The sequence below is a fragment of the Geovibrio thiophilus genome, from assembly GCF_004087915.1.
In the GTDB taxonomy this organism is placed as follows: Bacteria; Chrysiogenota; Deferribacteres; order Deferribacterales; family Geovibrionaceae; genus Geovibrio; species Geovibrio thiophilus.
In genome coordinates, this window is record NZ_CP035108.1 from 2530292 (window position 1) to 2587962 (window position 57671).

Annotated in this window: 56 protein-coding genes (2 of these 56 running past the window's edge); 24 read left to right on the plus strand and 32 right to left on the minus strand. The window is 49.3% G+C overall.

Features of this window, described 5'->3' with window-relative positions:
* Positions 1 to 348, plus strand: partial view of a DUF4198 domain-containing protein gene (locus tag EP073_RS11690; protein WP_128467323.1) — the final stretch only. Its footprint begins 549 nt before the window's first position; only the last 348 of its 897 coding nucleotides appear in the window; its start codon lies off the left edge, out of view; it ends in the stop codon at positions 346 to 348.
* A gap of 30 nt (positions 349 to 378) precedes the next feature.
* The gene (locus tag EP073_RS11695) at positions 379 to 2541 is read left to right on the plus strand and encodes a TonB-dependent receptor (protein WP_128467329.1); all 2163 of its coding nucleotides are present in this window, start codon (positions 379 to 381) and stop codon (positions 2539 to 2541) included.
* 346 nt (positions 2542 to 2887) lie between these two features.
* On the opposite strand, the gene prfA is transcribed toward EP073_RS11695, so the two are convergent.
* The 30 genes from prfA to EP073_RS11845 all read right to left on the minus strand — a co-directional run bounded on the left by prfA (position 2888) and on the right by EP073_RS11845 (position 31783).
* Positions 2888 to 3958, minus strand: coding sequence for a peptide chain release factor 1 (prfA, locus tag EP073_RS11700; protein WP_128467331.1), 1071 nt, complete (start codon positions 3956 to 3958; stop codon positions 2888 to 2890).
* 459 nt (positions 3959 to 4417) lie between these two features.
* Positions 4418 to 5314: a DUF1385 domain-containing protein gene (locus EP073_RS11705; RefSeq protein ID WP_128467333.1), complete on the minus strand. Its 897-nt coding sequence runs from the start codon at positions 5312 to 5314 to the stop codon at positions 4418 to 4420.
* 436 nt (positions 5315 to 5750) lie between these two features.
* Positions 5751 to 6458, minus strand: a complete 708-nt coding sequence (thyX, locus tag EP073_RS11710) for an FAD-dependent thymidylate synthase (RefSeq protein WP_430654684.1) — start codon at positions 6456 to 6458, stop codon at positions 5751 to 5753.
* Between the two features lie 53 nt (positions 6459 to 6511).
* Positions 6512 to 6724 (minus strand): 50S ribosomal protein L31, encoded by a 213-nt coding sequence (gene rpmE / locus EP073_RS11715; protein WP_128467335.1) that lies wholly within the window; start codon positions 6722 to 6724, stop codon positions 6512 to 6514.
* Between the two features lie 457 nt (positions 6725 to 7181).
* Positions 7182 to 8423, minus strand: coding sequence for a transcription termination factor Rho (gene rho / locus EP073_RS11720; RefSeq protein WP_128467336.1), 1242 nt, complete (start codon positions 8421 to 8423; stop codon positions 7182 to 7184).
* Between the two features lie 210 nt (positions 8424 to 8633).
* A complete protein-coding gene (locus EP073_RS11725) occupies positions 8634 to 9440 on the minus strand; it encodes a pyruvate, water dikinase regulatory protein (RefSeq protein ID WP_241653998.1) in 807 nt (268 codons plus the stop codon).
* Between the two features lie 2 nt (positions 9441 to 9442).
* Positions 9443 to 11410, minus strand: a complete 1968-nt coding sequence (gene ligA, locus EP073_RS11730; RefSeq protein WP_128467340.1) for an NAD-dependent DNA ligase LigA — start codon at positions 11408 to 11410, stop codon at positions 9443 to 9445.
* A complete protein-coding gene (locus tag EP073_RS11735) occupies positions 11398 to 12591 on the minus strand; it encodes a peptidase U32 family protein (protein ID WP_128467341.1) in 1194 nt (397 codons plus the stop codon). The genes ligA and EP073_RS11735 overlap by 13 nt, the downstream gene beginning before the upstream one ends.
* A gap of 350 nt (positions 12592 to 12941) precedes the next feature.
* On the minus strand, positions 12942 to 13568 hold the full coding sequence (locus EP073_RS11740) for an O-methyltransferase (protein ID WP_128467343.1): 627 nt from the start codon (positions 13566 to 13568) through the stop codon (positions 12942 to 12944).
* The gene (locus EP073_RS11745; RefSeq protein ID WP_128467344.1) at positions 13569 to 14051 is read right to left on the minus strand and encodes a MotE family protein; all 483 of its coding nucleotides are present in this window, start codon (positions 14049 to 14051) and stop codon (positions 13569 to 13571) included.
* Positions 14044 to 14481 (minus strand): flagellar export protein FliJ, encoded by a 438-nt coding sequence (locus EP073_RS11750; RefSeq protein WP_128467346.1) that lies wholly within the window; start codon positions 14479 to 14481, stop codon positions 14044 to 14046. The genes EP073_RS11745 and EP073_RS11750 overlap by 8 nt, the downstream gene beginning before the upstream one ends.
* Before the next feature lies 1 nt (position 14482).
* On the minus strand, positions 14483 to 15790 hold the full coding sequence (fliI, locus tag EP073_RS11755; RefSeq protein WP_128467348.1) for a flagellar protein export ATPase FliI: 1308 nt from the start codon (positions 15788 to 15790) through the stop codon (positions 14483 to 14485).
* Positions 15753 to 16631: a FliH/SctL family protein gene (locus tag EP073_RS11760; protein WP_128467350.1), complete on the minus strand. Its 879-nt coding sequence runs from the start codon at positions 16629 to 16631 to the stop codon at positions 15753 to 15755. The genes fliI and EP073_RS11760 overlap by 38 nt, the downstream gene beginning before the upstream one ends.
* Before the next feature lie 21 nt (positions 16632 to 16652).
* Positions 16653 to 17654 (minus strand): flagellar motor switch protein FliG, encoded by a 1002-nt coding sequence (fliG, locus tag EP073_RS11765; RefSeq protein WP_128467352.1) that lies wholly within the window; start codon positions 17652 to 17654, stop codon positions 16653 to 16655.
* 1 nt (position 17655) lies between these two features.
* Positions 17656 to 19320 (minus strand): flagellar basal-body MS-ring/collar protein FliF, encoded by a 1665-nt coding sequence (fliF, locus tag EP073_RS11770; protein ID WP_128467353.1) that lies wholly within the window; start codon positions 19318 to 19320, stop codon positions 17656 to 17658.
* A 12-nt stretch (positions 19321 to 19332) separates the two neighbouring features.
* A complete protein-coding gene (gene fliE / locus EP073_RS11775) occupies positions 19333 to 19644 on the minus strand; it encodes a flagellar hook-basal body complex protein FliE (RefSeq protein ID WP_128467355.1) in 312 nt (103 codons plus the stop codon).
* 338 nt (positions 19645 to 19982) lie between these two features.
* Positions 19983 to 20387 (minus strand): flagellar basal body rod protein FlgC, encoded by a 405-nt coding sequence (gene flgC, locus EP073_RS11780; RefSeq protein WP_128467356.1) that lies wholly within the window; start codon positions 20385 to 20387, stop codon positions 19983 to 19985.
* A 7-nt stretch (positions 20388 to 20394) separates the two neighbouring features.
* Positions 20395 to 20802, minus strand: a complete 408-nt coding sequence (flgB, locus tag EP073_RS11785; protein WP_128467357.1) for a flagellar basal body rod protein FlgB — start codon at positions 20800 to 20802, stop codon at positions 20395 to 20397.
* A 75-nt stretch (positions 20803 to 20877) separates the two neighbouring features.
* Entirely contained in the window at positions 20878 to 21639 is a 762-nt protein-coding gene (locus EP073_RS11790; RefSeq protein ID WP_206617468.1) for a C40 family peptidase, read from the minus strand.
* A 9-nt stretch (positions 21640 to 21648) separates the two neighbouring features.
* Entirely contained in the window at positions 21649 to 22356 is a 708-nt protein-coding gene (locus tag EP073_RS11795; RefSeq protein WP_128467359.1) for an ABC transporter ATP-binding protein, read from the minus strand.
* The gene (locus tag EP073_RS11800; RefSeq protein WP_128467361.1) at positions 22349 to 23152 is read right to left on the minus strand and encodes an ABC transporter ATP-binding protein; all 804 of its coding nucleotides are present in this window, start codon (positions 23150 to 23152) and stop codon (positions 22349 to 22351) included. Before EP073_RS11800 ends, EP073_RS11795 begins: the two co-directional genes overlap by 8 nt.
* A complete protein-coding gene (locus EP073_RS11805; RefSeq protein WP_206617469.1) occupies positions 23139 to 24368 on the minus strand; it encodes an ABC transporter permease subunit in 1230 nt (409 codons plus the stop codon). Before EP073_RS11805 ends, EP073_RS11800 begins: the two co-directional genes overlap by 14 nt.
* A 1-nt stretch (position 24369) precedes the next feature.
* The gene (locus EP073_RS11810; protein WP_128467363.1) at positions 24370 to 25272 is read right to left on the minus strand and encodes a branched-chain amino acid ABC transporter permease; all 903 of its coding nucleotides are present in this window, start codon (positions 25270 to 25272) and stop codon (positions 24370 to 24372) included.
* 84 nt (positions 25273 to 25356) lie between these two features.
* Entirely contained in the window at positions 25357 to 26547 is a 1191-nt protein-coding gene (locus EP073_RS11815; RefSeq protein ID WP_128467364.1) for a branched-chain amino acid ABC transporter substrate-binding protein, read from the minus strand.
* Between the two features lie 603 nt (positions 26548 to 27150).
* Positions 27151 to 28140 (minus strand): LysM peptidoglycan-binding domain-containing protein, encoded by a 990-nt coding sequence (locus tag EP073_RS11820; protein ID WP_164885365.1) that lies wholly within the window; start codon positions 28138 to 28140, stop codon positions 27151 to 27153.
* A 1-nt stretch (position 28141) separates the two neighbouring features.
* Positions 28142 to 28888: a tol-pal system protein YbgF gene (gene ybgF / locus EP073_RS11825; RefSeq protein ID WP_128467368.1), complete on the minus strand. Its 747-nt coding sequence runs from the start codon at positions 28886 to 28888 to the stop codon at positions 28142 to 28144.
* Positions 28889 to 28902: 14 nt separating this feature from the next.
* The gene (locus EP073_RS11830) at positions 28903 to 29790 is read right to left on the minus strand and encodes a chemotaxis protein (protein ID WP_128467369.1); all 888 of its coding nucleotides are present in this window, start codon (positions 29788 to 29790) and stop codon (positions 28903 to 28905) included.
* Between the two features lie 126 nt (positions 29791 to 29916).
* On the minus strand, positions 29917 to 30861 hold the full coding sequence (locus EP073_RS11835) for an AEC family transporter (protein ID WP_128467371.1): 945 nt from the start codon (positions 30859 to 30861) through the stop codon (positions 29917 to 29919).
* Between the two features lie 5 nt (positions 30862 to 30866).
* Positions 30867 to 31352, minus strand: a complete 486-nt coding sequence (locus EP073_RS11840; RefSeq protein WP_128467373.1) for a 2-thiouracil desulfurase family protein — start codon at positions 31350 to 31352, stop codon at positions 30867 to 30869.
* Complete coding sequence (locus EP073_RS11845; protein WP_164885366.1) at positions 31349 to 31783, minus strand: C-GCAxxG-C-C family protein; 435 nt, start codon at positions 31781 to 31783, stop codon at positions 31349 to 31351. Before EP073_RS11845 ends, EP073_RS11840 begins: the two co-directional genes overlap by 4 nt.
* Before the next feature lie 105 nt (positions 31784 to 31888).
* Between EP073_RS11845 and EP073_RS11850 the strand changes: the two genes are divergently transcribed.
* Positions 31889 to 32608, plus strand: a complete 720-nt coding sequence (locus tag EP073_RS11850) for a response regulator (protein WP_164885367.1) — start codon at positions 31889 to 31891, stop codon at positions 32606 to 32608.
* A 57-nt stretch (positions 32609 to 32665) separates the two neighbouring features.
* Positions 32666 to 33688 (plus strand): hypothetical protein, encoded by a 1023-nt coding sequence (locus EP073_RS11855; protein WP_128467376.1) that lies wholly within the window; start codon positions 32666 to 32668, stop codon positions 33686 to 33688.
* Here EP073_RS11855 and EP073_RS11860 read toward each other — a convergent pair.
* Positions 33667 to 36951, minus strand: a complete 3285-nt coding sequence (locus tag EP073_RS11860; RefSeq protein ID WP_128467377.1) for a PAS domain-containing sensor histidine kinase — start codon at positions 36949 to 36951, stop codon at positions 33667 to 33669. The two genes, EP073_RS11855 and EP073_RS11860, sit on opposite strands and share 22 nt — an antisense overlap.
* 288 nt (positions 36952 to 37239) lie before the next feature.
* Here EP073_RS11860 and mazG point away from each other — a divergent pair, with 288 nt between their 5' ends.
* Together mazG and EP073_RS11870 are read left to right on the plus strand one after the other, a co-directional pair.
* The gene (gene mazG, locus EP073_RS11865) at positions 37240 to 38022 is read left to right on the plus strand and encodes a nucleoside triphosphate pyrophosphohydrolase (RefSeq protein ID WP_128467378.1); all 783 of its coding nucleotides are present in this window, start codon (positions 37240 to 37242) and stop codon (positions 38020 to 38022) included.
* 32 nt (positions 38023 to 38054) lie between these two features.
* Positions 38055 to 39158: a Fic family protein gene (locus EP073_RS11870; RefSeq protein WP_128467379.1), complete on the plus strand. Its 1104-nt coding sequence runs from the start codon at positions 38055 to 38057 to the stop codon at positions 39156 to 39158.
* Positions 39159 to 39162: 4 nt separating this feature from the next.
* Here EP073_RS11870 and EP073_RS11875 read toward each other — a convergent pair whose 3' ends face one another.
* Positions 39163 to 39885 carry an acyl-[acyl-carrier-protein] thioesterase gene (locus tag EP073_RS11875; RefSeq protein WP_164885368.1) on the minus strand — a complete coding sequence of 241 codons (723 nt, stop codon included), beginning with the start codon at positions 39883 to 39885 and terminating at the stop codon, positions 39163 to 39165.
* 274 nt (positions 39886 to 40159) lie between these two features.
* Between EP073_RS11875 and EP073_RS11880 the strand changes: the two genes are divergently transcribed.
* From EP073_RS11880 to EP073_RS11960, 18 genes are all read left to right on the plus strand, one after another.
* On the plus strand, positions 40160 to 40600 hold the full coding sequence (locus tag EP073_RS11880; RefSeq protein ID WP_128467381.1) for a division/cell wall cluster transcriptional repressor MraZ: 441 nt from the start codon (positions 40160 to 40162) through the stop codon (positions 40598 to 40600).
* A 12-nt stretch (positions 40601 to 40612) separates the two neighbouring features.
* The gene (rsmH, locus tag EP073_RS11885) at positions 40613 to 41545 is read left to right on the plus strand and encodes a 16S rRNA (cytosine(1402)-N(4))-methyltransferase RsmH (protein WP_128467382.1); all 933 of its coding nucleotides are present in this window, start codon (positions 40613 to 40615) and stop codon (positions 41543 to 41545) included.
* Positions 41546 to 41624: 79 nt separating this feature from the next.
* On the plus strand, positions 41625 to 41936 hold the full coding sequence (locus EP073_RS11890) for a hypothetical protein (protein ID WP_128467383.1): 312 nt from the start codon (positions 41625 to 41627) through the stop codon (positions 41934 to 41936).
* Positions 41926 to 43605 (plus strand): peptidoglycan D,D-transpeptidase FtsI family protein, encoded by a 1680-nt coding sequence (locus EP073_RS11895; RefSeq protein ID WP_128467384.1) that lies wholly within the window; start codon positions 41926 to 41928, stop codon positions 43603 to 43605. The genes EP073_RS11890 and EP073_RS11895 overlap by 11 nt, the downstream gene beginning before the upstream one ends.
* Positions 43592 to 45037, plus strand: a complete 1446-nt coding sequence (locus EP073_RS11900) for a UDP-N-acetylmuramoyl-L-alanyl-D-glutamate--2,6-diaminopimelate ligase (protein ID WP_164885369.1) — start codon at positions 43592 to 43594, stop codon at positions 45035 to 45037. Before EP073_RS11895 ends, EP073_RS11900 begins: the two co-directional genes overlap by 14 nt.
* Positions 45038 to 45057: 20 nt before the next feature.
* Complete coding sequence (locus EP073_RS11905) at positions 45058 to 46413, plus strand: UDP-N-acetylmuramoyl-tripeptide--D-alanyl-D-alanine ligase (RefSeq protein WP_128467386.1); 1356 nt, start codon at positions 45058 to 45060, stop codon at positions 46411 to 46413.
* Entirely contained in the window at positions 46403 to 47488 is a 1086-nt protein-coding gene (gene mraY, locus EP073_RS11910; RefSeq protein WP_128467387.1) for a phospho-N-acetylmuramoyl-pentapeptide-transferase, read from the plus strand. The genes EP073_RS11905 and mraY overlap by 11 nt, the downstream gene beginning before the upstream one ends.
* A 6-nt stretch (positions 47489 to 47494) precedes the next feature.
* Entirely contained in the window at positions 47495 to 48754 is a 1260-nt protein-coding gene (gene murD, locus EP073_RS11915) for a UDP-N-acetylmuramoyl-L-alanine--D-glutamate ligase (protein WP_128467388.1), read from the plus strand.
* A 1-nt stretch (position 48755) separates the two neighbouring features.
* Positions 48756 to 49841 carry a putative lipid II flippase FtsW gene (ftsW, locus tag EP073_RS11920; RefSeq protein ID WP_128467389.1) on the plus strand — a complete coding sequence of 362 codons (1086 nt, stop codon included), beginning with the start codon at positions 48756 to 48758 and terminating at the stop codon, positions 49839 to 49841.
* A complete protein-coding gene (locus tag EP073_RS14110; protein WP_283808367.1) occupies positions 49838 to 49972 on the plus strand; it encodes a hypothetical protein in 135 nt (44 codons plus the stop codon). Before ftsW ends, EP073_RS14110 begins: the two co-directional genes overlap by 4 nt.
* Positions 49969 to 51006 (plus strand): undecaprenyldiphospho-muramoylpentapeptide beta-N-acetylglucosaminyltransferase, encoded by a 1038-nt coding sequence (murG, locus tag EP073_RS11925; protein ID WP_128467390.1) that lies wholly within the window; start codon positions 49969 to 49971, stop codon positions 51004 to 51006. The genes EP073_RS14110 and murG overlap by 4 nt, the downstream gene beginning before the upstream one ends.
* On the plus strand, positions 50999 to 52393 hold the full coding sequence (gene murC / locus EP073_RS11930; protein ID WP_128467391.1) for a UDP-N-acetylmuramate--L-alanine ligase: 1395 nt from the start codon (positions 50999 to 51001) through the stop codon (positions 52391 to 52393). Before murG ends, murC begins: the two co-directional genes overlap by 8 nt.
* A complete protein-coding gene (locus EP073_RS11935; RefSeq protein ID WP_128467392.1) occupies positions 52383 to 53270 on the plus strand; it encodes a D-alanine--D-alanine ligase in 888 nt (295 codons plus the stop codon). Before murC ends, EP073_RS11935 begins: the two co-directional genes overlap by 11 nt.
* Positions 53270 to 53962 (plus strand): cell division protein FtsQ/DivIB, encoded by a 693-nt coding sequence (locus EP073_RS11940; RefSeq protein WP_128467393.1) that lies wholly within the window; start codon positions 53270 to 53272, stop codon positions 53960 to 53962. The genes EP073_RS11935 and EP073_RS11940 overlap by 1 nt, the downstream gene beginning before the upstream one ends.
* Positions 53949 to 55187: a cell division protein FtsA gene (ftsA, locus tag EP073_RS11945; RefSeq protein WP_128467394.1), complete on the plus strand. Its 1239-nt coding sequence runs from the start codon at positions 53949 to 53951 to the stop codon at positions 55185 to 55187. Before EP073_RS11940 ends, ftsA begins: the two co-directional genes overlap by 14 nt.
* Positions 55188 to 55205: 18 nt before the next feature.
* On the plus strand, positions 55206 to 56342 hold the full coding sequence (ftsZ, locus tag EP073_RS11950; RefSeq protein ID WP_128467395.1) for a cell division protein FtsZ: 1137 nt from the start codon (positions 55206 to 55208) through the stop codon (positions 56340 to 56342).
* 15 nt (positions 56343 to 56357) lie between these two features.
* Complete coding sequence (locus EP073_RS11955) at positions 56358 to 57410, plus strand: glycosyltransferase (RefSeq protein WP_128467396.1); 1053 nt, start codon at positions 56358 to 56360, stop codon at positions 57408 to 57410.
* A gap of 202 nt (positions 57411 to 57612) precedes the next feature.
* On the plus strand, positions 57613 to 57671 hold the beginning of the coding sequence (locus EP073_RS11960; RefSeq protein WP_128467397.1) for a bacteriohemerythrin. It continues 1579 nt past the right edge of the window; only the first 59 of its 1638 coding nucleotides appear in the window; it begins with the start codon at positions 57613 to 57615; its stop codon lies beyond the right edge, outside the window.

The window sequence follows — 57671 nt, forward strand, 5'->3', positions numbered from 1 at the left end:
GCGGGCGGCATGCCTCTGGAAATAACTCCGCTGACAAACCTCTCAAACATCAGGGCAGGCGAGCTTGTTTCATTTGAGACAACATTCATGGGAAGCAAAGTGCAGTCCGGAGCAGACACAGAGTACATCACGGCTTTCTCCGACACTTTCGGAATGCCTGACGGCTACCAGCTTTATTCAATGATTCTCAACGGAAAATCCGCAATCCGGTTTCCCGCTGCCGGAAACTGGCTTGTCAGTGCCGTTGTCAAAAAGGATGTGGAAAGCATGCCCGAATTGGCGGAACTGAAAGGCAAGGTCAAATCCGTTTATTACTCAGCAACGCTGAGCTTCAATGTTAAGCCTTAACAATATTCATTTTCAGGGAGAGATAGTTTTATGATGAAAAAAAAGTTTTTCGGTACACTGCTTGCGGCGGCCGTAATGCTGCCCGTTCAGGCATATGCGGCAGAAAACAAAAACAGCGCTGACATTTACAAGCTTGACAATGTCAGTGTGACGGCAAGAAAGGCGGAAGAATCCGCAAAGGATGTTCCCTTCAGCCTTTCGGTTATTGACGGTAACGAGCTCACAAATCGGGGAGTTAAAAACTTTGAGGACATGCTCAAACAGACCGTAGGCGTTGAGACAAGCACATACGGCGGGGTAAACACCAGAATAGTCCGCATGCGCGGCGTCGGTTCACTCCAGCAGGTCAGCCCCGATGACACCTCAGTAATCATCAACATAGACGGCATTCCGAACAACGCGGGCACAGCAACACTCAGCACAATGGACATTGAGCGTGTCGAGGTGCTGAAGGGACCGCAGGGAACTCTCATGGGGCGCAACAGTCAGTCGGGAGCCATCAATATCATCAGCAAAAAGCCCACAAAGGAGTTTGAAGGTTACGTACGCGGCGAATACGGCGATGACAACACGTTCCTAACAGAAGGCGCCGTCAGCGGTCCTCTCACCGAAAAGCTCAGCGCAAGACTCGCCGCAAGATATTCCGGCTATGAAAATCAGGTGAAATATTACCGGACAGATGAACCCGTGAGCAAGCCCAAGGATCTGGGCGTTCGCGGAACACTACTTTGGGAACCTTCATCCAAAACTGAGGTGACCTTCATCGCAGGTTATGAAGAAGTCAACAACCGCCCCGAGTTCCGTGTGCTTATGCCCTATGACGATAAGCAGGAGGTAGATATACCCGAAGGCGCCTCCGATGCGGATAAGGACACAAACAGATACACCCTTGAGGTTCAGCACAGGTTCGCGAACGCGGTCTTCACATCTGTGACAGGTTATACGGACGTGGAATCCAACGAAAAACAATTCATATACGACGGCGTCCTGTTCAGAAAATTAAGAGGCGTGACCGGAGACGGCAGCAGAACCGTTATCAACGAAAGCACTGCTTTCACACAGGAATTCCGTCTCTCATCAAAACCTCAGGACAGTATCTTCTGGGTTACCGGTCTCAGCTACTACTATATGGACAGAGATCTGATAAATACAGACGCTTGGAGCACATTTCAGCCGACCTACACATTCAACGCAGAAATGGATGTGAACTTCAAAACACGCAGTCAGGCGGTTTTCGGGGAAATGACATATCCTGTCACGGAAAGAATAAAGCTTACCGGCGGTCTCAGATACACATGGGAGAAAAAGGAATACGACGCCGACTGGGCAGCAAATCCGTCTAACCCCAACCCGATTCGCACAGCATCCGACAGCGGTGAAATAGATGACGACTACATGACCGGACGCGCGGCAGTCAGCTACGCCCTTACTAAAACAGTGAATATCTACGGTGTTTACGCCAGAGGGCACAAAACTGCGGGATTCAATGAGTGGGCGACTGGCTTCATCACAGGAACAAGGGAAGACCGTTATTACGATGAAGCAGAAGTTGACAGCTATGAACTGGGCTTTAAATACGAATCCGCAGACAGGAGATTCGGTCTTAACGGAGCTGTATTCTACAATGATAACAAGGACGACCACGTTCTTGTATACAACTACACAATCAACGCCAGCGATGTGGAAAACTTTGATACCGTGTCAAAAGGCGTGGAGCTTGAAGGCTACGCCAGACTGGGCAGATTCCTTATTAACGCAGGTGCGGGCTACACCGACACAGAGATAAAATCCATACCCGAAGGAAGCGCATCCGGCGCCGAAAAAGGAAATAAGGTTCCCGATACCCCCGAGTGGAACGGGACTTTATCCGTGTCATATTTTCACAGCCTGCCGTCCTTCCTCGGTATGAAGGAGCCTGTTTTCTTCTCCAAACTCACAGAGAGATACGTCGGCTCCCGTGCGGGCGATCCTGCGGACAATTTCGAGTTTGATTCATACCACAAGCTTGATGCCCGCATAGGGATAATGAACGGCGGATTTGAGCTTTACGCATGGGGAGATAATCTGCTTGACGAGCGTTATGACCTGTTCGGATGGTATTACGGCGTATCCGCAGTTGACGGTGACAAAGTTGTCATAGGGATGCCGTCCAAAGGGCGCACGTTGGGCATCGGCGCGGCATACTACTTTTAAGAATCACTAATCCTGTGGTTTTACTGTAAAAGATGCGGGGGAGCATATGCTCTCCCGCATCTTTTAATTTGTTATTGAAAAATTATAATCCGGCTTCCTTCAATCTCTCTGTCCTTACAGCCAAAATCCGCACATCCTGTCGGATTTTGCCACACGCTCGCGCCTTGCAAAGCAAGCCTTCGCTCCGCACGGCGCAGTTCCATCCATGGAACTGTTATAATCCGGCTTCCTTCAATCTCTCTGTCCTTACAGCCAAAATCCGCACATCCTGTCGGATTTTGCCACACGCTCGCGCCTTGCAAAGCAAGCCTTCGCTCCGCACGGCGCAGTTCCATCCATGGAACTGTTATAATCCGGCTTCCTTCAATCTCTCTGCCTGATCGTAAGAGAACAGAGCGTCGAGGATGTCGTCCATTTCGCCTTCCATGAAGCGGTCAAGGCTGTATGAGGTTACGTTGATGCGGTGATCTGTTACCCTGTTCTGGGGGTAGTTGTATGTTCTGATCCTTTCGCTTCTGTCGCCGGAGCCCACCTGAAGCTTTCTGCTTTCGGCACGCTCGTCAGCCTTCTTGCGGATCTCTATCTCAAGTATTTTTGATTTAAGGTGTTTGAGCGCCTTCTCACGGTTTTTGATCTGGCTTCTTTCGTCCTGACAGGTGACAACTATTCCAGTGGGCATATGGGTCATACGCACCGCTGAGTCAGTAGTGTTTACGTGCTGACCGCCTGCGCCGCTGGCACGGTAGACATCAACCTTAATGTCGGCGGGATTCACATCTATCTCCACATCCTCCGCTTCGGGCAGAACCGCCACAGTACAGGCGGATGTGTGTATACGCCCGCCGGACTCAGTTTCGGGAATACGCTGAACCCTGTGTCCGCCGGATTCGTATTTCAGGCGGCTGTAAGCACCCTTGCCCTTCACCATGAACACGATCTCTTTATACCCGCCTACGCCTGTCTCGTTGAAATCGATTATCTCAGTCTTCCAGCGCTGGTTTTCAGCGTAACGGGTGTACATTCTGTAAAGTGCGGCGGAAAAAAGGGAAGCCTCATCACCGCCAGTACCGGCACGGACTTCAACGTATATATTCTTATCATCATAAGGATCTTTCTTCACAAGCAGAAGCTTAAGCTCTTCGCCCAAAGTTTCCAGTTTTTCCCTGCCCTCTTCTATCTCCATCTCCGCAAGCTCACGCAGATCAGAATCATTAGAAGTCTCAAGGATACTTTTCGCCTCGGCTATAGAGACCTTGACAGCCTTGTACTCCTCATATTTTTCCACAACACCCCTAAGCTCTGAGTGTTCCTTGGCAAGCTTCTGAAAGGCTTTGGGATCCTTCGCCGCTGAAGGATCATTTACCTTGCGGGTGAGGTCTTCATACCTGATGACTACTTCTTCCAGTTTGTCGAACATTGTTTATTCCTGAACGTATTTTGTATCTTAAAATTGAGAGAACCCTTTTTAACGGAAAAAAGTGTTCTCTCACACTCTCTCCCAAAAACCTTATTTCCTGCGGTGCAATCACGTTTTTTTAAGGATCCGGGGAAGCTTTTTCCGGAAAAAGTCTCCCCTTATAAATAATATAAAGTAAATCTTACACTACTTCTATACCTTCAGGCAGTTCCTGAACTGACTTGCCGCATTAACAGGAACATCCTGTCCTGTTAATGCACACGCTCGCGCCTTGCAAAGCAAGGCTTCGCTTCGCACGGCGCAGCCGCTTCCTGCGCCTGTCAGACTACTTCTATACCTTCAGGCAGTTCCTGAACTGACTTGCCGCATTAACAGGAACATCCTGTCCTGTTAATGCACACGCTCACGCCTTGCAAAGCAAGGCTTCGCTTCGCACGGCGCAGCCGCTTCCTGCGCCTGTCAGACTACTTCTATACCTTCAGGCAGTTCCTGATCCAAGGCTGCTTTCAGAGAGATGATGGCGATTTCGAGCTGTTTGTCGTCAGGTTCTCTGGTGGTTATTTTCTGTACCCAGAGCCCGGGGGTGATGAATATTTTCAGCAGCGGGTTGCCGCAGTGACGTCCGCTGAATTTCAGTATTTCGTAAGATATGCCCGCTATAAGGGGAATAAACACGATTCTTGCGCCGAGCTTGATCAGGAAGTGCGAATCATTGGGTATGAGCGAGAAAGAGAGTATGCACACAGCCATGACGATTATGATGAAGCTTGTTCCGCATCTGGGGTGAAGTCTGCCCATTTTGCGGGCGTTTTCCACCGTGAGCTCCTGTCCCGCCTCAAAGGTGTAGATTACTTTGTGTTCAGCGCCGTGATATTGGAAAACCCTCTGTATATCCTTGAAAAATGAGATTATCCACACATAGAGCACGAAAAAAACCACTCTGATAACGCCGTCAATGGCGTTATAAAGCAGGGATGATGTCTCAACGGCGGGGAGAATGTGTCTGCTCAGATCTGTAAGCAGCAGAGGGAGATAAACAAAAAGAAGCAGCCCTAGTCCGAGACCGCCCGCCATGCTGAAAAACATGCCGACTTTGCTTACCTGCTCCTCACCTTCACCTGAGGAGTGATAGGCACTGAAATTAAGCGCCTTTATGCCGAGAACAAGTGCGTCATAAAGAGCAATAAGTCCTCTGAGCACAGGTTTTTTCAGCCATTTGTTCCTATCCAGACTTACGTCCTGTTTTTTGATGATTATGTTATCGTCCGGTTTTCTGACAGCGATTACGAATCTGCTTGGGGCACGCATCATTACACCCTCAATAACCGCCTGTCCGCCTACGTCAAATTTTGCCATTCCAATTCCTTAGTTGTCTTATAGTTATACAGCTCAGAAACGGTACATCCTGTCCGTTTCCTCACACGCTCGCGCCTTGCAAAGCAAGGCTTCGCTTCGCGCGGCGCAACTCCGTCCATGGAGTTGTACGTACTGCGGTACACACTCCGCGGACACATACATGTGCCTAAGCACCCTCAATAACCGCCTGTCCGCCTACGTCAAATTTTGCCATTAAACATTCCTTGATTTAATATATCCAATACCTTTTCCTGTCATTCTGAACGGAGTGAAGAATCCATTCCGATTGAGATTCTTCGCTTTGCTCAGAATGACGCATACAAGCGTAAAGCTCTTTCTGCCTCAGACACACTGACGTGTCCGGAAAACAAACCAATTTTATCGTTTGATAAATATATACACTTTTCATAATACTTAAAGATAAAACTAAGATAAGCTAACGCTCTTTTTCTGAAAGGAGGGTTCTGTATTTCTCTCTGACTTCTTTTGCCTTTCCGCAGGTGAAGGCACCCTCGGGGCAAGCGCCAGATACGCAGCCGGGACCGGAGTCTTTGAATATTGAAGACGCAATTTTATTGCATTCGATAAGCATAAGCTCCGCCATTTTCCTTATCTCCCACTGCGCCCTGTTACAGCAGCGGATATGAAAAAAGTGGATAAGCTCACGGGCGTTCATGGTGACTATAATTTTGGTTTCGCAGGCATTCGGAAGCACATAACGCGCGTCCTCAGCAGGGATGCCTTTTGATGCAAGGAGATCATAAGCCTTTGCTATCTCACCCATAATGCGCTCAAACTCAAGCTTAGCCTCCGGATCCGCCGCTACTGTTTCGGGAAGAATATATTCAAATCCTCCGCCGTGTTTAACGTATCTCTGGGATTTCTGGGAATAGCTTGCTATGCGGTGTCTGACAAGCTGGTGAGTAAGAGCTCTGGATACACCTTCAATGCCGAAAGTGAACGAGACATGCTCAAGGACTGAGTGATGCCCGATGGAGACTATTTTCTCTATGAATTTTTTCTGCTCACTGGCAGAGACCTTTTCAAAGAGGTCGTCTATTCCTGCATCGGAATAACAGAGTTTGGCGGCCATTGCCGCCGTAAGTTCACCTTCTGCGGTGCAGTTCAGCAGGCGGACGTTTATTTCCGCCGGCTGTAATTCAGCAGAACCGTTTTTCTGCCCGCACATCTGTGAAATTAACCCTGAGTTTTGCCGTATTTCTTCATGAATTTCTCAACACGACCAGCCGTATCGAGGAATTTCTGTTTACCTGTGAAGAAGGGGTGGCATTCGGAGCAGATAGCAACATTTGCTTTAGCGGGATTAACAGTCGATTTTGTTTTAATCTCGCTTCCGCATGCGCATTTGAAAACCACTTCTTTGTAATCAGGGTGGATACCTTTTTTCATCTTACGTACCTCTATATTTTATAATGCAAAAACCTGCGTCCTGCGGTTTTTGCATACACGCTCGCACCGAAACAAGTTCGGCTTCGCTGCGCACGGCGCGGTTTCTTCCTGAAACCGTACAAAAAAAACCGCATGCTCTTATAGTTTATAATGCAAAAACCTGCGTCCTGCGGTTTTTGCATACACGCTCGCGCCGAAACAAGTTCGGCTTCGCTGCGCACGGCGCGGTTTCTTCCTGAAACCGTACAAAAAAACCGCATACTCTTATAGTTTATAATGCAAAAACCACACAGGGTTTGCATATGTTTTCCTTTGTCAGTGCTGTCCATATAAAATACGGCGCATTGATTTACAGGTCAAGGGAAGAGGTTATACCACAACCGCAAACCCTTTTCAAGAACAATCCTCTGAAAGCTGTCCGCCGGAGGATTTTGGAACATCCTGCGGCTCACACCCTTTATTTGCCCATCGATTCCAAGAAGCCAATATTGTTTTTGGTTCCCTTCATCTTATCCAACAGGAATTCCATAGCGTCCACGGAGTTCATGCTGCTGAGGAATCTGCGGAGAATCCAGACCTTGTTGAGTTCGTTTTCGCTGAGGAGGAGTTCTTCCCTTCTTGTACCGGACTTGTTGATGTCGATGGCGGGGAAGGTTCTTTTCTCAACGAGACGCCTGTCAAGATGAAGCTCCATGTTGCCCGTGCCTTTAAACTCCTCAAAGATAACCTCGTCCATTCTGGAACCGGTATCCACAAGTGCTGTGGCGATGATGGTAAGGCTGCCGCCCTCCTCGATGTTCCTTGCGGCGCCGAAGAACCTTTTGGGCTTGTGAAGCGCATTGGCATCCACACCGCCTGAAAGAACCTTGCCGCTGGGTGGCTCGATGGAGTTGTAAGCTCTTGCGAGCCTCGTTATGGAGTCCAGAAGGATACACACGTCACGACCGTGTTCAACAAGCCTTTTCGCTTTATTGAGAACCATTTCAGAAACCTGCACGTGTCTGTACGCCGGTTCGTCAAAGGTAGAGCTGACAACTTCCGCGTTAACGGAGCGCTGCATGTCCGTAACCTCTTCAGGACGTTCATCTATAAGAAGGATGATCATGTACACTTCGGGGTGATTTTTGGTGATGCTGTTTGCGATTGATTTAAGAAGCATCGTTTTACCCGTTTTCGGGGGGGCAACGATGAGACCCCTCTGTCCTTTACCCACCGGAGCGATGAGGTTCATTATCCTCGTGTCGTAATGGGTAGGGAAGGCCTCAAGTTCCAGCCTTTCCTCGGGGAAAAGCGGTGTGAGGTTTTCAAAGAGGTTCCTCTGTCTGGAGGGTTCCTCGAAGTTGACCTGCTCAACCTTGAGCAGCGCGAAATATTTTTCGTTGTCCTTTGGGGGTCTGATCTCCCCTGCTATTGTGTCACCGTTGCGAAGACCGAATTTCCTTATCTGGGCGGGAGAAACGTATATATCGTCAGGACCCGGCAGGTAGTTGTAATCCGTTGACCGGAGAAAGCCGAAGCCGTCCGGCAGGATTTCAAGCACCCCTTGTCCGAAAATGTGTCCGTTCCTTGCGCTCGTGGCTTTGAGAATCTCGAATATGAGCTCCTGCTTAAGCAGGCTCGCTGAGTTCTCTATCTCGACTGAGTTCGCAATGGCAACAAGATCCTCGATCGATTTTTTCTTCAAATCGTTCAGGTTCACTTATTCACCTCATAATTTTATACATAATACTCAGGTTGAAATAATTTGATTTGTAAATTAATAACCCGGATTTTCCTGTGTGATTTTCCGCTAAGTTAAATAGGGTGAGACATGCCATGAAGGCTGTGTACACCAAACTTTATAGACTGCTTTATCCCGTGTCAAGAGTTTTTTAGGGCATAAAGTGCTAATGTGCGCGCTTTATCCGCCTCAAAGCTCCATATCACGCCCGAAAACGGAGTGGATTATCTCCCTTGCTGTTTCTTCGATTGATTTATTTGTAGTATCAACAATATGCCATCTTCTGTTCTTGCGGATGAGCTCATAGACGAACTCAACCTCCTCGAAGATTTTACGCATATCATTGTACTTGCTCTGCGTTTTATAGTGCTTAAGCCTCGCCGTGCGCACCTTCTGGAGCACTTCCGGATCCATAATGAGACAGACAACCTTGTTCGGATCAACCTTGAAAACCTCTTCAGGAATAGGCACTTCCGGTACAAGGGGAATGTTCACCACCTTGAATCCCTGCTGAGCAAGGAAAAAAGATGTAGGAGTCTTTGATGTTCGGGAGAGTCCGAGAACGATTATATCCGCCTCGTCCAGCCCGACAACAATTTTGCCGTCGTCATGACTGAGGGTGAACTCCACCGCATCAATACGCTTGAAGTATTTCTCATCCACCTTACGGAGGACGCCCGGGCTCTCCGTTGCCTTTCTGCCGAGAAATATCTCAAGCTTGTCGATCGGAGGTCCCAGAATATCGTAATGCAGTATGCCGTGCTCATGGCAGAATTGATGGATAGTGTCTCTGAACTCTCTGATAACCGTGGTGAAAGCCACAAAACCCCGATCCACTCTGGCATGCTCCAGAATAGCCTTCAGCTTGTCAAGTTTGTCCACCATTGAGTAGATGGTGAACTTCACCTGCGGATCCTCAAACTGGAGAAGTGCCGCCTTCATTATGTTGAGGGCGCTCTGCCCGGTTCCGTCAGACAGTATGTAAATACGCTTCAAAATCAGCTCCGCTCTGCCATATTCATAAACTCATCTTCTGTCAGAACTCTGACACCGAGTTTTTCAGCCTTTTCCAGCTTGCTTCCGGCTTTTTCTCCGGCAATCAAATATGACAGATTTTTACTCACTCCGCTTGCTATTTTTCCGCCCAAGTTTTTTATAAGCTCTTCAAAATCAGCTCTCGGACGGCTGAGAGTTCCTGTTATGAGGAATGTCTGTCCTTCAAATATTCCGCCTGCGTCCTTCTTTTCCGCCTCGAACCTGAGTCCGGCTTCACGCAGAGAATTGATAAGGTTTATATATTTCGGCTGCCGCAACGCTTCGGTGATGTCCTGCGCCACAAGCGCGCCTATGGAGTAAACCGCCGTGAGCTCTTCCTCGGTTGCAGTTTTCAGCCTGTCTATACTGCCGAACTCCTGCGCTAATATCTCCGCCGTGCGCACGCCGACGGAGGGGAGACCTACGGCAAACAGTACCTTTTCAAAAGGCTTGCTCCTGCTCTCCTCCACTGCGGCAGTGAGGTTATCCACCGATTTATTCCCAAGACCTTCCATAGTTCTCAGAGAGTTATAATCCATGGTGTAAATATCCGCAGGAGTTTTCAGCATCCCCAGATCCATCAGCCTGTCTATGAGGGATTCGCCGAAGCCCCGTATATCCATGGCGTTGCGGGCAGTGAAGTGTCTCAAGGCACCTCTTGCCGTGCCCGTGCATTCGGGGTTGACACATCTGAAAGCCACATCCTCCCGCACAAGCTTATGATGACAGACAGGGCAGTTTTCAGGAAGCGGGACTGCCCTTTCCTCCCCTGTTCGTCTTTCGGCTAAAGCACCAGTAACCTTGGGGATAACGTCCCCGCCCTTTTCAAGGCTCACATAATCGCCGATTCTTATTCCCAGTCTCTCCACCTCGTCCATATTGTGGAGCGTGGCTCTGGCAACCGTGCTGCCGCTAACCTTCACAGGCTCAAGTATTGCGACCGGAGTCACCGTTCCCGTGCGTCCGACCTGAAACTCAACGTCAAGCAGCTTTGTCACGGCTTGTTCAGCCGGATATTTATACGCTATAGCCCACTTCGGGGCTTTTATGGTCATTCCCAACCTGTCACGCAGGCGGTAGTTGTCCACTTTTATGACGGCTCCGTCTATCTCATAGCTGAGGCTTTCTCTTTTTGATCGGATAAACGCCACATGTTCTTTAACCTCTTCCGCCGTTTTGCAGAGCTTAACCATGTCATTAACACGGAAGCCCAGCCGCTTCAGGCGCATGAGGTCTGCAAAATGACTTTCCCCCTGCCCCTTGTCCAAACCGAAGGCGAACATGCTCAGGTTTCTTTTTGCGCACTCACGGGAATCCAGAAGTTTAAGGCTTCCCGCGGCGGAGTTGCGGGGATTGGCAAACAGAGTAAGTCCTTCCTCCTCCCGTTTTTCGTTCAGCTTACTGAACGATTCCACGGGCATATAGACCTCGCCACGGACGACAAGTCTCTGCGTTTCCTCTGTAACCAGCGGAACCGCCCTTATGGTTCTGACATTGTGGAGAATATCCTCCCCCACAGCGCCGTCGCCCCTTGTGGCGGCGCTTATCAGCCCGCCTTTTTCGTACACAAGGCTCACTGAGGCGCCGTCTATCTTCGGTTCCACCACAAACGGCGGCTCTTCCAGCGTTTCTTTGTAAACAGTGGCTATAAAACTGTCCAGCTCCGCATCGCTGTATGTGTTGTTAAGACTCATCATCCTCACTTCGTGGCGGATGCTTTCCAATCCCTCAACAGGCGGAGCGCCCACACGCCTTGAGGGCGAATCATCCCGCACAAGCTCAGGATGTTCCGTTTCCATCTCAAGAAGCCTTCTGTAGAGCCGGTCATAGTCATAATCGCTGATCACCGGAGCGTCATTGACATAATAATTGATGTCGTGCTGTTTTATCTCTTCGACAAGTCTGTCGTATTCTTTCTTTATGCTTTCCATCTTCTCAGAATACTCCCGTCCGGCAGTTCATCGGGCAGCTCCATGCTGTAACGGTAATTAGGTCTTGTCGCCTCAACCGGCGCTCCCTGTTCATCGGTCAAATCAGTCACCTTATAAGGCATAACTTCCAGAAAAGGGGTCACAAACTCCAGTTCCTCACCGGCATGGAATTTATTCTTAGCTATCATCTGCCCGTTTTCGATTGAACCGAGAAATTCGCTGCCCTGTATATAATTAGCGTTGGCGTAATTCATGCTTCCGCTGTCGATGTCGCCTCTATAAAAGCCGGCAGTGTAGCTGCGGTGGGTGACGCTTTTCAGCATCCGCATCCACTCTTCCCTTGCCTCGTACCCGTCAGGATCAGCCATAGCCCAGTCCAGCGCCTGCCTGTATGCGCCCGTAACCAGCGCCACATACATTACGCTCTTCATCCTGCCTTCTATCTTGATGCTCTTCACGCCGGACTTCACAAGCTCGCCGATATATTCTATGAGACATAAATCCTTGCTGTTATAAAAATATGTGCCCCGTTCGTCTTCAACCACAGGGAAATATTCCCCGGGTCTGGTCTCCTCCACAAGCGAATACTTCCACCTGCACGGATGAGTGCACATTCCGGCGTTGGCATCCCTGCCAGTCATATAATTGCTTATCAGACACCTGCCGGACATGGATATGCACATAGCCCCATGCACAAAGACCTCGATCTCCGCCTTGGCATTTTTACAGATATAGGCTATCTCCTCAGCGGAAAGCTCACGGGCAAGAATAACCCTCTCTGCGCCAAGCTCCGCCCAGAAATCCACAGCGGCGAGATTAGTCACATTCGACTGTGTGCTGATATGCACTGGAGTCTTAAGCTTCATATCTCTGATAACCTTAAACACTCCCGGATCGGAAACAATCATCGCATCCGGTCTCACAGACTCAAGGTTGTACAAATACTCCCTCAGCCCGTCAAACTCTGCGTTACGGAGATAAGCATTGACAGTGACATAACCCCGCTTTCCCTGACTGTGCAGAAAGCTCAGAGCCTCACCCAAGTCGTCCATACCAAAGTTGCCTGCCTTCGCGCGCAAACCGTAACCCGTTCCGGCAAGATACACAGCATCCGCACCGTAACGGACAGCATACTTTAACTTCTCAAAATTCCCCGCAGGGCTTAAAAGCTCAACTGACATTGTTTTTATTTTTTCCTTTTTTGAGTTTTTAAATACTTAAATTTAAAAGATTCGGTTTTTGGGGAAGAGTTTGAGAAACATTTTTTTTCCGTTAAAAAAGGGTTTCTCATGTTTATGTCTCGGGGAAACTTTTTATAAAAAACTTTCCCCAAACCCCTTCAAAAATTTTTAACTGCTTTGCATTATTAAAAATTAACCAAAAGCACGCCGGAGCCAACAGGTAATAACGTAGACGAAGCTGGCATATCTGACTTACCGATTAAAATTTCCTTCCGTGGAAATTTTAATACACGCTCGCGCCGTGGTAAACACGGCTTCGCTGCGCACGGCGGGATTTCCGTCCATGGAAATCAAAAATTCACCAGCAAAACGCCGGAGCCAACAGGTAATAACGTAGACGAAGCTGGCATATCATTTTTTATTTCCTCGATGAAATTGAGGAGTTCGTCACGTCCTTGGCGGTATTTTTTGGAGACTTCCGCTGTTTCCATGGCGAGCATTCCGAAGAGGAGCACATCATCGAATATTACAAGTCCGCCTTTATTGACTCTGCTTTTGACAGTCTGCCACATCAGCGGGTAGATTCTTTTTACGGAGTCGATAAACACCATGTCATAGGTTTCTGCTGTGCGGTTAAGGTACGCGACTGCGGATTCGCTTATGAATTCCACATTTTCCAGCTCAATGCAGAGGGTTTTCGCCACGGCTATGCGGTTGGGATTGTGGTCAATTCCGGTTATTTTCGCACTGGGAAAGCCCTGTTTTATATACGTGGTGGATGTACCTATGCCGCTGCCGATTTCAAGAACTGAGGCGGGTTTAAGCACGGATGCGAGCAGGCGGAGGAGCTCTCCTGTTTCCGGTTCGACGGAAGGAACATCGTGTTTTTTGGCATAGTCGTGCATATCTTCATTTTTCGCTCTGACTGTAGAACGGATGTATTCGAGAATACCGGGGATTAATATATCGTTTTTCATTTACTGACCGAGATTTACCTTTTCAGGAGTGAGTTTTTCCGTTATCTGCGATGCTTTTTCAGCATCAATTTTACCGAGAGCCGCCATGATCTTGCCTGCGTTCATGGGGGGAATCTTTCTGATAAGCTGAACGGCTTTATCTGTGTCCATTTTCACGAAGATTTCCGCCGCTGACTTGGGCTTGGTGGATGAGTATATTCTGGCAAGAGCCTCAAGGTTTTTGTCCTCGCTGGACTGAACCTCATTCAGTCTTTTGGTGATAGTGTCCTTGATTGCGTTGAGCTCGTTTTCCTTGGCGATGAGCTCTTCCTCAAGGGCTTTCAGACGCTTTTCCTTGTCTGACAGCTCTGTTTCCTTTTTCCTGAGCTCCTGCTCCTTAGCCTCAAGCCTTGCAGCTAGGCTCTGAATATCCACAATGCTCTGCGCCTGTGCGGTAAGCACAGTCAGGCACATAAAAAGTGCCGAGAGAATAAGTTTATTCATTTCTGCCGCTCCTTGAAACTATGAGTTCATCTATCATTTTCATTTCTTCCTTGTCCAGATACGCCATATAGTCTTTAACATGCTTTTCCTTGAGCTTCAGCATAATTTTGTGATTATTCATAGCCTGCACGGTTTTTTTCTTCTGCCGTTCAACCGCAATGCGGGCATCATGCGCCATACGCTCCATGGTTTTTCTGTGCCCTTCAAGCTTGAGGATATATTCATCGTACATGCGCACAAACTGCATCTGTCCGCTGAGCTTGGCTTCTTCCTTTTCGGCGTGCTTCTGTTTTTCGGTCTCAAGCATCTCCATAAGCTGTGCGGTGATGGTGCGGAGCTTGGTTTCGAGCTCACGGAGTTTGTTCTTCTCCAACTCGTAAAGCCGCTCTCTGTGCTCCAGAACCTTTTCCAGCTTGAATTTGGCGTTCATATCATCCCGCCGTTATTTCATTAAGCTTTGTACGGGCTTCCTCATGGGTGAAACTTTCGTCTATCCCCTGACGGAGAAACTCATTTATGCGATTAATTTTAGCCATTGCCTCATCGATTCTGGGGTTACTGCCCCTCACATACGCGCCGATGTTGATCAGGTCTTCCGCCTCACGGTATGCGCTGAGGAGATCCCGAAAACGCCCTGCGGAGGCGAAGTCCTCTTTTGTTATTATCTCCTTCATCAGCCTGCTGGCGCTCATGAGAATATCTATTGCCGGATAGTGGTTGCGGGCTGCGAGCAGCCTGTCCAGAACTATGTGGCCGTCAATGATCGAACGCACGGAATCCGCTATGGGATCGTTCATGTCGTCACCCTCCACAAGAACGGTGTAAAGACCTGTGACAGCCCCTTCGCCTCTCTTTGTGCCCGCTCTTTCCAGCAGCTTGGGCAGAAGTGCGAAAACCGACGGAGTGTAACCCTTTGAGGTGGGCGGCTCACCCACTGTGAGTCCTATTTCCCTCTGCGCCATTGCGAACCTTGTCACTGAATCCATCATAAACATGACGTTTTTGCCCTTTGCCCTGAAATATTCGGCTACGGCGGTGGCGACAAATGCTCCGAGCTTGCGTACAAGGGCGGACTGGTCGCTGGTGGCGACTATTACAACGCTTCTTGCAAGTCCTTCTGTTCCCAAGTCCCTCTCCACGAACTCGCGCACTTCTCTGCCGCGTTCGCCGATAAGGGCTATGACGTTGACATCCGCTTCTGTGTTTCTGGCTATCATGCCGAGAAGGACAGACTTGCCGACGCCGGAACCGGCAAAGATGCCAACCCTCTGCCCTGAACCGCAGGTCATGAGAGCGTCTATGGCTTTCACTCCGGTGGAGATTGATTCACGTATGATTTCCCTTTCAAGGGGCAGCGGTGGCGAGGAATAGACCTTTACCAGCTCATAGTCCTGTATGGGACCTTTACCGTCTATGGGTTCGCCGAGACCGTTGAGTATGCGCCCCAGCATGTTTTCGGAGACTCTTACGGTGTTGCCCAGCGCTGTATTGTGCACCCTGCTTCCGGGGGCTATGCCTTCGCTGTCTCCGTAGGGCATAAGGATTATTCTGTTGTCGTTGAAGCCGATTATCTCCGCCAGAACAGTTCTGCCGTCGCTGCCTTCTATGGCGCATCTGGTGCCGATTCCCAGCAGGGGTCCGTCAGCCTCTATGGTGAGTCCGATTATCTTCGTCACCCTGCCGGAGATCACAATCTCTTCCTTAGCGTTTATCTGTCTGAGTCGATTCAAGTTCTTCATAGATCAGCTTCTTAAAGTTCTCCAACATGGTTTCGATGGTGTAGTCCATCTCCCCTATGCTTGTTTCTATCTTCAGTCCGCCCTGAGTAACGGACGGATCTGCGACCGAGTCGTAATCAGGATAAGCCTTCTGAACCGTCTCCAGATCATCCGGATTAACCCTGAACACCACTCGGCTGAGTTCATGCAGGCTTGCCAGACTCTTTTTAATGACAGAGACGATCAGGCGCCCGTTCACTTTTCTTTCCGCGCCTATGAGGGTTTCAAGGAAATGAGTAAGCATTTCCGGCAGGGCGCTGTCCAGCTCCTTTACTGCGGAGGAGAACACACCCGAGCGGGATATAACCTCTTTGTAGGCACCCTGAAGCATTTCTATGTAGTCACTTTTCTCTTTATTATACTGCTTTCTGGAATTTTCCGCCGCTTCCAGCATCCCTTTCTTGTAGCCGTCATTGAAAGCCCTGTCATATTCGGCTTTCAGGAGCTCCTGCAATTTCTTCTCATCCATCGCAGGGGGCTCTTCCTTTATTTCAGCTTCCTTGAAGACTGCTTCGGCGAACTCTTTAGGCTGCTCCTTCTTCATCTCGGGCTTGGGGTCAGGTTCAGACTTGCCCGCCTTATCCACAAAAACAGAGGAATCACCCACTATGCGGGCTTTGCCGAGATTTACTGCTGTATCGAAGCTGGCAAAAAGAAACGGGATCTCCCCGCCGACAGCAACGGTATCCTTAAGCTTTTCAAGCGTAAAGCTTTTCTCTCCGCGCTCCACATCTCCGAAACTGGTAATATCCATTTCTTTGAGCTGTTTTTGTCTGTTTTTGCCGATGATTTTTCTGGACATAATTCAATCCGGTGGGGTTTGTTAAACGTACTGCTCTTCCTCTCCGCCGCCGAGGTTGATAACCCCTTCTTCGTCGAGTTCGCGTACAATGGCGACAATCTCGTGCTGAGCCTTCTCCACCTCTTTGAGCTTGACGGGACCCATGTAGTCCATCTCTTCGCGCATTGTTTCCACCGCGCGTTTGGACATGTTTCTGAAGAAACGTTCCTTGGTATCCTCGTCTGCGCCCTTGAGGGCAAGAGTAAGAGCTTTTTTATCCGCTTTCTTAAGTATTTCCTGAATAGCCACATCATTAAGTTCTTTGATGTCTTCAAAAACGAACATCATGTCACGTATGGCGGCAACAAGCTCCGGCGCTTCCTTCTCCAGTTTTTCCAGAGTAGCCTTGCTTGTCACTCTGTCCATACGGTTGAATATCTCAGCGACAGACTTAACGCCGCCCACTTCGACATTGTATGAGGACAGGGATTCAAACCTTTCCTCAAGGACTCGGGAAAGGGTTTTTACCACCGTCGGTGATATATCCTGAAGATTTGCTATTCTCAGCGTTATCTCAGCCTTAAGCTCCTCGGGGAGCTGCGCCAGTGACTCCGCCGCGTGGCTGGGGTCAAGGTGGGCAAGTATGAGAGCAATTGTCTGCGGGTGCTCTGTCTGGATGAATTTAGCAAGCTGCTTGGGGTCTATTTTGGTAAGGAATTCAAAGCCGCTTGACTGCTCCATCATTTTAGTGAGGCGATCTATAATCTTCCTTGCGCGCTCAGGACCAAGAGACTTAACAAGAACGCTTTTCGCGTACTCCAGACCGCCTTTGGCGATGAATTTCTTCGCAAGCATCATGTTGTAGAATTCTTCTATCGTTTCATCCATCTCCTCAGGAGGGATGATCTTGGTCATGGCGATCTCTTTTGAGATCTCCTGCACCTCGTCATCATCAAGATGAGCGAAAATAGAAGAGGAAATTTCCTCGCCGAGGGCGATGAGCACCGCTGCGGCCTTTTTGATGCCTGAACTGGAAAGACTCATATTAACCTTTCAACATTGATTTTATGATATTCGCCGCGCCTTCGGGATCCTCTTCGCAGAATTCTTCTATCTTCTTAAGCATTACCTTGGACTTAACGGCGTCAGTGTTCATTGGTATGCTTTCGTCAAGCTCCTGCTCGACTTCTCTTTCAAGTTCTTCAAGAGTTTTGGGGAATCCGGAGCTGTCCTTAAGAGTTACATCCACGGAATCAAGCGCTGAGGACACGGTAATCGTTCCGTCGTCGTTGTAGGTGACGGTTTTGTCCAGTTTCTTGAGGATTCGCCTGACCACGGCAAAATAAAACAGAAGCAGAATAATAACCGCAAGGGCATATTTGGATGCTATAGTTATGAGTTCCACTGTTTTCTCTCTCTGGAGCAGAAGCTGCTCCTGCTGCTGTGAAGATGTATCAAACGATATGTTTGTCACTTCCACCTGATCACCCCTTGTCTGATCAAAGCCTACGGCTGTGGCGACAAGGTTTCGGATGGATGTGAGCTCTTCAGGCGTCCGCGGCACGCTCTCGGTTACCTGATCCCCTGTGGCGTTGTCTCTGCGGAAAATATTTTTATTGTCCACAACAACGGCGACAGAGATTTTCTTAATTGTCCCGAAGGCCTTTACTTCCTTGGTAACTGTTTTATCTATTTCAAAGTTCGATCTTTCTTCCGTGTGTTCGTAGGATGAGTTTGAATTGCCGCCGAGCACCTGCGGCTCGGCTAGGTTTGATTCAACCCCCGGAACTCCCTGAGGTCCTTCCGGCGAGTTTGAGCTTATTGTCTCTATGTTTTCGGATGAGCGGATTACAGGTTCACGTCCGAACTCTTCCCTGCTGGTTTCCCTTTTGGAGAAATCTATTTCGGCTGTGACCTTTGCCACAGCGCCGGTTTCTCCGATGGCTCTGCCGAGAATGCCGTAAAGCTTGGACTCAAGTTCACGCTCTATCCTTTTCTGATATTCAAGCTGGGTCTGGGTCATCATAACAGGGGAATTTTCTTCGTCCATAAATTCGCTGAGAAGCCTGCCCGTGGTATCCACAATCTGCACGCTGTCTGTAGTCAGCCCTTTTACGGAACCGGAAACGAGAGAGCCTATAGCTTTAACCTGCTCACGGTTCAGTTCGGCTCCTCTCCTGAGTTTGAGCACCACAGCCGCCTTGGCTGATTCCTCTTCGGATATGAAAAGCCTGTTTTTGGGGATGGTAAGGTGTACCCTCGCCTCTTCTATCTCATTGAGACTGCTTATTGTTCTGGCGAGTTCGCCCTGAAGGGCTCTCTGATAGTTGACATCCTGAAGAAACTCGGTCATTCCGTAGGATGATTTATCGAAAAGCTCAAACCCTGCTCCGCCGCCCTTGGGCAAACCTTCACGGGCGAGTTCCAGCCTCGTGTCATAAACCAGCTCCTGCGGAACTTCCACCGTGCCCCCGCCTTCTTTAAGCCTGTATGGAACGTTACCTTCCTTGAGTTTTTCTATAACCAAAGGGGCATCGTCCGCATTCATGTTGGCATAAAGGGTTTTGTAGACGGGTCTGTTTGCCCAGACGAGAAGGACACCCAGAGTAACAAGCACCGCAGTAAGCGCGGCGCCGATGGAAATTTTCTGAACAAGAGTCAGTTTCTCAAAAATATCTTTAAACTGAGTTACGACGTCTTGAAGTGCCATTTGCCCCTAATACTATACTTGAGTTCTCATAACCTCTTGGTAAGCTTCAACGATTTTATTCTTAACCTCGAGCATGAGTTTGAGGGAAACATCTGCTTTCTGGAGAGCAATCATAGTGGAATGAATGTCCTTCGTTTCGCCGCTGAGTACTTTCTGCACAGCCTCATTCGCCTCAAGCTGAGCGTCGTTAACGCTGCTGAGGGCATCCTTGAGCAGGGCGGAAAAGTCTGCGCCCGATTCGCTCTGTGTGCCCGCAGGCTTGGAGGAGGAACTGTCTTCAAGCTTATTCGGCAAAAGGAAATTAATGTTATTGATCTCTGCCATATTTAGTGTCTCCCTAACTGAATATATAGTATATCAGGGGTATTTTACAACCTTTATCTAACTTTATAAGAACAATCCGCGCATCATGCCGGATTGTTCCACACGCTCGCGGTTTGCAAAGCAAACCTTCGCTTCGCACGGCGCGGTTCCTTCCGTGGAACCGTCTGGGCTCCAAATTCAAAGGGCATAATAATTCTTTAAATCTCCCCTGCCCCTCTTTATTAAAGAGGAGTGCTCTTCCCGCAACAACCTCCCCCTTTTCAAAGGGGGAATGAGGGGGATTTATCCTTCCTGAGACTGCCAAATTGCCCTGAGTCCGGCAAAATGCTATCTCAAACTTAAGCCCTGCCTATCTCCAGCGCTCTCAGAGCCAGCTGCTTGGCTGTTTCAAAGACTGTGGCGTTTGCTTCGTAGCTCTTGGAAGCTTCGAGCATATTCACCATCTCTTCGATGGGGTTAACGTTCGGGTATGCCACGTAGCCTTCCTCATTTGCGTCAGGATGGTCGGGCTCATATTTCAGAGTGGGCGGTTTTTCGTCGTCTATAACTCTCTGGACGCGCACGCCGCCTGCGTATTCGCCCTTCATAACCTGTTCAAACACAACGTCTTTACGCTGGTAGGGACCGCCGTCCGCAGTTCTTGTGGTCTGGGCGTTTGCAAGGTTTGAGGATATGGCGCCTATTCTTATTCTCTGCGCGGAAAGCCCCGTCGCGGAAACATCCATTACATGTGTAAAGCTCATCTATCCGTTACCTGCCCTGTATAGCTGTTTTAAGTTTGGTGAAAGTGCCTGCCGTTATCTGGCTGAGTTCCTGATAAAGCACCGAGTTTGCCGCCATTTCACTCATTTCATAGTCGAGATTCACATCGTTGCCGTCATTGCGGAGAGAGGGGTTGTTCTGAAACCGTACATAATCGGCGGGAACTCCGCTGAAACCGCCTGTTGAGAAATGCTTTGCATGAGTTTGAGCGAGTGGAAGTTTTTTCCCTGTTCCGAGAAAATCCTGCATAACCTCGTCAAATTCCAGCTTGCTTGCCTTGTATGTCGGGGTATCGACATTGGCTATGTTTTCCGCTATCACGTTATTCTTAACGGACGCGGTGTCCATGCCGTAGGAAAGCTTATCAACGTTAGACATGCTGAAAATATTTCTCATGCGCCACCTCTTGCGTTTACTAATAACAAAGACGGTGCCAGTTTAAGGGGAAGATTTTGCTGACAGAACGAATGTTCAGATATATTTGCGCGCGCCCATATAAGTGCGGACAAAGTATGAATCATTGAGGTCCGCGACGGTGACATTACGCCCCCGTCCGGGTGCGTGTATGAATTTGCCCGAGCCTATGTAGATACCAACGTGAGAAACCCTTTTCGCCCTGCCTGTAGCGAAGAATACTAAGTCGCCGGGCTTAAGTTCGCTCTTGAGGACGAATTTTCCATGGTCAAACTGAGCTCTGGAATTGCGGGGAAGATTCAGTCCGTTGAGCTTGTAGACAACCATGGTGAGCCCTGAGCAGTCAAACCCGCCGGAAGCGCTTTCACCGCCCCATCTGTAAGGCACGCCGATGTATTTGTGGGCGGTTTTCACAAGGTTTGTCCTGATTCCCTTCCGTTCAAGGTCTTCCGGGCGGAAGTTGTAGTCATAGTCTTCGGGACGGATAATGAAGTAATCGTCTATCTGGTTTCTGGTGCGCAGGTTTACGGCGTATCTCACCGCCCTGTCATATGAGGGAAAATCACCAATGCGGACTTTGTAAAGTCCTGAATCATCGAGGAAGAAATAAGCATCCACACCGGCGGCATTGAGCTTATCCGTATAGTTTGCCGCGTTGGTCACGCTTCCGAAAGCACCGACCTGAATGGAGTACTTCATCCTCTCAATGTCCGATGCGTCAACACGTCCGCCGCCGCTGTAGGGCGCGGGGCGTCCGCCGAGACACCCCGTTATCACAAACACCAGTAAAAGCAGTAGAAAATGCTTTTTCTTCATCATCACCTTATATCAGATCCCAAGATAGGCTTTTTTAACGTCTTCGTTGGAAAGCAGGTTAGATGCCTTGTCTTCCATTGTCACCCTGCCCGTCTCCATAACATAGCCTCTGTCGGCTACCTTGAGGGCAAGGTTAGCGTTCTGCTCAACAAGGAAGATTGTCGTCCCGCTTTCCTCTTTTATTTTCCTGATAATCTCAAAAATCTGCTGAACTATCAGCGGAGCAAGCCCCAGCGAGGGTTCATCCAGAAGCAGAAGACGGGGTCTTGCCATAAGCGCGCGGGAGATGGCGAGCATCTGCTGTTCACCGCCGCTGAGGGTTCCGCCCTGCTGGTGTCTTCTTTCCGCCAGTCTGGGGAAAAGGTCGTACACCTGTTCAAGATCCTTCTTTATCCCTTCCCTGTCTTTTCTGAGAAAAGCACCGAGGTCAAGGTTTTCAGACACCGTGAGGTAGGGGAAAATATGTCTTCCCTCAGGAACCTGACAGATGCCCATTTTAACGATTTTATCCGGCTTCATCCTGTGTATCGGCTCACCCTTGAAAAGGATTTCGCCCGACTTGGGCTGAACTATACCGCTTACAGAGAGAAGAGTGGTGGTCTTCCCTGCTCCGTTCGCTCCGATAAGCGTTATGATCTCGCCTTCGTTTATTTTAAGCGAAACATCATGGAGCGCCTGAATATTGCCGTAGTAAGTGCTTATGCCGTTAATCTCAAGCATCGGCGTCCTCCCCAAGATAGGCTTTGATGACTTCGGGATTGTTCTTTATCTCAAGAGGAGTTCCTGCGGCAATTCTCTGCCCGTGATCCATGACATATATCCTGTCGGAAAGGTTCATGACCAGTTTCATGTCATGTTCTATAAGCAGAATAGATATTTTATCCTTATCCCTGATCTCTCGGATGAGTCCTGTGAGATCTTCGGTTTCCTGCGGGTTCATGCCGGCTGCCGGTTCATCAAGAAGAAGAAGAACAGGATCGGTGGCAAGTGCGCGGGCAATCTCAAGCCTGCGCTGAGCGCCGTAGGGAAGATTGCTCGCCATTTCGTTGGCGAGACTTGTGAGACCTATTTTCTCCAGAATAGCATAGCTTACCGACGCAGCGTTCTTTTCCTCCCTTCTGGTGCGGGGATCGCGCAGGAGTGCGCCTATTACTTTCGCCTTTGTGCGGCAGTGTCTGCCGATCATGACGTTCTCAAGAACGGTCATATTAGGAAAAAGTCTGATGTTCTGGAAGGTTCTCGCAAGCCCCAGCTCAGTTACCTGATTGGGTTTCTTACCGTTTACTCTTTTTTCGCCGAACTTGGTGTGGACGACTATATCCCCGTCAGAGGGGTTGTATATACCTGTAATGCAGTTGAAAAAAGTGGTTTTTCCGGCTCCGTTGGGACCGATGAGAGCGACTATCTCACCGTTCTGTATCTCCATATCAACATGGTCAACGGCTCTTAAACCGCCGAAATCCATGGTAAGCCCCTTCACCTCAAGAACGGGAAGGCTGGTGTTATTTTGCTTCATTTGCTTTCTCCCCCCCGAAATTCATTTTGTCGAATAAATATTTCCGCCGCACGTTGCTGATGAGTCCCTGAGGTCTGAACACCATCATGAGCACCATCGACCCGCCGAAAATAAGCATACGCAGCTCGGAAAACGCCCTGAGATACTCAGGAAGGAGTATGAGTATAAGCGCTGCAAGAATTACGCCGAGGATTGAGCCCATACCGCCGAGAACAACAATGGCGAGAATGATCGCAGACTCAAGAAAGGTGAAGCTCGCAGGGTTGACGAATGTGGTCTTCGCCGCGAACACAACGCCCATGAAGCCCGCCCACGTTGCGCCGAGGGCAAAAGCGGTGAGCTTTGTCTTTGTTTTGTCTATGCCCATAGCCTGACAAGCTATCTCATCCTCACGGAGAGCAAGCCATGCCCTGCCTATACGGGAGTTCTGGAGTCTGCTGACACAGAAAATAGTGATCACCGCCAGAACAAGAACAAGATAGTAAAGCGCTGTCATTGACTGGGAGAGATTAAGTTTAAGCCCGAAGAATGCCGGTCTGTCTATGCCTGCTATGCCGCTGGGACCGAAAGAGAAGTCGTTCCAGTTTTCAAGCACGAGGCGGATAATCTCTCCGAAGCCCAGAGTAACTATCGCCAGATAATCGCCCCTGAGCCTGAGCACAGGGAAGCCGAGGACTATCCCGAACATCATGGCAAGGGCTCCGCCTATGGGCAGCACCGCCCAGAAGCCCAGACCGAAGTGATGGTTCAGAAGGGCGTAGCTGTAAGCTCCCACGGCGTAAAACGCCACATAGCCTAGGTCAAGAAGACCGGCAAGCCCGACGACTATGTTAAGACCGAGACCGAGAACAACGTACATAAGCGCCGTGGTCATGATATTGACCTGATACGTGTTGGACATATGAGGGAATGCGAAGGTAAACACCACCGCGGCGGCAATCAGAGGATACAGAACCTTCTTGTTGTCCACAAGGGTGTTCTGGAGTCCGTTTTTCAGCCTTGCCCTGATGTTTCTTTCGCTGATGTGGGTCTTTTTATAATGCAGCCAGCGCCACAGCATGGAACCGAAAAATGCGCCTATTCCTATATAGAGCAGATTGTTCCAGCGCCAGACAATGGTATTATGAACAGTGTTAACCTTAATCACCATTATGGGGAATGTGAGAAACATGAACCATAAGGCGGTTACAAACGATTTTTTCAGCTCATTCAGCATGCTACACCTTCTGAGCCGTGGATTTGCCGAGAATGCCCGCAGGTCTGAAAATAAGGATCAGAACAAGCAGGGCGAAAGCGAAAACATCTTCATAGTCGCTGGAAACGTAGCCTGTTGCGAAGCTCTCCGTCCAGCCGAGGATAAGAGCGCCGAGAACCGCGCCCGGAATGCTGCCTATGCCGCCGAGAACTGCCGCGGTAAACGCCTTGATCCCCGCAATGAAGCCTATGTAAAAGTTTATCTGCCCTATGTGGGAGGCGATGAGGATTCCGCCTAACGCCGCAAGGGAGGAGCCTATGATGAATGTCATGGAAATGACCTTATCAACGTCTATTCCCACAAGAAGCGCCATTTTTTTGTCCTGAGCCGTGGCTCTCATTGCTTTGCCCATTCTGGTAAACTTTATGAACAGAGTCAGCAGAACCATTATCACCGCACTGCTGAGGATGATAACAAGCTCCGCGGAACTCATTATATGCGATACAGGTTTGATAAATTCAAATTCCGGTATAAGCGCCGGAAAGGGGAGGAAGTCTGATGTCTGTGCAAGAAGTACATAGTTCTGGAGGAATATAGACATTCCTATCGCGCTGATCAGAGGGGAAAGCCTCGGTGCATTTCTCAGAGGTCTGTAAGCGATCTTTTCCATAGTGTAACCGTAGGCGGATGAATAAATAACCGCCGCTATTCCCGCCAGAATGAGTATGCTGAGACCGCTGAAGCCCATGATACCCAAAACGCTGGCGACAATAAGTGCCGTGAACGCGCCTATCATATAAATTTCCCCGTGGGCGAAGTTTATCAGCTGGATGATGCCGTAAACCATGGTGTAGCCCAAAGCGATAAGCGCATAGATGCTGCCTCTTGTGAGGCCGCTTAAAAATAGCTGAAGAAAATAATCCATTATCCGTGACTGCTCCTGTTATTTGCCCTGAAATGGAAAGGGGGCGCTGAAAGAAAGCACCCCCTGAATGTGTATTTGGAAATGTTATTTAAGTTCGACGTAAGCGCCGTTCTGAACCTGATACATGGAGAAACCAACGCCTATCGCGTCGCCTCTTTCGTCAAAGCTTATGCTTCCGAGGGGAGTTTCAACATACTCAGTTCTGAGAGCCTTGCTTACTGCCTCATAGTCTGTGGAATCAGCCTTGTCGATGGCGTTGAGAATAGCCATGGCAGCAGAGTATCCGTTGATGAAGAAAGCGCCGGGGTCAGCCTGAAAAGCAGCTTTATGCTCTTCGACAGCTTTTATGTTGAGGGGATTTGTTGAAGTGTCTCTGGGACCTGTGGCGTAAACGCCTTCGGCAAATTCGCCCGCAACTTTTATGAATGTGTCATCTTTCACGCCGTCATCAGAGATGAAGGGAATGTTGATCTGTTTTTTGCGCATCTGAGTAACGATTTTGGAAGCTTCGGGGTGGTATCCGCCGAAGATAACCGCCTCTGCGCCTGAACGGGCGATTTTCTGAACCACTGCGGAGTAGTCAACCGCGCCGGGGGTCACGCCTTCGTAAAGGACAACGCTGACACCCTCAACGGAGGAATTGTCAAGGAAGGATTTTGCGAACTCTGCAAGACCTTTGCCGTAGTCGCCTTTATCGTGAAGAACTGCGAATTTTTTAATATTAAGAGTGTTGAGAGCGAAATCAACCTCAAGTCTTGCCTGAGCGTCATCGGGAGCGATGGTGCGGAGGAAGTTAGGGTATTCGCCGCTCTGAGTGAGCGCGGGGTTTGTAGCTGAGGGTGATATAACAAGGATGTTTGCATCTTTATATATACCGAGAGCCGCTTTTGTGGCACCTGAGCATATGTGGCCGATAACGGCTACAACTTTGTCGGAAACAAGCTTGCTTGCTGTGTTTGTCGCAACTTCAGGTTTGCAAACATCATCTTCGATGTAAAGCTCGACCTGTCTTCCGTCGATACCGCCGTTTTTGTTGACTTCGTCAACATAAAGCTTAACAGCGTTGACAGTGGGAAGACCATAGGACGCGAGGTCACCGGAATGTGCGCCGGCAACACCTATTTTGATCGGCTCTGTTGAAGCAGCGGGAGCCGCAGCCTCAGTTGCGTTTTCCGCGGGAGCTTCCGCCGCTTTTTCTTCAGCCTTCTGGCTGCAAGCGGTCATAAGGAAGACTGCGGAGACCATGACAAGCAGGAACGTAAGGAACTTCTTCATAAACCCTCTCCGTTTAAAAAATTTTCTTGTTCATTCATCCGGAAAAGGGCACAAGCCGATTCCCGAATAAATTTAAATACTAACTAAGGACTAGGGCTTAGTCAAGATAAAAGGAAATCATCGGTTAACTGCGATCATGAGACTGAATAAAGTTAAATATTACTAAACATTAGGCGTGTTTTCAACGATCTTTTATTGTTAAAAACCTTACAAAAGTTAACTTAGGGAAAAAGCTGTTTTTAATCAAGTTTTTTGTATGAAAAGACACAAAATTGAGAATTTTTAAGGAGGAAAACGGATTTCTTCACTCATGTCCGCAATGGAAGCAAGTTATGTCACCGCGATGAACAAGAGGAATATTAATGTGATTATCTAAGAATCAGTCTCAAGCAACTCCACGGATGGAGTTGCGCCGTGCGAAGCGAAGCCGTGTTCACCACGGCGCGAGCGTGTATCCGAAATTTCCATGGATGGTAAATTTTGGATTATAAAGACGAGACATGCGCCGTGCGAAGCGAAGACGAACGAAGTTCGGCGCGAGCCTGTATCCGAAATTTCCATGGATGGTAAATTTTGGATTATAAAGACGAAACCTGTGAAGCTTCAATATACGGCAATCTTGCTGAGGCGAACTATGTCTCCTTTCATTATCTCCATGCCGGAACCCACAAGATACATTGTGGAGTATTTGCCGTTGACGATGATTAACTGCCCTTCGCCCACAGGTTCGGTTTTGACCACTCCGTTCTCCTCAAGCCTGCGGAAGATCCGGAATTTGTCACCTTCCTTGACAGGCAGCGGGTGACCAATATTAACTATCACGGAGTAGCCTTCGGCGGAGAAAGTATGATTTTCAGCCAGATAGACCACCTCTCCTGAGATGTCGGAGTCTATGCTTCTGAAGCCTTTGGGTCTCTTAACAGTCATTTCTTTGCTTACAGCCGCTTTAAAGCCTGTACTCACGGAGCTGAACGATTTATATATCTCAGCCTTGGATGTCTCATCCCCTGCTTTTACAATTCTCGCGTAGCCCACGCAGGAGTAGACCGCCCTGTTCTTCTCCACCCTGCTTCTTTTTTCATAAAGAATCACGGTGTCGCCAGTGTTGAGCCCTTTTTCAGTGCCTGCGTCTATGGTTATAAAGTCACCGGTGGAGACCATCTCCCTTTTCTGCTCGGTTGAGATGACTGTAAATTCAGGTTCCTCATCCAGAACGGAGTCAAAGGCATTGAGACTGTCATGCCCGAAGCTGTTGAGACCGTCTGCCGCTTCCATTCCTGAACCGGCGGAAGTGCTTTCGGAGGCTGCGGTACCGGCTTCAAGCTTAAAAAGCCCGCCTTCGCCTATGCGTATCGCTTCTCCGCCCTCGGGAAAACCGGGAATGAAAAGCTTCTCCTTGGGGTAAATAAGGTCGGGGTTGTTTATGAACACGTTACCTTGCCATATAATGGGCCACTTCCAGTTGTCGCCGTAGTATTGGCGGGAAATATCCCAGAGGGTGTCCCCCTTTTTGACCTCATGCGTGCTCTCCGCTCCGGTGGTGACAGCGGTCAGCAGCAGAGCGGAAAGAATGATACCCCCGGTACGTTTCAAACTATTCCCCCATTGAGGCAAGTTTCTTTTTGGCAAGATTATATGCGCGTGTGCCCGGATGTTCGTTCACAATCTTCTTTAATGTAACCACAGATTCGGCTTTTTTTCCCACATTTCCGTAGGAGTATGCCATCTTAAGCAGTCCGTCGGAGACCTTGTTCCCGTCCGGATAATCAGTAACGAGTCTGTGAAAAAGCTTGATCGCCCCTTCGTAATCCTTCAGGGCGTACTGGATCTCACCGAGCCAGTACACGGCGTTGTCGGAAAGCTCATCAGCGGGATATTTCGCGAGAAACTCATTAAACTTCGCCTGACTTTCGGGGTATTTGCCGTTTTTATAAAGCTCATAAGCATAGCTGTAAAGGCTGCTTTTATCTGTGAAGGCGTCTTCTATTATTATAAGGTTTTCCCCGTTCTCTGCCTGAGCGCCTGATTCTGACATCTCAGTCATTCCGGCTGCCGCAGCGGGTGCTTTCTGCTTATCTTTGAGCAGCGTGACCTCACTGCCGAGGAAGCTCATCTCGGAGCGGATTTCGGCAAGAGCGTTCGAGTTGGCGTTAATGCTTTCCTTGTTTGCTTCGGTTTTGCGGTCAACATCCTCAATGGAGATTTTCATCTCAGCCATTTCGGACTGCATGCTGACCATTTCGTCTTTAATATTGTTGATACTCTGCTTTATGACCTGAGTTTCATCCGAGCAAGCGAATGCAAGAAAAGAGAGCGTAATTACCGCCATTGTTTTTTTCATCGTTTCAAGACTCCTTATAACACGTATTCGTCAATGCTGTTTATGAGAATGTCCGTATCGGGCTTACCCACAAACATATTCGCGCCTATGCTGAGCACTTTTCTCTCGTTCTCCTCACTGGCGAGGGAGGAGAAAACCAGAATGGGCAGATTCGCCATTTCCGGCTGGCTTCTGAGTGTACGCACAACAAACGCTCCGTCCGCCACGGGCATCTCAAGGTCGGTTATGATTATGTCCGGCTTTTCAAGGGCAGTTGCATTCAGAAGAAGCTTGCCGTTCTCAAAAGCCTTAATTCTGTAACCGGCGTTCTCAAGATTGCTTGTGAGAAAGCGCCTTATAACCGTTGAGTCCTCAGCGAGATAAACAAGCTTTTTGCTGCGCGCAGCGCTTCTGGAATAATCTATAACCATTTCTTTGAGCGCTGTGGCGGGATTAAGTTCCGAAACAATCTTTTCAAAATCGAGAAGCTGTATAAGGTTTCCGCCTATATCCACAACGCCGAGAACAGTCTCCGCAAGACTGAAATCGGTTATCGCTGAATAATCTTTAATGTCGGCCCATGTAATTCTGTGGATTCGCACAACTTCATCGACAATGAAGCCGTTGTACTGGTGATTGAAGAAGGTGACTATGATCTTTTTCGCAGGATAATCCTGCTCAAATTTAAGGTCGAGCCAGCTTCCCAGATCTATCAGGGGCACAAGCTTCTGTCTTATGTTAGCCGTTCCGATAACCGCGGGGTGGGCGTCGGGAACCTTGACAATTTCGGGGAATCTGATTACTTCCCGTACCTTTGCAACGTTGATGCCGAAATGATGCTCCTTTTCGGCGCGGACAATAAATTCGACTATTTCAAATTCGTTTGTTCCTGTCTCAAGCAGGATACCGTGATCAAGGGCCATATCTCCTCCGGTTATCTAAAAACTAACACGCTTTACAATGTACTTCAAGAGATATTACCTTTGTTAACAGGGAGGTTAACTTAATATCGGCAATACTCACACCCTGCCTTCACAGTACGCGGCATATCACACCCCGGCAAATCGGAAAGCGAACTCAAGCCACACAGGCATTGACACCAGCGCCGCGGCAGTGGTGAAAACTATCACCGCAGAGGTAACTCTTGATTCCCCCATGAAATATTTCACAACTGCAAGGTTCATCATCCCCGCGGGCATGGCGGACTGAGCGGCAAATATTATTTTGAGTCCCCTGTCGTCCACGGCATACCTCGCCGCAAGCAGAAACACAAACGCCATCACCACCATCCGCAGGAGAATGCCCGCAAAGCCTATTTTCATCGATCCGCCGAGACTTGAGCCTCTTAAGCCCTCACCCAGAGCAAGCCCGCTGACGAACAGACCCAACGGCATGGTAAGAAAGGATATTACATCAAGGATCTTCCCCGCCGCTCCGCCGAAAGGCTCCGGAGAGAACACTGCGTTGACCGCGACAGACAAAAACAGAGCGTAAAAGGGCGTACTGGTCGCAAGCCTGATGATTCCGGTTCTGTATGAGCCGGTCAGGATAACTATCCCCGCTGTCCAGTAGATAAAATCTATACCGAAGTTGAAGAGCAGAAGCTGCCCCGCCGAATCCCTTCCGAAGAGGTGCGCCACAACGGGAAGAGTAAAAAAGCCGTAGTTGTAAACTCCTATGGAAAAAGCGAAAGCCCGCCTTTCTCTGGAATCTTTCAGCCCGATGAACGGAGCCAGAAAATACGCCGCTGCAAAACCTGAGGCAACCGAAGCCATTCCCCACAGAGGAAGGGACAGGGAGGATGTTATATCTCTGAGATTTTCGTTTCCTGTGATGAAGTTAACCACAAGACACGGGAAAAAGAAGTGTATAAAAAGCCTGAATAGAAACTTATCCGCCTGAGGCGGCAGACCGAAGCCCCGTTTGAGCACGAAGCCCGCCGCAAATACGCCGAAATACGGCATTACTGTTTTAAATATGTCTATGTAGCCCAAATAACCTACTCTTCCATATATTTAAGGAATTCTTCCAGAGTTTCCTCACTGAACAGCCTTATGCCGTTTGCCGCCAGAAGAGCGGCGGTGACTCCCTTACCGATTATCTTCACGCCGCTGAAAGTTCCGTCATAAATGAGGGTTGAGCCGCAGGATGGGCTTCTGTGCTTCAGCAGTGCGGCAGCGCAGCCGTTTTCCCGAGCTTTTGCAAGGGTCATATGCGCACCCTTTACAAAGGGTTCGGTGAGGTGTTGCCCGTCATCTCCGTAAACTTCCGCCCTGCCTTCCAGAACAGCGCATCCGCCGCCTTCCCCTTTTATCTCACAGGGTCTGCGCGGCGCGGACAGTCCGGCGTCAACCTCCGGACAGGCAGTAACAGCAAGCCCCGCATCGACAAGCCTCTGAAAAGCGGCATTCTCTATCTTATTATTACCGCCGTCATAGCGTACATTCTCACCCGCAAGGCAGGTGCTGAGCAAAAACTTTTTCAAATCATATCCTCCAGAATCACCGCGGCATAACCGACAAACTCCTTACATCGTTCCAGTTTTCCTTCCTCTCTTGCCTTGGAGCGTTCTTCATGATCCGCCATATTCACACCCACAAGCTCCGAACAACGCAATGTGCCGAACCTGTCGGTAAATTTTTTGCGGAACTCAGCCATGAGAGCGTAAACCTTCTCTTTCGCTTCCGTATCCTCCAGAGAGCATCTGCCGTGTTTAAGCCCTATGACCATATAGGCGCCGGATACTGCTCCGCATGTTTCCCCGCAGCCGCCCACACCGCCTCCGAAAGGGGTTGAGAGCATCAGCGCCGTTTCTTCATCCAGACCGTTTTCAGAAGCGAAGGCTGTGAAAACCCCCTGAGAACAGTTGAAGCCGCTCCTGAAAATTTCAACGGCTTTCTCTTTTTTGTCTTCCAATCCGCACCTCCGGCAGCGCATTCTTTTGAAAAAATTGCATTCGGTGATAATTTTTTCTATACTATGGTATTATCAAATACATTTTTTCTCAAAAGGAATTTGATTATGATGAGGATTCTCCTTGCAGAGGACAACCCTGTCAACCAGATGATTACCCGGAAGATAGTGGAAAAGCTGGGAACAAAAGTTGACGTGGCTAACAACGGGCGTGAAGCCGTGGATATGGTGCTTAAGGAAAGCTACACACTTATCCTCATGGATGTGAACATGCCTGTTATGAACGGAGCTGACGCAGCGGCGGAAATACGCAGGCTCGGTTTCGGCATGCCCATTGTGGCACTCACCGCCGATTCGGAAAATATGACGGATGAGCTTGAAAACTGCGGAATGACCGACTTTATATCGAAACCCGTCAATATATCCAAAATAGAAGCGATCATAAACGGATGCAGAAAGCCGGAGAAAACATCTGAGCGCAGAATAAACACCGACAGCGTGGAAGGCTGCATAAGTTATGTTTTCACCCAGCTCGGGCTTGAACGGGATATAGTGACTGAACTGCTCGGCGAGTTTGTGGAGGATTCCAAAATCCATCTGGAATACCTGCATGAAGCCGTCACGGAGAAAGACATGCCCAGAGCATCTTCCGAGGCGCACTACATCAAGGGCGCAGCAAGAAACATGGGCTTGAGAAATATAGCGGCGGCGGCGGAGGCGATAGAGAAAAACGCACGCTCAAACGCCGTAAGCGACTATGAACTGCTTTATAATGACATTAAGGAAAAACTTACAGTTTTCGCCGCAGAGTTCAGCAGGCTTTCCTGAGATTAGAGCTCAACTTTTTCAACATTCTGCCGATAATATATTCATGGAGAAGACCCCATGAATACTGTCGGAATCAATAAAACTCTGGTGATTAACTATTCCTCTCAAGCCTCCTTTACCGTAAGAGGCAATGCGCCCTCCGACGGAGCCTTCGCAGACAGAGCAGATTTCTCGGAACTGTCAGTTAAATTACAGAAAGCTATAGAAAAACTCTCCTCCCCCGCTCCGTCTGCTGTGGAAACTGAGACGGACAACGCGTCCCTTGAAAAGAAAATACAGGAATACATAGAAACAGGTAAGCAGGTTAAACGTCCGGACGGCTTTGAGGATGTTGACGACTTCCGCTGGGGCGTTCTTGTCGCCTTAAGCGAGTCAACAGGACTGTCGTTTGACAAGCTCCGTCAGACAACAGTGCAGGACATGCAGGACTATGAGCACGAGTTCCTTTTCAAAACTCAGGAATGGGTGCAGGATTTGGCTCCGGAGGACATGGACATAACAAGTTTCTCAAACTCAGCTGATTTCTGGAACGCGAAATTTATAACCGACAGCACAGGCAGTGTGACAAGAAACGAAGATTTCAAAATGCTCAAAATAGGCGCCGCACTTGAGGAAATGTCCGGTGTTTCCATAAACGGTGCGAAAAGCAGGCTCCCCGTTTCATCCTCATATTACAGCAAACACAAGCTGACGGAAGCTGATACGGTTTCCCTGATGTACATGGCGGAAGGCTTCAGTGAACGGGACGGAAACAAGCTCGCTTACGCCTTCAGCAGAGCGGGCAAGGTGTCCGAATCCGAGTTGAAAAACGTCTCAAAAATGAATCGGGAAACCATGACGGACTATTACACGGAAAAAATGACGGAGCACGACCTGTTTTTCCGTGAAAACTACCCGAACCCTGCGGAAACCAAAAAACAATTCGGTCAGCTGAACTATCCGTTTCTTAACCGTGAGATTCTGGAGGCAACAGGCATCAGCATATTCAAAACCGGCATAAGCGGCAGCGCGATGATGTACAGCCCGCAGAACGATTACCGTAATGCCGCGGACATGATCTACTCATCGCTGAAAGCCTGAATATTCCCGTACTCCGGCAGATAAACTGTGAAGCACGCCCCATCGCCGATATTGCAGGCGGTTATGCTGCCGTCCATCTTCTCTTCTATGATGGTTTTGGCGGTACTGAGTCCGATTCCAGTTCCCTGTTCCCCTTTTGAGGATACATAAGGCTTGAACACGTCCTCAAGAATGTCTATGCCTATTCCGCCGCCGTTATCACAGACGGTGAGAGTCACCTTGTTTCCGTCACGCCTTATGTCGATGCGTATTCTGCCGCTGAGAGAGCTTCCAAATACCGTGCGGCGGCTCATTACGGCGTCTCTGGCGTTGGAGATTATATTCATTATCACCTGCTTGAACTCGTTTCTGAAACCCCTCACCGTATATTCGCCCTCGCAGATCACTCTGGCGTCAATATCGCTCTGACGGAGCTGCGGCGTGAGCATGCTGACTATCTCCTCCACTGCCAGCCCCACATTGAAGATCTCCGGTTCCTTGCCCTGTTTGAAAAAGCTGCGGAAATCATTCATGGTTTCGTTCATGAACTCCACCTGTCTCATTATCCCTTCCGAGATTTCGGGCAGCTCCTTACGCTTCTCAGCCTCACTCTCCTCCTCAAGCTCGGAAAGGTACTGTGCAAGGATATAAATAACGTTCAGCGGCTGTTTCCACTGGTGAGCTATCACACCTATCATCTCACCCATAGCCGCCATCTTGGACTGCTGAATCAGCATCTGCTCCTGCACCTCGCGTATCTCCTCAAGACGCTTGAGGTCTGTTATATCCTGCACGCTGGTAACAAACATCATCTTCCCGTCAAGGCGTATCTTGGAGACAGATACCGAAACGGTTAACTCTCTTCCGGAGGATGTTTCGCCTGTATGCTCGCTGCTGAAATGATCAGCCGTTCCGTGAGCGAACGCCCTTATCTCCTCCACAATCCTTCCCCTGCAAGCTTCAGACAGAAGCATTTCATATCTGCGCCCGATCAGCTCATCCGCCCTGTATTCGTGCATATTGGCAAAGGTATCGTTAACCTTGCAGAAAATGCCGTACTCATCACAAAGACAGATCCCTATGCCCGCTGCGTTGAATGTTGCCTCTGTGAGGGCTTCGCTGTCTTTTTTCTCCTTCACCAGTCTGATAAGGCTGTCTATATCACGCATGGAAACGATGCAGAGCGGTGTGCCGTTTATTTCGACGAATGAGCTGCTCACCTCAACGGTTACATGCCCCCCCGCGACTGTTTTCAGCCTGCTTTCGTACACAAAGTGCTTCCCTTCGGAAACAAGATCCGCCACATTCAGCTCAGGCTGAAGCTCCTGCGCATCGTAAAGATCCTCGGGTCTCATTGTGTGCACCTCGTGACGGGAAAAGCCCGTCAGGTAAAGCAGCCTGTTGTTCGCGTCTATTATCCTGCCCGGAGTGCCTTTCGGGGAAACAGGAAAAATTATCATGGCATCATTGATACTGTTGAAAATCCCCTTGAGCTTCATCTCATTGCCCAGCCGGACAGCAAGCTCCTTTTCAACCGATTCCGACAGATATTCGTTTATTCTCCGCAGCTCTTTCTCAAGACTTTTCTGACTTGTCATATCAGTGGCGATACATATAAGCCCGTTGTTCAGACCGGACGGGCACATCACCCTAACTTTGGTCACACTGAGAAAATGTGTTTTCCCGTCCGCCAGACGCACCTCATGCTCCTTCACGGAGAAGCCTTTATTAAGCAATGTGTCCATGTCGTCCGCTGTAAGCTGCCCGAATCCTACGGGCATTTTATCGTAATAGCGCCTCAGCCCGCACACCTCGCTTTCGTCCAGTCCGGTCGCGCGGCAGAAGGCGTCATTGGCTATTTTCAGGCTTCCGTCAGCCGATACGAACCAAATCCATGCCGGAGCGTTTTTCAGCACAGCCCGCAGAAGCTCGGTTCTCTGCTCCAGCTCCCTTTCCATGAGCTTCCTGTCCGAAATGTCAGTAATAATGGAGAAAAGATATTCCCTCCCCTCTATCTGGACGGGACTTGAAAACACGCTGACATCCTTAACCTCCCCGTTTGAGAGCCTGTGCCGGAACTCGAATGAATTACACTCTCCCGTAAGCGCCTGCTGCATTTTGCACTCAACCGCGTCATCAATATTTATATCGCAGATTCTCAGAGTCTTCAGTTTCTCCAGCCCGTAGCCGTAGAAGTTCACCGCTGCGGCGTTAGCGTCGCAGATCCTCTTTGAGGCAGGATCCACAAGGAGCATCACGGCGCTGTGTCCGTTGAAAAGGACTCTGAATTTGCTTTCGCTCTCCTTGAGGAACAGGCGTACTTTCTCTATCTCTGTTATATCGGTGAATGTGACGGCGAGAGTGCTCTCGGCAGCGTCAAATTCGCTGTAGTTAATCAGCAGAACCCGCATACAGCCCGTTGAGGAATCCCGCATTTTCACCTTGCTTTCATGTCCTTCCCTGTGGTTTTCGAGAACCTGCTCCAGCCAAGGATTGTCCTCCCTGTGGAAAATGTAGCCCGGTTCTTCAGAAAAAAACTCGCAGAGGCAGGAGTGCTCCTTCAGAAAAGCTTCCACTGAGCTGTAGCCAGCGAAATCCAGAACACGCCTGTTGCAGATGATCATCCTCTTTCCGTCCGTAACGCTCACCATGGTGGGAAGCATATCCAGAAGCCTGTATTTGAACGCGCGCTCTTTTTTAAACTTCCTGAGATTTTGCGAGTTAGCCGTGTACAGCCATAGAACAGAAATGAAAAAGAAGCTTATTACAATGGAAAAAACGACCATAAGCCTGTCGGCTTTTGTGTGCTCGGCTTTTATATCCGCCATGTAGGAGAGAATGCCTGACCATCCGGTTATTTCCGTCTGTTCGAGGCATCTTGAAGAAAATGATGAGAAACGACCTATTTCCGACGCAAAATCATCCGTGAGCAGGTTTGTTCCGCCGTAAAAGCTGCTCAGGTATCTTTCAAGCCCGTCGGTGACGGACACCAAGCAATTGTCCGTCCCTTCGCCTGCGTCCTTAAGATAGTAAAGAGCGTTGTCAAAGCTTTTTACCGCCTTGTCCAGAGCCGATGTATCCTTCTGATGATAAGCCTTCTGGTAAAAACCGCAGCCGTCCGCCACCAAAACGGACGCCCGCAGGATATTCCTTGAGCTGTTGAACTCATCCATATCCGGCTCAATTTTTCGTATTCGCAGATAATCCAGCATTATCAGTGTTATAAACACCACTGAAAGAACTGACACCAGCATAAAAAGCCTGTTGCCCGAAATAAAACCCATAAATGACCCTTAAATGAAAATATGTTTGTATGTCTTGTCTTTATCTAGTATTGACTTTAGTATCGGGTGTTTCAAGATATTTATAACTGAACGCACATCTATTAAACGGTTGTACCGCACGACCGCCGCGGAACAAGGGCATTTCGCCTTCACGAAAAAAACAGGGTTAACATCTGGTAAAGCATAATATTGCGTCCATGTTTTATCCCGTTGATTTTTAGGGGCGGCTGCTTTAATATTTACTATTATTTAAGCAGTGATTTTTTACACAGGCGGAGCCGTTATTTTATGAGCATCAATTTTGACAGACTTGTGGAAACCGTCCGTAAGCTCCGAAGCCCGGAGGGCTGCCCTTGGGACAGAGAGCAGAACCTGTACTCCATAAAGGAACACTTTATGGAAGAAGCGTACGAGCTGCTGGACGCGCTTGACAATAAAGACATGGAAAACATCCGCGAGGAGCTGGGTGACATTGTATTTCATACGGTTTTTCACTCCGTAATGGCGGAGGATGAAAAACAGTTCAGCATTGACGATGTGCTGAAAGAGATAAACGACAAGCTGATAAGACGCCATCCGCACGTATTCGGAACCGAAACGGTCAACGGCACTGAGGACGTGATCGTCAACTGGGACAAAATAAAGGCGGAGGAAAAGAAAAACCTCTCCCGTTCATTTTTTGACGGGATTCCCGTCTCCTTTCCACCTCTGCGCAGAGCAGAGAAGCTTCAGAAAAAAGCACGCAAGGTCGGTTTTGACTGGGCAAACCTTGACGACTGCATGGGCAAAGTCAGGGAAGAGTTCGCTGAATTTGAAGAAGCTGTGAATGAAGGGGAAAAAGAGCACATAGAGCATGAACTCGGTGATATACTGTTCGCCCTTGTGAATGTTTCCAGATTTCTGGATGTCAGCCCTGACGAAGCCTTGAGAAAATGCAACAAACGTTTCACCGCACGGTTTGAGTATATAGGCAGAAAACTTGCTGAAAAAGGTCTTTCCTATGAGGACGCCACTCTTGAGGAGATGGACGTGCTCTGGAATGAGGCAAAAACGGCGGAAAACAACATCTGAATCAATCCCTTAATTTTTCGGCAGGTAGCTAAATGAACAAAGAAGTCAGCACATTCCACGCAGGCAGATTCTTATTTAACGCAGGCGGCGGAGCAAACCGCTCGAAACTCGCGGAAGCGGAAGGAACGCTCTTCCTCGCAGGCAGACTGCCCGTATTCCCCGACACGGCAGGCGGCATATTCCTTAACCTTGAGAAACGCGCTCTCTACGCCGCTTCCGAGCTTGCGGGGAACGCATTGAGCCTGTCTGAAACAGAAAGCATAGTCAACAGCGACGAATCGCTGTTCGGTGAAGACTCCCGCGCGGTGAGGCTGTTTAATTTCGGCAGGGCATACGCCGCCCTCTCAGCGCAGGAAAAATGCGAAAACTTCCTGATAGATGAAAACTTTATCACCTCTCTCAACTCCGTTCTCGAAAAAAAGCTCAGCAATGAGCCGGCTAACTACCGTAATCATCCCGTCAGCGCTTTTGAAAAGCAGTTTTCAAAACCTTACAGCCCGCCGGAAACTAAGCTTGATATAAATCTTCTGATGAAGTCATTTTACGAATGGATAAACTCACCTGAAATTATCTCCTGCGGCATTGTGACGAGAGCTTCACTCGCTCATCTCTGCCTTATCCGGATATACCCCTTCGCAGGGTCGTCCGAGGCTCTGGCGAGGCTGACGGAAAGCTTCGTTTACAAGGCGGCGGGAATAGGCTATGTGCCGTATCTGCTCAGCACCGTCTACAAAGAGTCAACGGATTATTTCCCTATCCTTGAGAGATACACCGAAACAGGCGACCCTTCGGAATTCATCGATTTCGTATGCGGTATAATTGTTGACAGTCTGGGCGAAATTCAAAAGAAAAGCTTGGACATAGTAGCGGAGGAAATGTTCGGAAGCTACATCCGCAGGCTGCTTGAGACAAAAGAAATAAGCGAGCGCCTGTCGGGACTGATAAACATACTGAAAAAACGGGGTTCCTTCCGTCAGAGCGAGCTCCAGCTGATGAAGGAGTTCACCGCACTCTACGGAGGAGTGAGCCGCACCACCGTGAGAAGGGATATTGTAAGGCTTTCCGAACTCGGACTGATAAAGGACAAAGGAAACGAAGAGTACACCCTCAATCGGGACATACTCTTCGGAAGATAATTTTTTACGCCCTGAAAAACCCGAGGGCATTTGTCTGCGTGCCGTCCGACACGGAAAAGACGCAGTCCGCGCCCTTTCGCTCTATTTTAACGAGAGCCTCCTTCGTGCCCAAAGGCAGTTCGTGGGAAAATTCTATGCAGAACTCGCTGAAATCTTTCTTAGCGCCGTTTATCTCCGCAAAAGCCTGAAATATATATGCGGAGTAAACAGTGTTGTTCAGGTGGGAGTTGATGTCAAAATCGCTCAGACGTGTCTGTATCCGGCAGCTTTCAGCCGTTTCTGACGGTTTTTCCGGCTGCCAGTCCTCTATAGCCGTTCCGCTTGTCGTTTCATCCACAGGCTTGTAAGCCTCCGGTATCTCAGGCTCAATTTTAGCGGGGCGTTTCTTCGCCGTGTCAATGAACAGCCATACGGAAGAAGCGGTGCAGACCCTTTGTCCGTTCCTTGAAAGCTCATATTCCCTGAATCCACGGAAACGCTGCATGCCCCTTGACCATGTTTCGGTCTTCAGTGTGTCATACAGATTTATCCCGCTGTGCAGCCTGTAGGAAAGCCTGTGGAGCATCCAAAGCCTGTTCATTTCCATGTATTTCCCATGGGTAAATCCAACACTGTCCGAATGTTTTATAGCAGCTTCCTGAAAAATACGGAAAAGAGCATCCGGCAGAATATGTCCGTCCGTTCCTGCGTCATTAATTTTGATGGAGTCGGTTGTGCAGTATTTCATTTTTTCACCTTTGATAAAGCCTATCATATTCCATATGAACATATTTTCCAAGTTTACAGTTCAGCGTACACCTCATTTTTTTGTTTGCCTGCTGACTATTTTTTGAGGTTCACATACGCCCTGAACGTGAAAATTACCTGAAAGCCTTAATTGAACAGGCTTTCAGCCAGTAAAGTTTTTTTAATTTCCCTTGACGCATATATATGGTTCTGCTAAAGTTTGGCATGGTTTGGATCGATATGATCATAAATTGGTTTAATTTGGCATAAGAGATATGGGAAGCTTCAAAGGGAAATACGAACATAAAATCAGCGAGACGGGCAGAATAAGCGTTCCGTCCAAGTTCAGAGACATACTCCGCTCCAAGTATGAGAGTGATGATCTCGTTCTGCTCTCAATGGGAAGCCATCTCAGAGTCTACCCCGCCTCCGAGTGGGAAAAACAGGAAGCCCGCTGGGAACAGGAACAGGCGGGCAACCCCGAATTAAACGAATTTCTCCGCCGTCTGTACTCGATGATGGATGAATGCTCCATCGATAAAAACGGACGCATCGTAATAACACAGGACGTAAGAAAATATAACTCCCTCGAAGGGGACTGCATTATAAACGGCTTCCGCAACCGTATGGAAATATGGGACAGGGCGGCTTGGGAATCCGCAACGGGAGGCGAAAAGGTAGAAGCTCTGTTTGCCAAGTTCGCGGACAGCTTCTAAGGGGGACGGAAAATGCACAAGCCCGTTCTGCTTAACGAGGTGCTCTCGTTTCTTCCCGCTAAGGAGGACGGAGTGCTTCTGGATCTCACCGGCGGCTTCGGCGGTCACTCCGCCGCCATGAACGAAAAGCTTAAGCCGGAAGCGAGACACATAATTCTGGACAGAGATCCGGAATCCGTGGACAGACTCAGGGAAAGATTTAAAGACCGTGCCAATGTGCAGGTTTTTCATAAAAACTTCGGAGACTTTGACGAAGTGCTCGATGAGCTGGGCATAGACAAGGTCGACGGAATACTGGCGGACTTCGGCGTTTCCACCATGCAGGTGAGAGACGGCGCAAGAGGCTTCTCCTTCCGTGAGGACGGTCCGCTGGATATGAGAATGGACAACTCAAAAGGCATAACCGCCGCCGAGGTTGTCAACACATTCTCAAGAGAGGAGATTTCCTCCATCATCGATAAGTACGGAGAGGAGCGTTTCGCGTGGAGAATCGCAGGGGCGATTGTAAACGCCAGAGACGAAAAACCCTTCTCCACAACAAAAGAGCTTGCCGACACGGTGTTTAAGGCTGTTCCGGCAAAGTTCCACAAAAAAGGTTTTCATCCCGCCACACAGACTTTTCAGGCGGTCAGGATATATGTTAACGGAGAGCTGGAGGAGATAGAATCCATGCTCTCCAAGCTTGAGGACAGGGTGCAGACGGGCGGAGCAGCTGCCTTTATTTCGTTTCACTCTCTGGAAGACAGACTGGTGAAAGAAAAATTCCGCTATTTTGAAAAAGAGTGCGTCTGCCCCATTGAACAGCTTATATGCCGCTGCGGGAAGAAAAGAACCTTCCGCCAGTTAACGAGAAAACCTCTGATTCCGTCGGAAGCCGAAGTGGCTGAAAATCCGTTAAGCAGAAGCGCGAAGCTCAGAGCAGCACAAAGGGTGTCATCCTCTTGAATTTTAAAGAGGCAGGTTTCTCCGGACGGGGTACGCCGTCCGGGAAACCTTAATAAATTAAACGCATGGGAAGGAACCTATGAGAGCTAAAACGATTTACTGGGACAAGGCTTATGAATCAAACGGCGAAAACGCCCTCAGCACCGGAAAGGTTCTTTTATGGGCTTTGCTCGTTATTTCCGTTTTCCTCGTAGTTTACATGAGACACCTCTGCGTACGTGAGGGCTATGCCATAAGCAGGCTGGCGGCAGACCTGAACGAAATGGAAATCCAGTACCAGCTCATGCAGGAAAAGCAGTCCGAAATGCGCGACACCGCAAGCCTCTACAAAATGGGGGAGAGCATGGGTCTCGTGCTGCCGGACATGGACAGGACATTTAATGTTCAGTGAAAGAAGCAGGATAAGATTTTTCATATATCTTTCCATAGTCCTCGGGGTGATAATCTCGGGGCGTCTTTTTTTTCTGCAAGTGGTTAAAGGCGACTTTTTCGCCGAAATCGCAGGCTCACAGGCGGAAAGCGAATACGCCGCCTTCAAAGGAAGGGGCACAATATACGACCGCAACGGCAAGCCCCTTGCCGTAAACAAGAAAGTTGCTTCCCTTTATGTTTTCGCATCAAACCTCAAAAACAGAAGGGATTTCATAAACAGGCTGAACAAGGCGGGCGTAAAGCTTTCCAAAACCACCAGAACCAGACTCCTTAAAAACGAAGGCTTCGTCTGGGTTGAAAGGAATGTGAGCATAGGTCTCGCCAGAAAGGTTAAGCAGACTGTACCCGAAATAGAGTATACCCTGAACGAAAACAGGTTTTATCCCGAACGCCACCTCGCCGCTTCCATAATCGGCTTCACAGGAGTCGATAATCAGGGGCTCTGGGGGCTTGAAAACAGATATGATGATGTGCTCAAGGGCGAAAAAATAAACCTTGTGACGCTCAAGGACAATAAGGGACACCTGATCCTTTTTGAGGACAACAAGGCTAAAACCCATGCGGAAAGCGCACTCTACGTCACAATAGACACTTATCTTCAGGGAACGGCGGAATACCTTCTCCGCAAGGGCGTGGAAGAGTTCAACGCAGAGCGCGGCATAGCCGTGGGGATAGATATAAAAACCGGCGGAATAGTATTCGCCGCATCGAGCGACAACTACGATCCGAACAACTACAGTCGCTACAGTGATAAAACATGGAAAAACGATGTAACCACTTTCCTCTTTGAACCGGGCTCAATATACAAACCCGTTGCATTCTCCTACCTTCTGGAGAAGCAGGGGCTTGATCTTCAAAAAATGATCAACTGTGAAAACGGACATTTCCGCATTCACGGGCACACCGTCAGTGACGTAAAGCCGATGGGCATGGCAACGGCAAGGGAAGTGCTGGTAAAGTCCAGCAACATCGGGATGATAAAGCTTACCGACAAGGTTGACCGGAAGGATTTTTACGAATACATGCGAAACTCCGGCTTCGGACAGAAAACCGGAATAAGCGGAATAAGCGAAGAGGACGGGCTTCTGCGAAGCTACAAGCAATGGTCAGGACTATCCAGACCATCCCTGTCCATGGGGCAGGAGATACTTGTGACACCTCTTCAGATGGCAAGATTTTACGCCGCCGTGGCTAACGGCGGTTTTCTCGTTACCCCTTCCATAGTTGGGAAGGTTGAAAAAAACGGACGGAGCGAATCTCCGGAGCCGCAGAAAACACCCATTATGTCTGAGACCACCGCAAACACTCTGAGAGCTTTGCTCACAGATGTCGTCAAGGAAGGAACCGGACAGAAGGCTAAATCCGACTTCGTGGAGATAGCCGGCAAAACAGGCACGGGGCAGAAGTTTGATAAAGCCTCGGGAGCGTACAGCAGCAGGGAATATGTGGCGAGCTTCGCCGGATTTTATCCTGCGCAAAACCCGGGAGTAGCGATGGTGGTCGTTTACGACAGCCCTAAGCTCAGCATATACGGCGGCTCAACGGCCGCAATAACCTTCAAAAGGCTTGCAGAGCTCACTTCGCTTTATCTCGGCTTACAGAGGAAAGATGTCGATGAAAGCATTTAACCTGTTTGACGGAATACCGATAACCGGCTTTGACGCCGATGTGGATTTTGAGACGGATGTTAAGGCGGTATGCTTCGACAGCAGAGATATAAAGGAAGGCTGTGTGTTCTTCGCATATGCCGGCTCCGCTTTTGACTCCCACAGTGTGGCGGAAAAGGTATACGAAACCGGCAAGGTGCTGTTCATAGCCGCCGAGAGAAAGCTTGAGAACATCCCCACGGTAATAGTGGAGGACGGACGCAAGGCGCTTGCGCTGGCATGCAGAAACTTCTTCGGCAAGCCTGACGTGAAGATGGAGAAGGTCGGCGTAACCGGAACAAACGGCAAGACGACTGTGACCTATCTGCTTGAATCCATAATGGCTGCGGCGGGCAAAAAACCCTTAAGAATGGGCACAACCGGACACAGATACGCAGGCAAGGACGTTCCTTCAAACGTTACCACGCCTTCATCATATGACTATTACAAAGTTCTGGCAGATGCCGCCGCTGACGGCTGTGACTCTCTGGCTGTGGAGGTTTCCTCCCACGCCCTTGACCAGCAGAGACTTTACGGAACCAAGTTTGATGTCGCCCTGTTTACCAATCTCTCGGGCGATCATCTGGATTACCACCACACAATGGAAGAGTATTTCACCGCCAAGCGCAGGCTGTTTCAGGAAGACTATGCAAATATAGCCGTGGTGAACATGGATAACGACTACGGCGCAAGACTTATAAAAGAGAAGAGCATAGACACCATCAAATACGGCATCAGCGAAAGAGCGGAAATCTCCGCTGAGGAGATAGCCTTCACGCTGAACGGCATAACAGCCAGAGTGCGCTACCCGGGCAACACATTTAACATAACCACAACCCTTGTGGGGCTGCACAACCTTGAGAACATACTCTCAGCCGTTTCCGCCGCAATTGCTCTCGGCGTAAATGACGAAGCCATAGCAAAAGGGATAGAGAGTCTGAAAAACGTGCCCGGCAGGCTGGAAAAGTTTGAAGTGAACGGAGCCTTCGTGTTCGTTGACTACGCCCACACGGACGATGCGCTGATAAACGTGCTTGAGGCGCTCACACCTTTTAAGAAGACGAAGATAACTACAATCTTCGGCTGCGGCGGAGACCGAGACAGAACAAAAAGACCGAGAATGGCAAAAGCAGCCGAAAACTACTCGGACGAAATAATAGTAACCAGCGACAACCCCAGAACGGAAAATCCTCAGCAGATTATTGAGGATATACTCAGAGGCTTTGTGAACGCGGAAAAGGTAGTTATCTGTCCTGACAGGGGCGAGGCTATAAAAACCGCTCTCTCAAAGGCGGAGCCGAACGACATAATCCTTATAGCCGGAAAAGGACATGAGGATTATATGGTTATAGGAAAAGAGAAAATTCATTTTGACGACAGGGAAGAAGTCAGAAAGTTCCTTAAACAGGATTAAGACAGACCCGGAGGAAATGGATGAAGCTGAAAGAGATCGTAAACGCCCTCGGCGGCGTAATCAAGGCGGACACACCATTTGATCTGCCCGTGAAAAAACTTGTTATCGACAGCAGAAAGGTCGAGGAAGGCGATATTTTTACGGCTCTTTCCGGCGAAAACACCGACGGAAACCTGTATGCGCAGAAGGCTCTGGATTCAGGGGCTTCACTGGTCATAGTTGATGACAGCGTAATATACGAAGCGCTGAAAGGGAACAGAGTGCTTGTCCGTGACGGACTCAGCGCCATAAAAACCCTTGGGGCATATAAGCTTAAAAACTATAAAGGAACAAAAATAGCTATTACCGGCAGTATGGGCAAAACCAGTACCAAGGAACTTATAAGCTCTGTTCTGCGCACCCGTAAAAAGGTTTACACTGCCTACGGCAATTATAACAACGAACTCGGTGTCGCCATATGCGCCGCCAACCTAAATATGAGAACAAGCTGCGCCGTGTTTGAATTCGGCACAAACTCTCCGGGTGAAATAGAGCAGCTCTCCCTTTACCTCAAGCCCGATGTGGCAGTTCTCACGGGCATAGGACACGCCCACATCGGCAGAATGGGGAGCATGGAGAAGCTGGCAGAGGAAAAGCTCTCAATTATAAAAGGGATGAACGGCGGAACACTCTGGGTGAACGAATCATGCCGCATGTATCTGGACGAGAGGGTCATGGGCGCCGTTGACGTGAAATACTTCGGAAACGGGATGAACGATGATGTGATCCTAGCGGACGCAGGACGCAACAACAGAGAGCAGTTTTACTTCACAGCGGTTTACAAAGGGATACCCTACTGCTTTCTGCTGAACCATCCCTATGACCACTTCATAGCCAACTCACTGGCGGCTATAGGCATAGGCTTTGAAGCCGGGCTTGACTATCAGGATGTGATGACCGGCATACTCGCCTTTAAACCCGTAACGGGCAGAGGGGCTATGGTAAATGTCGGCAGGATAAAGGTTATAGACGATACCTACAACGCAGGGTTCGAGTCGATTATGAGCGCGGTTAAAAATCTCGGCGAGATCAACGCGTCGAGGAAATACGCCGTAATCGGCGAAATGGGCGAGATAGAAGGCTTTGAGGATATGCTTTACCTCAAGCTTTACAAGCTGGCAAAAAGCCGGACAGATATAAACTTCATATTCGTGGGGCAGAACTACTGCAAATTCGCCGAAACAGCGAACATAACAATAGCTCCCACAAAGGAAAAAGCTAACGAAACCGTGGCTCTCATTGAAGAGGGACTGGTTCTTATAAAAGCTTCCAGAGCGAGGAAGTTTGAAGACTTCATAAGCTTCATGGAACAGGAGAGAAAGAAGCGTGCTGTATAATCTGCTGGTTCCCCTTTCTGATGTGTGGGGAATATTAAACGTTTTCCGTTACATAACTTTCCGCACGGCGTATGCGACCCTTACCGCTCTGGTCATTACGCTCATTATCGCTCCGTTCGTAATCAGAAAGCTTAAGGAAATGGCTTTCTCCATGAAGTCAAAGGGCTTTGAGCCCGCCACCCACAAGGTCAAGGAAGGCACACCGACAATGGGCGGCATAATGATAGTCATAGCGGGCACTGTCTCCACCCTGCTCTGGGCGGATCTTACAAATCCGTATATATGGATCACTATTTTCACCTTTGTCTCCTATGGCGTCATTGGCTTTGTGGATGACTACATTAAAACAGTTAAAAGAAACCCCAAGGGGCTCAAGGCAAGGGCAAAGTTCTGGGGTCAGGTTTTTACCGGAGTGATAGCCATCGCGCTTATCATATATGTGGATAAAGGAAAAACGGCAACGGTAGTTGCCCTGCCCTTTCTGAAAACCGCGGTTATAGATCTTTCAATATTCTATTTCGTGTTTGCTCTGTTTGTCATAGTGGGCACGTCAAACGCGGTGAACATCACGGACGGGCTGGACGGACTCGCCATTGCGCCTTCGGTTATATCATTCGGCACACTGTGCTTTTTTGTTTATTTCACAGGACACAGCGAATTTTCGCATTATCTGAATATCATTTATGTAAAGGGTTCGGGGGAGCTTGCGGTATTCTGCGGCGCGATGGTCGGCGCAGGACTGGGCTTTCTCTGGTACAACGCCTTTCCCGCAAGCGTGTTCATGGGGGATGTGGGAAGCCTCTCCATAGGCGGAGCGATGGGCATAGTGTCCGTTATCTCCAAGCATGAGGTTGTGCTTGCCATAGTCGGAGGCGTGTTTGTTATCGAAACGGTAAGCGTTATCCTTCAGGTGGGCTTCTATAAGGCGACTCACGGAAAGCGCCTTTTCAGAATGGCGCCCATACACCACCACTTTGAGCTCAAAGGGTGGAGCGAAACTAAGATTACCGTGCGGTTCTGGATTATTTCCTTCGTGCTGGCGCTCATTGCGCTAAGTACGCTTAAACTGAGGTAACTGATTATGAAAGCGGCAGTACTCGGCTACGGAAAAAGCGGCAGGGCAGCTGAGACCCTTCTCAGGCATGCGGGCGCAGTGCAGGTTGATATTTTTGAGGATAAAAACAACGCATACCCCTCCATATCCGAATTCAGAAACGGATACGACAGGGTTGCTGTGAGCCCCGGCATAGACATAATCAAGCGCGGGCTGAAAATAGACAACCTTACCAGCGAAATAGAGCTCGCTTACGAAGCTCTCGCCGGAAAAGGAAAAATAATGGTGATGACAGGCACAAACGGCAAATCCACCGTAACCTATCTCACCTCGCAGATACTGGAAAACGCCGGAATTAAAGCTGTCGCATGCGGCAATATCGGCGTTCCCTTCGGCGAAGTTGTACTGAAGGGCGGCTGCGATGTGTTCGTTCTGGAGCTCTCAAGCTTCCAGATAGAGCTGCTGCGCAATTTTAAGGCGGATATGGCGGCAATTACCAATCTCGCGCCGGATCATCTGGACAGGTATCCGAGCTACGAGGCTTACATAAAAGCGAAGATGGATGTGCTGAAGTTTGTTAAAGAGGACGGTTTCGCCGTTCTGCCCGATGAAAAGGAACTTCTGAGGCACGCTGAATACTATAAAGGCAAAAGAGTGATCATAAACGAAGCGATGAACGGTTTTCCGAAGCTCACAGGGAAAACCATGGATTTCGGGGCATACAGTCTTGATACTGCGAGGTTTCCGCTTTTCGGAACCCACAATCTGCTGAATCTCGCCTTCTCCCTTGCTTCGGCTGACAGCCTGCTGAACTTCAAAGGAGATATAACCCCGCAGGCGGAAAGCCTTAAAGGTCTCCCGCACAGGTGCGAATATGCAGGCACGGTTGACGGAGTGAGCTTCATAAACGACTCCAAGGCAACAAACGTTTACTCCACACTTGCCTGCCTTAAGGGCGCAAAGGCGGGTAACGTGATAATTCTCGGCGGACGTGACAAAAACGGAGACTTCAGTCTTCTGGCGGATGAACTGAACAGAGCGGCAAGCACCGTAATAGCATACGGCGAAGCGGCAAGAATTATAAAAGAGAAGCTCAAGGGACTTCTCATATGCGATTTTGTAACCTCCCCCACAATGGAGCAGGCAATCAAAACCGGACTGAACGTAGCTCCCAAGGGGAGCAACGTAATACTTACACCTGCATGCTCAAGCTACGACAGCTTCAATAACTTTGAAGAGCGCGGCGAAAGATTCATGCAGATAGTAAAGGAACTCGGCGGAAAATAAAGTGTTTGAGATTAAAGACGAACGGCTGCAAATTCTGATACTCGCGTCCATCCTCATCGCAACGGGGCTGATATTCGTGTTCTCGGCGGGCTCCATACAGGCACTGAGGCTTGACAAGGGAGAGCTTTACTTCTTCAACAAGCAGCTTTTGGCAGTCTTCATAGGTCTCGGACTCATGTACGGCGCCTACAGCATACCTCTGAAAACGTGGCGCAGGTTTGTGCCCGCGCTTTATTTTCTCACTCTGATACTGCTGATAACCGTATTCTTTTTCCCGAAGCTCAACGGCTCACACAGATGGATTCTTCTGCCCGGATTCAGCCTTCAGCCCTCGGAACTGGCAAAATTTACCTGCATACTTTATCTCGCCCACTATCTGGACAAGAAGGAAGGCAGGCTGAACGACTTTACCTCCGGTTTCCTTCCGGCGTCGATAATGCTGGGAATAATCGGAGCGCTTATATTAAGCGAACCGGATTACGGAACAACACTGCTTATAATCTGCGTGTCTTTCACGCTGTTTCTGATAGGCGGTGCCCATATGCGCCATATGATAGGCGTTATAGGGTTCATCGCTCCTATTATAACCGCAGGGCTTCTCATGGGTTACAGGAGGGGCAGGATAATGAGCTTCCTTGACCCATGGGAAGATCGCTACGGAACAGGCTACCAGCTTGTGCAGTCGCTCACCGCGGTGGGCAGCGGCGGCATATTCGGCAAGGGTGTCGGCAACTCATCCCAGAAGCTGTATTTCCTCCCCGAGGCTCATACGGACTTCATCTACGCCATAATCGCCGAGGAGACAGGGCTCATTGGCTCTCTGGCTGTCCTTGTGATAGTTACGGCATTTTTTATAATAAGCGTGAAAGTTGCTCTTAAACATAAGGAACTTTTTTATAAACTGCTCACCTTCGGGCTGGCGTTCAGCCTGTTTGTTCAGGCACTGCTGCACATCTCGGTGGTTACCGGACTCCTGCCCACAAAGGGCATAGGGCTCCCTTTGGTCAGCTACGGCGGCTCGAACATGATGGTATCCCTCTTTATGGTAGGCGTGCTTCTGCGCAGCGCGGAGGAGGCGGGCTCATGAATGAGGAAAAACTCCACAGAGGGAGATTCGCCGTGCGCAGCGAAGGGAAGCTTGCTGACCGCGAGCGTGTACAGTTTTCGGACAGGACGTACCGAAAACTGTTATCAGGACAGACTGAGGCGGGCTCATGAAAAGAGAGAACACAAGGTTGGTAATCGCCGGCGGCGGAACGGGCGGACACCTCTACCCGGGAATCGCCGTTGCTGATTATCTCAAAGAAAAAAATATTGAAGTGTTTTTCATGGTTTCCGACAGAGGAATCGAAAGAAAAATACTTTCATCAAAGGGATATGACTTTTACGAACAGCCGCAGACACCCCTCAAGGGAATAGGCACGGCGGGCAGAATACGCTCCGTCATGCTCCTTGCAAAGGAAGTCTTCGGGATGCTTAAAAAAATAAAGAAGACCGATACAGTGCTCCTCACAGGCGGCTTTGCCGCCGCTGCCCCCGCCATAGCCGCAGTTCTCAAAGGGGCAAGACTGTATCTGCATGAGCAGAACAGCGTGATGGGGCTCACAAACAGAATATTTGCCGTTTTCAGCAAAAAGGTTTTTCTCTCCTTCGAGGGAACGCTGAAAGCGAAAGGGAACACAGTGCATGCGGGCAATCCCGTGAGGGCTGAATTCGCCTCCTGCACGCCGAAGACGGAAGAGACCAAGCGGATTCTTGTTCTCGGCGGAAGTCAGGGGAGCAGGTTTCTCAACAGGCTCATGGCGAAATCGGCAAAGGCGCTGACGGACGCCGGATGGACAATAACCCATCAGACAGGCGCCAAGCTTTATGACGAAGCCCTTGAGGACTACACCAGAGAAGGCGCAGAGGCGGATGTGCGAAGCTACATAGAAAATGTGGCGGCGGAATATGAAAAAGCGGATGTTGTTATAGCCCGCTCAGGCTCAGGTACGGTTTTTGAAACAATGTACGCGCGCCGCCCGGCGGTTTTCGTTCCATTTGCGCAGGCAACAGACGAGCACCAGCTTTATAACGCCCTTTTCGCCGAAAAACTCGGCATAGCAAAGGTTATGACCGAAAGCGGAGCAAGCCCGGAGAGGCTTAAGGAACTGATTGAGTGGTCACGGAAACAGGAAGTAAAAGACAGGCTGGCGGGTATAAAATATCTGAACAGCCCTGAAATAATAGCAAGAGGTATGGAACTTGACTGAGGCATTCGGGAAAGTACGGAATATACATTTTGTCGGCATAGGCGGAATCGGCATGAGCGGTCTTGCCGAGATTCTCCACTCCATGGGCTTTAAGATAACAGGCTCAGACATAGCCGACAGCGCTAACTGCAAGCGCCTCCGTGCCATGGGCATAGGCGTTTTCATCGGGCATCTGGCGGAGAACGCCGCCGGAGCCGATGCCGTTGTGTACTCCTCTGCGGTACGCAGCAGCAACCCCGAGCTGACTTACGCCAGAGAAAACTTCATCCCCGTTATAAAACGGGGCGAGATGCTGGCAGAGCTGATGAGGATGAAATACTCCATAGCGGTCGCAGGAAGCCATGGAAAAACCACGACAACATCAATGGTAGCGGAGATTTTCAACAAGGCGGAGCTTGACCCCACGGTGGTTGTGGGCGGCATACTCAACAGAAGGGATTCCAATGCCCTCAAGGGCAACAGCAATATAATGATCGCCGAAGCTGATGAATCGGACAAAAGCTTCCTTATGCTTCAGCCCACAGTGGCGGTGATCACCAACATAGACTTTGAGCACACGGACACCTACGCCACAATGGACGAGGTTAAGGACAGCTTCCGTGACTTCGCTTCCCGTGTTCCTTTTTACGGGCTCAACGTCCTTTGCTTGGATGACGCTAACACGGCGGAGCTGATCAAGCGCATAGACAGACGCTTTGTCACCTATGGTCTTTCCGCTCAGGCGGATGTCCACAGCGCCGACATAGTGAAGAACGGCTTTGCCGTCTCCTTCGGTGTGGTCATACACGGCAAGCACATGGGGCACATAAATCTGAGTTTCCCCGGGGAACACAATGTTCAGAACGCTCTGGCGGCAATAGCCGTGGCGGCCGAGTTTGATATACCGTTCCGTGTATGCAAGAAAGCCCTTGAGGAGTTTGAAGGCGTTCAGAGAAGGCTTACAATACGTTACGACGGTAACTGCTGCACTGTGCTTGACGACTACGGGCACCACCCAACGGAGATAAAAACCACTCTGAAGGCGATCAGGGAAGCGTACGGCAGCAGGAAAATAGTCGCTGTCTTCCAGCCGCACAGATACACCAGAACACAGACATTGATGAACGAGTTTTCCACATGCTTTTTTGATGCAGACAGGCTGTTCATAACGGATATATACGCAGCCAGCGAGGAGCCCATAGAGGGCGTGACCGCACAGGTGCTTGTGAAGGAAATAAAGGAGAGAGGCTTCAAGGACGTGCACTATCTCCCCTCCTTCGATGACATTTACAAATACCTTGAGGAAGCGGGCTGCGACAACAGCCTGATACTCACTCAGGGAGCGGGAAGCATAACGAGATTCTCGGGCGAGCTTGCCGCGTGGCTGGAGAAAAAACATGAAAAGTAAAAAGGTTGCCGTGCTCTACGGCGGGCTGTCCGCAGAAAGGGAAGTTTCCTTAAGAAGCGGAACGGCAGCGGCAAAAGCGCTTACTGAAGCAGGGTTTACGGATGTTACCCTCATAGACGCCGGACACGACCTGCCCGCGCGCCTGCTTGAGCTTAAACCGGATGTATGCTTCAACAGCCTTCACGGAACCTTCGGCGAAGACGGACGCATTCAGGGAATGCTTGAGCTCATGGACATACCCTGTACAGGTTCGGGCAGTCAGTCAAGCACCATCGCCTTTGACAAGCTCCTGAGCAAGGTGATATTCGCGCTGAACAATGTGCCCACGCCTGAGTATGTGCAGCTCACGAGGGAGAGCAGAGCGCCCTTTCTCCCCTGCGTGATAAAGCCGTGCAGACAGGGCTCCACCATAGGCATTACCGTTGCTAAAACAGAAGAAGAGTTCGTAAAAGGGAAAAAAGAGGCGTTTGAATATGACGAAAGAGTCATAGCGGAACGGTTTATAAACGGAAAAGAACTCACTATAGGCATATTGTCTTCTAAAGTATTGCCGATAATATGGATAAGACCAAAATCCGGTTTTTATGACTATCAGTCCAAATACACCAAAGGGGCAACCGCGTATGTATTTGAGACTGAGCTTACGGAAGATGAGGACAAACTGATAAAAAGCACGGCGTTGCAGGCATTTGAGAGTCTGGGATGCGCCTCCTACGGACGGGTGGACATAATGTATGACGGTAAAACACCATGGGTTCTGGAGATTAACACCCTCCCCGGACTCACGGAGACCAGTCTGCTCCCGCAGGCGGCGGCAAAAACAGGAATAAGCTTCCCCGAGCTCGTCACCGCAATGATAAGCGATGCGCTGAGGTAATGATGAAAAAGAGCGGTTTTCTCAAAATAGCCCTTGTTACAGCAATTTTCGCGCTCCTCACAGGCGGTGTCGTGTGGGCGGCGGCGGGAATCGTTAAGATGACCGGCGGAAGCAAGTATTTTTTGGTGAAGACCGTTAATATTCAGGGTGTTATCCGCACGGACAGGGCAAAGGTCGATGCCTTCGCCAGAAGTCTCGCCGGAAGCAATATGTTTGATCTTGAGGAAAAAAAGCTCCCCCGCATAGATGATATATGGGTGGAAAAAATTGAAATAAAGAAGATCTTCCCCGATACGGTGAAAGTTATAATCTTTGAAGAAAGACCGATCGCCGCGGTGAGGATAGGAAAGGAATGCTTCATAGCCGCGGCAAGCGGAACTCTGGTGCCTGATAAATGCACCGGAGGCGAAACAGTAATGCACAAGGGAACCGAAAAAGAGCAGCTTGTAAGTTTCCTGAAAATATACGACAAAACACCGGAAATGCACGGCAGCCGTGCCCTGCTTAAACCCATGCACTTTGAGCTTGTGGTGGACGGAGTTCTGTACAAATGCGGATATGACGAAAGCGTCACCGAAATGTTCAGAATCTACAGCAGCAGGATAAGCGGCAGATACGCAAGGGTGGACTATGTCGACATGAGGCTGCGTGGAAAAATTTACGTGAACGGGGTGAAAAATGTCTCAGGATAACAACAATATTTATGTCGGGCTTGACCTTGGAACAACGAAGGTCTGCATAGTCGTTGCCAGAAAAAACGCTGACAGAAGTATAGACATTCTGGGCATAGGCAGTGTTCCCTCCAAAGGCGTGCGCAAAGGCGTAGTGGTCAATATAGAAGAAACCGTCGCCTGCATCCAGAAAGCCAAGGAAGAGGCTGAAAGGATGTCCGGCATGGAGATAAAAAGCGTAACAGCCGGACTCGCCAGCGGTCACATTAAAAGCTTCAACACCAGAGGCACCATTGCGGTTAAGAGCAGGGAAGTAACTCAGCAGGACGTGGACAGAGTCATAGAATCCGCCTCTGCGTACAATATGCAGCTCGGCGAGGAGATACTGGATGTTATCCCGCAGCAGTACATACTGGACGGACAGACAGAGATAAAATACCCCGTTGGAATGAGCGGCGTCCGCCTTGAGGTGGATGTTCATATAGTTACCGGACAGGTTTCCTCAGCCACAAACATTGTAAAATGCTGCGAAAAAGCAGGGCTGGTGGTTGATGATATAATACTTGAGCAGTTCGCCTCCGCCAAGGCTGTCCTCAGCGAGGACGAGATGGAAATAGGCGTATGCCTCATAGACGGCGGCGGCGGTACATGCGACATGGCGGTCTACAAACAGGGCGCGGTTTACCACACGGCGATCCTCCAGATAGGCGGCAACCATTTTACAAAGGATCTCTCAATAGGCTTAAGCACTCCGGAATCCGAGGCTGAAAGGCTTAAGATTAAGCACGGCTGCGTGTGGATGCCGCTGGTTTCGGATGATGAAATGGTAAACGTGACCACAGTGGGCGGCAGACCGCCCCGCAAGATAAGCAAGCCTGTTCTCACGCAGATTCTTCAGGCGAGAGGCGAGGAAATTTTTCAGATGTTCAAGGGCGAGCTCCAGAAGCACAAGCTCCTTGAGCTCATGGGCGCAGGAATAGTAGTTACTGGCGGCTTAAGCAACTTTGAAGGAATTGAAGAGCTTGCCACAAGTGTTTTTAATACGCCCGTAAGGGTCGGAAGACCCATAAATATAGGCGGACTGACGGATCTTGTTTCGGATCCCAGATACGCCACTGCCGTTGGGCTTGCCATTTACGCCACCAGAAAAGGGAAGGCGGGGGCAAAGCTCTCAAGAGGCAGCGAGGACAAAGTTTTCGGAAGCATATTCCAAAGAATGAAAGGATGGTTAAAAGAGTTCTTTTAAGCATATCAGGGGGTTTGTATGTTTGAATTCGTAGATGTCAAGCAGGGCGCGTGCATCAAGGTGATCGGCGTCGGCGGAGCAGGCGGAAACGCAATCAACAACATGATCGAACATGGTATCGAGGGCGTGGAATTTATCGCTGCAAATACGGATCAGCAAGCGCTGAGAACGAATAAAGCACCGAATAAAATCCAGCTCGGTACAACGCTGACCAAAGGGCTCGGCGCGGGCGGAGTGCCCGAACAAGGCAAAAAAGCCGCCATTGAGGATCTTGAGGCTATAGAGGCTCAGCTCAAAGGAGCCGATCTCGTTTTCATAGCCGCAGGAATGGGCGGCGGAACGGGAACAGGAGCCGCTCCGGTTATAGCCAGCGTGGCTAAAGAGCTCGGCGCGCTTACTGTCGCGGTTGTCTCAAAACCCTTCTCTTGGGAAGGCAAAAAGAGAAACGGCAACGCCGAACAGGGCTTGGAGTTCCTGAAAAATCACGTGGATACCTATATTGTGGTTCCCAACGACAGAATCACGGCGGAATGCAAGGACAACACCCTCTTTGAGGATGCGTTCAGAATGGCTGATGATATTCTCCGTCAGGGCGTACAGGGTATCAGCGACTCCATCAACGGAAACGGTTACATCAACGTGGACTTCGCGGATATACGCTCAATCATGGAGTCAAAAGGCATGGCTCTCATGGGCATAGGCGAAGCCTCAGGCGAAAACAGGGACATTGAGGCGGCGGAACGCGCGCTTAAGTCTCCCCTTCTCGCCGATGTCAGCATACACGGGGCTGAAGGTCTGCTTGTCAACATAGCATGCGGAAAAGACCTTAAAATGCACGAGGTGCAGAACATCGCCACCAAGATACATGACAGCGCCGGAGACAACGCCAATATTTACGAAGGCGTGGTCATTGACCCCAACTTCAACGGCTCCATAAGAGTTACCGTTGTTGCCACCGGTCTCGGCAAAAGAGAAAAGAAGCAGGCAAAAAGCCCTGAGCTTGAAAGCTTCCTGAATAAACAGCCTAAGAATGTTTCCACTTTTAAAGAAAAAGTGGCAAAAATAACAGAAAGGGATCATTCCCTTAAAACAGTGAGCGATGCCAAGGAAGAGGAATTTGATATTCCGGCTTATCTCAGGTATCAGCAGGACTAAGGATAGATCCGGCTGATGAAAGTTCTGAACATCATAAATGTGAGGTGGTACAACGCCACCGCGTGGTACGGTCACATGCTGTCTCTGGGGCTTGAGGCTCTGGGGCATAAGACAGCGGTAATGGGACTGCCCGGCACGCCTCCGGTAATTAAGGCTAAAGAGGCGGGGCTTCAAACCTATGAAGCGGAGCTGAACAGCCTGAACCCGCTTAAGCTTATTAAGTCTGCGGCGGTTTTCGGTAAAGCTGTTAAGGAATTTAAGCCCGATGTGGTTGTGTGCCACAGAGGTGAGTTTTTCTTCTACTTCACCCATGTGCGTTTCTGGGAAAAACCGGAGTGGAAGCTGGTCAGGGTGAGGGGCGACCGCAGACCCCCCAAGGCGGATGCCCTCTCCCGCTGGCTTTATCATAACGCAGTGGATAAGGTTGTAACATCCTCCGAATCCATGCGCAGGTTTCATCTGGATAATCTCAAACTCCCTCCTAATAAAGTTGTAACCCTGTACGGCGGCGTGGAGACGGAGCTTTTCAGCCGGAACGAAGACGGCAGACAAAGAGTCAGACACGAATTCGGCTTTTCGGACAATGACTTTGTTCTGGGTATACTCGGCAGATACGACACCGTAAAGGGGCATGAATCCCTTTTCCGTGCCGTGGAAGAACTCAGAAACGAAGGCATGGACAAAATCCGCCTTCTGATAGCCGGTGTTGACGCGTGCATGAATGAAAAAGACATCAAACTGATGCTGGAAAACCGCGGTATACAAGGCATAACAGCTGTAACAGGCAAAAGAGACGACATTGCCGATGTTATCAGCGCCATGGATCTGGGTGTGATCCCCTCCCTCGGCTCCGAAGCAGTGTGCCGTGTTGGAATGGAGATGCTCTCCTGCGGTGTGCCCGTAATCGGTTCCGATATAGGAGTAATTCCTGAAATAATTCCCCCCTCAAACATTTTCATAGCCGGCGATGTTCAGTCAATCAAAAACCGTATAAGAGACTACAAAGCTTATCATAAAAGCTATGACTACATAGATTTTGCGGAACAGTTCGCGTCTTTTTTCAATTGACAAAGATTATGAATAGGAATAACAATTAAATATATATATAATCCCGATAGGATTAAATCATTTAGCAAAACATATCAACTAGTTATGTTGCGATAAAAAGGAATCGGGAGTTAATTTAATTCGTCTTTAAAAAGATGTAAGAACAATCTGAACAGACTGGAGTTATTTATCAGCTTTTGCAGATTATTCGGGGGTCAATCTTATGCGCCTTTCTATCAAAACCGTCATAATAATTATCATTACTGCCGTGCCCGGCATAAC

Excerpts from the sequence above, each read along its gene's own strand:
- prfA (WP_128467331.1), bottom strand. The coding sequence starts at position 3,958 with ATGTTCGACAAACTGGAAGAAGTAGTCATCAGGTATGAAGACCTCACC.
- fliE (WP_128467355.1), bottom strand. The coding sequence starts at position 19,644 with ATGGCAGAGATCAATAACATTAATTTCCTTTTGCCGAATAAGCTTGAA.
- EP073_RS11955 (WP_128467396.1), top strand. The coding sequence starts at position 56,358 with ATGAAAGTTCTGAACATCATAAATGTGAGGTGGTACAACGCCACCGCG.
- EP073_RS11760 (WP_128467350.1), bottom strand. The coding sequence starts at position 16,631 with ATGTCCAGAAAAATCATCGGCAAAAACAGACAAAAACAGCTCAAAGAA.
- EP073_RS11745 (WP_128467344.1), bottom strand. The coding sequence starts at position 14,051 with ATGAATAAACTTATTCTCTCGGCACTTTTTATGTGCCTGACTGTGCTT.
- EP073_RS11940 (WP_128467393.1), top strand. The coding sequence starts at position 53,270 with ATGATGAAAAAGAGCGGTTTTCTCAAAATAGCCCTTGTTACAGCAATT.
- murD (WP_128467388.1), top strand. The coding sequence starts at position 47,495 with ATGAAAGCGGCAGTACTCGGCTACGGAAAAAGCGGCAGGGCAGCTGAG.
- EP073_RS11800 (WP_128467361.1), bottom strand. The coding sequence starts at position 23,152 with ATGAAGCAAAATAACACCAGCCTTCCCGTTCTTGAGGTGAAGGGGCTT.
- EP073_RS11870 (WP_128467379.1), top strand. The coding sequence starts at position 38,055 with ATGAACAAAGAAGTCAGCACATTCCACGCAGGCAGATTCTTATTTAAC.
- EP073_RS11850 (WP_164885367.1), top strand. The coding sequence starts at position 31,889 with ATGATGAGGATTCTCCTTGCAGAGGACAACCCTGTCAACCAGATGATT.
- EP073_RS11855 (WP_128467376.1), top strand. The coding sequence starts at position 32,666 with ATGAATACTGTCGGAATCAATAAAACTCTGGTGATTAACTATTCCTCT.
- EP073_RS11830 (WP_128467369.1), bottom strand. The coding sequence starts at position 29,790 with ATGGCCCTTGATCACGGTATCCTGCTTGAGACAGGAACAAACGAATTT.
- fliF (WP_128467353.1), bottom strand. The coding sequence starts at position 19,320 with ATGGCACTTCAAGACGTCGTAACTCAGTTTAAAGATATTTTTGAGAAA.
- EP073_RS11795 (WP_128467359.1), bottom strand. The coding sequence starts at position 22,356 with ATGCTTGAGATTAACGGCATAAGCACTTACTACGGCAATATTCAGGCG.
- EP073_RS11805 (WP_206617469.1), bottom strand. The coding sequence starts at position 24,368 with ATGCTGAATGAGCTGAAAAAATCGTTTGTAACCGCCTTATGGTTCATG.
- ligA (WP_128467340.1), bottom strand. The coding sequence starts at position 11,410 with ATGGAAAGCATAAAGAAAGAATACGACAGACTTGTCGAAGAGATAAAA.
- flgB (WP_128467357.1), bottom strand. The coding sequence starts at position 20,802 with ATGAGAAATATTTTCAGCATGTCTAACGTTGATAAGCTTTCCTACGGC.
- EP073_RS11750 (WP_128467346.1), bottom strand. The coding sequence starts at position 14,481 with ATGAACGCCAAATTCAAGCTGGAAAAGGTTCTGGAGCACAGAGAGCGG.
- EP073_RS11890 (WP_128467383.1), top strand. The coding sequence starts at position 41,625 with ATGAGAGCTAAAACGATTTACTGGGACAAGGCTTATGAATCAAACGGC.
- EP073_RS11740 (WP_128467343.1), bottom strand. The coding sequence starts at position 13,568 with ATGAAAAACGATATATTAATCCCCGGTATTCTCGAATACATCCGTTCT.
- flgC (WP_128467356.1), bottom strand. The coding sequence starts at position 20,387 with ATGAGCTTTACACATGTAATGGATGTTTCCGCGACGGGGCTTTCCGCG.
- EP073_RS11895 (WP_128467384.1), top strand. The coding sequence starts at position 41,926 with ATGTTCAGTGAAAGAAGCAGGATAAGATTTTTCATATATCTTTCCATA.
- ybgF (WP_128467368.1), bottom strand. The coding sequence starts at position 28,888 with ATGAAAAAAACAATGGCGGTAATTACGCTCTCTTTTCTTGCATTCGCT.
- EP073_RS14110 (WP_283808367.1), top strand. The coding sequence starts at position 49,838 with ATGAATGAGGAAAAACTCCACAGAGGGAGATTCGCCGTGCGCAGCGAA.
- EP073_RS11900 (WP_164885369.1), top strand. The coding sequence starts at position 43,592 with ATGAAAGCATTTAACCTGTTTGACGGAATACCGATAACCGGCTTTGAC.
- EP073_RS11875 (WP_164885368.1), bottom strand. The coding sequence starts at position 39,885 with ATGAAATACTGCACAACCGACTCCATCAAAATTAATGACGCAGGAACG.
- EP073_RS11935 (WP_128467392.1), top strand. The coding sequence starts at position 52,383 with ATGAAAAGTAAAAAGGTTGCCGTGCTCTACGGCGGGCTGTCCGCAGAA.
- EP073_RS11810 (WP_128467363.1), bottom strand. The coding sequence starts at position 25,272 with ATGGATTATTTTCTTCAGCTATTTTTAAGCGGCCTCACAAGAGGCAGC.
- rpmE (WP_128467335.1), bottom strand. The coding sequence starts at position 6,724 with ATGAAAAAAGGTATCCACCCTGATTACAAAGAAGTGGTTTTCAAATGC.
- ftsA (WP_128467394.1), top strand. The coding sequence starts at position 53,949 with ATGTCTCAGGATAACAACAATATTTATGTCGGGCTTGACCTTGGAACA.
- EP073_RS11880 (WP_128467381.1), top strand. The coding sequence starts at position 40,160 with ATGGGAAGCTTCAAAGGGAAATACGAACATAAAATCAGCGAGACGGGC.
- EP073_RS11905 (WP_128467386.1), top strand. The coding sequence starts at position 45,058 with ATGAAGCTGAAAGAGATCGTAAACGCCCTCGGCGGCGTAATCAAGGCG.
- fliG (WP_128467352.1), bottom strand. The coding sequence starts at position 17,654 with ATGAGTCTTTCCAGTTCAGGCATCAAAAAGGCCGCAGCGGTGCTCATC.
- EP073_RS11705 (WP_128467333.1), bottom strand. The coding sequence starts at position 5,314 with ATGGCAAAATTTGACGTAGGCGGACAGGCGGTTATTGAGGGTGTAATG.
- murG (WP_128467390.1), top strand. The coding sequence starts at position 49,969 with ATGAAAAGAGAGAACACAAGGTTGGTAATCGCCGGCGGCGGAACGGGC.
- EP073_RS11860 (WP_128467377.1), bottom strand. The coding sequence starts at position 36,951 with ATGGGTTTTATTTCGGGCAACAGGCTTTTTATGCTGGTGTCAGTTCTT.
- EP073_RS11815 (WP_128467364.1), bottom strand. The coding sequence starts at position 26,547 with ATGAAGAAGTTCCTTACGTTCCTGCTTGTCATGGTCTCCGCAGTCTTC.
- EP073_RS11790 (WP_206617468.1), bottom strand. The coding sequence starts at position 21,639 with ATGATGAAGAAAAAGCATTTTCTACTGCTTTTACTGGTGTTTGTGATA.
- ftsZ (WP_128467395.1), top strand. The coding sequence starts at position 55,206 with ATGTTTGAATTCGTAGATGTCAAGCAGGGCGCGTGCATCAAGGTGATC.
- EP073_RS11695 (WP_128467329.1), top strand. The coding sequence starts at position 379 with ATGATGAAAAAAAAGTTTTTCGGTACACTGCTTGCGGCGGCCGTAATG.
- mazG (WP_128467378.1), top strand. The coding sequence starts at position 37,240 with ATGAGCATCAATTTTGACAGACTTGTGGAAACCGTCCGTAAGCTCCGA.
- rsmH (WP_128467382.1), top strand. The coding sequence starts at position 40,613 with ATGCACAAGCCCGTTCTGCTTAACGAGGTGCTCTCGTTTCTTCCCGCT.
- EP073_RS11735 (WP_128467341.1), bottom strand. The coding sequence starts at position 12,591 with ATGTCAGTTGAGCTTTTAAGCCCTGCGGGGAATTTTGAGAAGTTAAAG.
- fliI (WP_128467348.1), bottom strand. The coding sequence starts at position 15,790 with ATGAAGAACTTGAATCGACTCAGACAGATAAACGCTAAGGAAGAGATT.